Here is a 57,671-nt window from a genome sequence, read left to right as displayed (position 1 = left end):
AACAGGTACCGAGCGAGCGGGTACCGCGCGGGCGGCGTTGTGCTGGAATGGTCCCGGAACCGGACATCCCCAGAAGGAGGACACCGTGCGCGTCGTCGTGGCACCGGACAAGTTCAAGGGGTCGGTGACCGCCCACGAGGCGGCGGCCGAGCTTGCGGCGGGCATCGCCGAGGTGCGCCCGGACGCCGTCGTGGAGGTCCTCCCGGTCGCCGACGGCGGAGAGGGGACGCTCGACGCCGCCCTGGACGCGGGCTTCGAGCGCCACGACCTCACCGTCACCGGACCCGCGGGAGGTCCCGTCCCCGCCGCGTGGGGTCGACGCGGAGACGAGGCCGTGGTGGAGATGTCGTTGGCTTCGGGCCTCGCTGTCCTCCCCATCCAGGACGGCCGCCCCGTGCTCGCACCCCGCACCGCCACGAGCCGCGGCACGGGCGAGCTCGTGGCCGCCGCGCTCGATGCCGGCTGCACCCGCGTGCTGCTCGGCGTGGGCGGCAGCGCGACCACTGACGGCGGCGCGGGGATGCTCGCCGCGCTGGGGCTGCGCCTGCTGGACGTGAACGGCCGCGACCTGCCCACTGGCGGCGCGGCGCTCGCCGAGTTGCATCACGTGGATGCGGCACAGCTGCACCCACGCATCCGGGACGTCGAGTTCGTCCTTGCCGCGGACGTCGACAACCCTCTGCTCGGCCCGCACGGTGCCGCCACGGTCTTCGGCCCGCAGAAGGGCGCCTCCGAACGAGATGTCTTGGACCTCGACGCCGCCCTGGCCGTGTTCCGCGACCGCCTCGCGGACGTGCTCGGCGAACCGGCCCGCCAGGCCGCGGATGCCCCCGGCGCGGGGGCCGCGGGCGGCGTCGGATACGCGGGACTCGCGGTGCTGGGGGCGCGGCGCAGACCGGGGATCGACGTCGTGCTCGACCTTGTGGGGCTGGATGCCGCCGTGGCCGGCGCGGACCTGCTGCTCACCGGCGAGGGCAGCCTGGACGAGCAGAGTCTCGGCGGGAAGACGCCGCTGGGCGTGCTGCACGTGGGGCGGCGCCACGGCGTGCCCGTGGTGGCCGTGTGCGGGCGCACCACCCTGGATGCCGCGACACTTCGCGAGGCGGGGTTCGCCGCCGTCCACGAACTGCGTGCGCTTGCAGCGGACCCAGAAACGTCGATGCGAGAGGCACCTCGCCTGCTCCGGGAGGTCGGTCGCCGCATCGCCTCGCAGTGACGGAGCTTTCCATTTCCACGGGCACTCGAGAGCGAGCAGCCCCTCACGCACCGCACCGCCCGGCCACGAGCGCCGGAACGCGCCAGCGGAAGGGCACCACTTCCATGAATGCCTCCCCGCAGCACGGTTCACCTCAAAAGAAGACCCCGGAGTCCGCCCGGGACAAGACCCCCCGGCCCGGGGCGACCGCAGACCCGGAGGTCGACGAGGAGCGCGCGAACGAGCGGGTGCGGGCGACGGTGGAGCAGGCGCATGCCCCTGAACTCCGTGCCCGCCACCGTGAACGCGCCCGCCCTGGAGTACGAGCGGCTGTTCGCGGCGCAGAACGCGTTCGTGGACATCGGCTTCTGGGGCGGCGCCGTCCCCGGCAACAAGGAGGACCTGCGCCCCCGCACGATGACGGCGTGTACGACTTCAAGTGCTTCCTGCTGCACTCCGGGGTGGACGAGTTCCCCCACCTGGAGGCGGACGAGATGGCGGAGGCGCTCGCGGAGAACGTCGGGCGCACCCGCTGGACCGGTGGGCGCTCGCACATCCTGCACCCGTCCTCCTCGGACGCCATCCCCATGATCCGCTCCGCGAAGAACGACGGCCTGGACATCACCGTGGAGACCCGCCACCACTACCTCACACTGCTCGCGGAGGAGATCCCGGACGGCGCCACTGCGGGCAAGTGCTGCCCACCCGTGCGCGAAGTCTCCACCCGGGAGATGCTGTGGAGGGGCTGGTGAACGGCACCGTCGACGACATCGTCTCGGACCGCTCCCCCTCCACGCTCGAGCTCAAGGACCAGGGCAACGGGGACTTCGAGGTCGCGTGGGGCGGGGTGTCCTCGCTGCAGCTGGGGGTGTCCCTGATCTGGACCGAGGCACGACGCGGACATGGCCGTCTTCGCCCGGGACGAGGGCCACGTGGTGGACGCCGAGCGACTGAACCACGAGAACCCCATCACCCCCCCACCAGGGCACGGTGCTCTCCGGGAAGGTCCGCAAGACCTTCGTGGGCGGGCACGCGGCGGACTACGAGACACCCACCGGCCGCCTGATCTCGCGCGGCCAGGCCTGACGACGACCTGCCCCACCTTTGTGACGGCGGGACACCGCACCGTCTGCCCGCCGTGCTGATCGTGCGTTCAGGACGACGGCGCTATCTGGCCTGCCAGGGGGTCACGAAGTCATTCGCGGGTCGTCCCTCGACCGCCGCGAGCAGCTCCGCGGCCTGTGCGCCGTCGATCTCCTCGCGGATGATGTCGGCGTGCCCCGCGTGCCGGGCGAACTCCTCCACATGGTGGACGTAGAGGTATCGCAACTTCGCCGGGCGTGCTTCAGTCATGCCCACCCAGGGCATGGGGCCCACTGGCAGCTCCGCGTCGAGCTCACCGTCACGGCACATCCTCATGTATTCGCCACGAACCTCGTCGAAGGTCTCCAGCAGCGTCACGATGTCCTCGTCGTCCGACGGCGTGAAGCTCGCGAAGAACGCCTCGAACGGCTGGTCGTGCTCGTAGCGTCCCGCCCCGGAGAGCGACTGCTTCATGCAGTAGACGACGTGCTTGGTGATCCCACTGATGCTCAAGGTGCTGCGCCGGGGAGCGCGACGAGCCTGGTCGTCGTCGAGACCGTAGGAGCTGGCTCGGATGGCATCGAGCTGAACGTCCAGGTAGTTGCAGAGCGTGGCACGCTCGTTGTCGATCTGGGGCAGGTACACGATGATGTCCTCTCGGGGTCAGCGGGCGCTGTCACGACCATGACACCAGGCCCTGCGGACAGCTTCGGTCCGCTGCCTCCGCGAGAATGCAGACATGGCCGAAACCACTCAGCGCGTCCTTCGCCTGCTCGGGCTGCTGGAAGCTTGCACCACCTGGCAGGCGCACGAACTCGCCACCCGTCTGGAAGTGACGGAGCGCACCGTACGGAGGGATGTGACCAGGCTGCGGCAGCTGGGCTACCCGGTGGAAGCCGCACGAGGTCTGGACGGCGGGTACCGCCTGGGTGCCGGGCGCCGCCTCCCACCCCTGCTGCTCGATGACGACTAAGCAGTCGCCCTGGTTGCCTGCCTCCGCATGGGCGCGCTCTCTGGCACAGATGACGTGGGAGAAGCCGCTCTGCGCGCGCTGACGAAGCTTGACCAGCTTCTGCCTCCGCGACTGCACTCACTCGTCGCAGCCGTCGACGGGGCTACTCGAGCTCTCCCGCGCAGCAGACCTGCCGTTGATCTCCACCTGCTGCAGCAACTGGCGACGGCACAGCGTGACCACATGTTGGTGCGTTTCGACTACCGCAAGCCCACCGGGGAGGTCAGCTCCCGGGAGGTGGAGCCGGTACGACTCATGACCCAGGGGGAGCACTGGTATTTGCAGGGTTTCGACCGCGTGCGGGACGACTGGCGGGTGTTCCGCCTGGACCGGGTGACCAACCTCCGCGCCACGACCTGGCAGTTCGCGGTTCGTGAGGCGCCGCCGCTGGACTTCCGCCGTGATCTTGCCAGCCGCTACCCGTGCCGTGTCCGCGTGGAGATGGGCGTCGATGTGGAGAAAGCCACGGCCCGGATACCGGCCCCCTACCGGAGCAGTCTGGAGCCCACCGCTCACGGCTGCCGTTTCCTGGTGGGCGCACCCGATTGGGACGACCTCGCATGGCACGTCCTGTGGGTCAGCCGAGACCTCAAAGCTCCTGTGACAGTCCTGGACGGGGCAGATGCGGATCCGTTCCGGGAGGCCATGGCACGCATCTCAGACCACGCGCGAGAGGCGAGTTAGGGGGTGCCGGCCGGGGCTGATCGCTGCGGGCGGTGTGAGGTCGATGGTTTGGGGCCCTCCGGTTGAGTTTCTCATCAGTCCGGGCGGACAGCGCTCAAGCAGAAGAGGTGACCCATCGGGTCGAGCATGACGCACCACGGTTCGGGTGAGGACTGGAAGTTTGCTTCCCGGGCACCGAGCTTCATGGCAGCACCCAGGAAGTATCCCCGATGAACTTCGGGACAGTGCCACGAGGATGGCCATGGGCGCGCGACGGGAGCCGGCGACGCCGATCGGCTCGCTGAGCTGGAGAAGGAAGTGCGTGAGCTTCGCCGGGCGAACGCGATCCTGCGATCGGCCGCGGTTTTTTTCGCAGCGGAGCTCGACCGCCCACAGAGATGATCGTGACGTTCATCGACCAGCACAAGCACGAGTTCGGCGCCGAACCGGTCTGCCGCACGCTCACCGCAGCGGGCACCCAGATCGCGCCGAGCACCTACCCACGCGTTCACGTCCCGCCCGCCCTCGAAGCGGGCACTGCGCGACGAGGAACTGCTGGTCGATATCCGGCGCGTGCACGCGAAAGATTTTGGGGTCTACGACGCGAAGAAGCTCCACGCCCAACTGCGCCGGGAAGGGGTCGGGGTGGCACGTTGCACGGTCGATTCACGCCACACCTGTTACAGCGACGACGGCGTCTCGACCCATCAACGTCGCCGGTCAGTACATCTCGTGAGGCTCGTCCCACGCACCAGGTGACACGCCCGGGTCTCTGAGGCGCCAGTGGTTGCGTCAGCTCGTCTCACCATGCGACCTCGCCTTTTTGCCACTCACGCATACGCCCTACCGTTCCCTCATGACCACCCCGCCTCTCCGCTACAGCCACGGCCACCAGCCAGCGGTCCTCGCCTCCCACGGAACGCGGACGGCCGCGACCAGCTGCGCCTACTTCCTCGACCGCCTGCGCCCCGGAATGCGAATTCTGGACCTGGGATGCGGCCCCGGTTCAATCACCCTGGACCTGGCGGAGCTCGTGGGCCCCACCGGGCAGGTCGTCGGCGTCGACTTCTCCGAGGACGCCGTCGCCGCGGCACGTGAGAACGCGCGGAGGCGGGCGGACACGACCACCACGTTCCTCGCCTCCGACCTTTTCACCGTGGGCGTCGAGACCGGTTCCTTCGACGTGGTCCACGCCCACCAGGTGCTCCAGCACGTTCCCGACCCCGTGGCGGCGCTGCGCGCGATGGCTATGCACTGCGCCGAGGACGGAATCATCGCGTGCCGCGATGCCGACTACGGCGCCATGGTCTGGCACCCCGAGAGCGCGGGTCTCGACCGTTGGCGGGAGACGTACTGCGCGAGCGCCCGGGCTCTGGGCGGCGAACCGGATGCCGGGCGGCGGCTGCGGGCCTGGGCGCACAGGGCCGGGCTCGACGTCGAGACCGCCCAGTCCTCCACATGGACCTACGCGACCCCCGAGTCGACGCGCTGGTGGGGCGATTCCCAGGCCGAGCGCGTCCGCACCTCGGGTTTCGCCGACCGAGCGCGGGAAGAGGGCCTCTCCCCCGACGAGGTCGAGCAGATCGCCTTCGCCTGGCACGACTGGGGCCACTCCCCCGACGCCTGGTTCTGCATGCCCCACGGGGAGGTCATCGCCCGCCCCGGCTTCGCAGCACGATGCGCAAGGGTCTGACCACCCTCAGCGAGCCGCGGACAGCGGGGTTCTCATGGCTCCAGTCGTGGTGGGCACGCTGCGTGAGCGAAACACACTCTCGCGGCGGGGCCTGTCCAGGCGATTCAGGACCTGTCATTCGAGCTGCTGAACGATGGGCACGAGACAGTCGATCTCGCCCTCACGTCGGTAACTCTCAATCGAGGGCCGGGTGGGGTCGTGCTCCGCCTGCCCAAAGAGGACGTCGAATGCTTCGCCGATCTGTCCGTAGACCTCTGGCACGTCGCCCCGCAGACGGAGCCTCAGGTAGGCACCACCTGGAATGGTTGTCTCGTCCAGGTCTAGAGGGTTGTCGACGTCACGCTCCACACGGACTGAGCACACTCGGTAGACATGCCGTCCGCCGTAGAGGAGTCCCAGCATGCGCCGCCCCTTGAGGGAGTCGAAACCGTGCTCAAATTCGGGCCATCCAGCCCGGATGTTTGAAAGGTTTAAGGGGACATTCCGACTCAGCGCCGGAAGATCTTCAAGGGTAACCACATCGATCCGGCCCAGGGCATGGCGAGGTGGATAGTTGCTCATGTGAGAGGTCTAACCGAGATTTTGGCAAGTTTCCAAGCACTCCCGGCAGACGAATGGCGTCAAGGGCAGTTTTTCCGAGCGGAACTGTCGGGGTGTCCCGCGGCCCGTTTCGATGGTGGCGATGCGAAGGGTGGCCACCGAGGTGTGGAGAGCGCCCCGGAGGCAATGGGATCGGCCAGCCGTTCTTCAACGAACCGCCCGGCATGACACCAGTCCGCGCCTCACACATGCCGGGCACGGCGCCGTCGGGAGACGCACACCCCCCGCCAAGGGTGGGCGCCTCGATCACGCACTGCCGGCACAGACCGGCGCGGGTGGTCCTACGACTCGCAGCCGCAGGACTGCTCCTGCTCCCCCGCGCAGCAGTTGCCCTTGGCGGGAGCGGGGACGCCCAGGACCGGCGAGCGGTCGAAGAAGCCCTCGGGGCGCAGCCTGTGCGCGACCGGGTGGCCCAGGCGATTGGTGTGCTCGGCGCTGGAGACGCCCCAGGTGCGGCCCACGGCCGCGTCGGCGTTCCGCACGGCCTCCTTCTCGGTGGCCAGCACGGTGCGCTTGCGAGTGAACGCGTTGGCGCGCGGGCTCACGTCCGAGCACAAGGACACCCGCACGGCGTCCTCCTCCTCTTCCAGGCGGCAGGGGCCGCCGTCGAGCGCGACGTCCAGGCGCGCCGAGAACACGTGCTGGCGGAACGGCCCACCCAACCTCGGTGCGATCTCGCGCGGCTCACCGCGTCCCGTGACCACGACGGGCGAGAGGTGGGTGATCTCGCCGGCAGTCGCAGCCGAGCTCCAGCGAGTTGGGCCACTGGCCCACCAGGTACTCCCCGGTGTCGGAGTAGTTCTGCCAGGAGCGCACCTGGGATGGATCACCGTAGGGCACCATCATCTCCGCGATGGCCGCGCGGTCCAGGATGCGGCGCTTCTGCTCCTTGTCCTCGAACGCGATGCTGTGCAGCACCAGCCCCTCGCGCATGTCGAAGCCCACGTCCAGGCTCCACTTCTCCCACTCCACGTGGTTGCCGCCGGTCACCGTGAAGGACGGGCCCTCCGGCTGGATGATCTCGATGGGCTTCTGGGTGGTGCACGGGGCCCGATCAGCTCCGGGTCCGAGTATTCGCCGTGCTCCTCCGGGGCGGGCACCAGCTCGAGGTCCAGCATCTGGTCCACCATGTGGCTGGTGACGTCCACGCGGGCTTGTGATCCTCCTTCTGCAGGAACGGGAGGCCGCGCAGCATGCGCCGCCTCTTCTCCTTCGGGTACTCGAACACGCCCGCGGACAGCGGTGCCACCCGGACCTTCTCCACGGGCAGGCCGCGGCGCTCCAGCGCGGCGAGCCAGCGCTTGTCGGTCGAGTGGATCTGCTCGACCATCTCGAACTCCTCCTCCAGCACCGGTGGCGGGCCGGTCACGTAGCCTGCTGGGATGCGCTCGCCCCGCCCGCTTCCCGCCCGCCCCGACGACCACGACGACGGGCCACCGCCCGAGAGTCGCTACCAGCACCTGGACGACAAGGCCGTGCGCGCGTCCGCGGCCGCCCTGCAGCGCAGGATCTACTCCCGCTTCCCCCAGCGCAGCCTGTGGGAGGTCTGCGGTGAGCTGATCGCCCTGGTGGACGAGGTCACCGAGGGTGGTGGCATCAGCCGGCGCCGGATCCGCACCGCCCGCGCCCTGTCCCGGCTGGGTGTCCTGGTGGTGCTACTCGTCTTCGGCACCGCCATCACCCTGGCGGCGCTGAGCATCTGGGCGGACCCGGATGCCCTCGGCCCGGTGGACTGGCTACCCCTGCTGGAGACGGTGGTCAACGACCTCGTCTTCGCGGGCATCGCCATCTTCTTCCTGTTCGCGGTGCCGCAACGCCTGGAGCGCGCCCGCGTGCTGCGCGTGGTGCACCGGCTGCGCTCGCTCGCCCACGTGATCGACATGCACCAGCTCGTGAAGGTCCCGGAGCGCCTGCCCGCCGCCAGGGTCTACACCGAGGACGCGCGGGAGGACGAACCGGCACTGACGCGCACACAGATGACCCAGTACCTGGACTACTGCACGGAGATGCTCTCGCTCGTGGGCAAGACCGCCGCACTGTTCGCAGAGGACACCACGGACGCAGACGTGCTGGACGCCGTGGAGGGCATCGAGGCCCTCACGTCGGACATGGCGCGGAAGGTATGGCAGAAGATCGCGATCATCCAGGAGCAGGGCAGCTGACCACCCACCGCGGGGTGCCCGCCACGCCGTGAAGACCCGTAGAGCCGGGAGCACCACACAGGCCACGAGGCCCGCGACCGAGGAGCGGACCCCCGAAGCCCAGGACGCACGCCAGCAGCACCATCAGCCCGATGGCAGGTGCCCCCTCGCCGATGCCCGCGGCCACGAGCGCGGGACGCCCGAGTCGATGCAGCGGGCCGCGGGTCAGCGCAAGGCCCAGGGGAAGGACGAGCACGAGGGCGATCACCGTGGCCAGCGCCGTGAGGCCCAGGTGCTGCCAGCAGGCGGCGAGGAACTGCTCGGGGCGCCGGTCCAGAAACTCCCCCACGGGTCTGCCCCCTCTCTGCTCGACACATCCAGACCCGTGGGCCAGGGCTCGGCCGAGTGGTCAGGGTCGGTTGGCCGCCCGAGGGGCGACGTGGTGATTGCCCATTACAAGGTGGCTGCTTGTTGACATTGCGTCCATGTTTCTGTCCAGATGTACTTGCGGAAGTAACTATTTCCCAGGTAATGTATTGAGTATTCCGGCGGCCTCCTGGGCCGTCCCCGACAAGGAAGTGGTTCCCGTGTCCCTGCTCATCCAGCGCCCCGATCCCCGCAGCCTGCGCCGCCGCCCGGCGGACGACCTGCTCTCCGACGGCACCACCATGGGTGCCGTGGAGCTGCTCGTGAAGGACCTGGACGGGATGATCGCCTACTACTCCACCGGCGTGACCCTGGACGTGCTGCAGCACTCTGGGAACACCGCCGTACTGGGCCACGACGGCCGCATGGTCCTGCGCCTGCGCCGCGTCACGGACCTGCCGTCCTGGCGCCCGAACCAGGCGGGCCTGTTCCACACCGCCGTGCTCTTCGACGACGACGCCGCCCTGGCCCGCGCGCTCGCCTCGATGGCCCGTTTCGCACCGGGCACCTTCACGGGCTCCGCGGACCACCTGTACAGCCAGGCGTTCTACTTCACGGATCCCGAGGGCAACGGCGTGGAGCTCTACGCGGACCGCCCCCGGGAGACCTGGCAGCGCGAGGCGAACGGCCTGCTCAGCCTGGCCTCCAACTATCTGGACCCGAACGAGTTCCTGCGCACGAATCTGTCCCGGGAGGCGCCACAGCCGACCACGGCACCGGCCTCCACGCTGGGTCACGTCCACCTGCAGGTGGGCGACATTCCCACCGGGCGCGAGTTCTACGTGGACACGCTCGGCTTCGAGGTGATGAGCGACGCCGGGTCCGCCCTGTTCATCTCCGCCGGCGGCTACCACCACCACATCGCTCTGAACACGTGGAACAGCGCGGGCGCCGGTCCGCGCGCCGCGTCCCTGGGCCTGGGCCAGGTCAACATCGACCTCCCCACCGGCGAGGACATCGCCGCGCTGGAGGAGCGCCTCACGGACCGCCGGGTGACCACCCGCCACGACGGCGCCGTGCTGCGCTTCGAGGACCCCTGGGGCACTCTCATCCAGGTCGCGCAGGCCCCCGAGCCGGGCGTCGTCTGACACTACCCGCCCCGTAATGTCGGCTTGCTACAGTCGCCAGGGAAAAGGCCCCGACCGGCCACCACACCACCGCAGGAGGTTCTCATGAGCCATCACGCACCCACCACCGCACGGATCGCCGGGATCGAGCAGGAGATCTTCCGGCTGAACCTGGGCGGGAACACGTTCGGGTGGACGAGCGACGAGCAGCAGTCCTTCGACGTCCTGGACACCTTCGTGGCCGCGGGCGGAAACTTCGTGGACACCGCGGACATGTACTCCGTGTGGGCCGAGGGCCACGAGGGCGGGGAGTCCGAGACGGTTCTGGGGCGCTGGTTCGCGGCGCGCGGCAACCGTGACTCCGTGGTGCTCGCGACCAAGACAGGTGCGCACCCGCAGTTCCGCGGCCTGGCGCACGACACCGTGGTGGCTTCTCTCGAGGCGTCCCTCGACCGGTTGCAGACCGGCTACGTGGACCTCTACTACGCACACTACGACGACGCGGACACGCCCATCGAGCAGCAAGTGGAAACCTTTCACGAGCTCGTGGATTCCGGGCGCGTGCACGCTGTAGGGCTGTCCAACTACTCGCCGCAGCGCATGCGCGAGTTCTTCACGGTGGCCCGCGAGCGCGGCATGGCGGTGCCCGCGGCCATCCAGCCGCAGTACAACCTGGTGCACCGCCGCGAGTTCGAGCGGGACTACGCCGTGATCGCCCGGGAGCACGACGCCGCCGTGTTCCCCTACTTCTCCCTGGCCTCCGGCTTCCTCACGGGCAAGTACCGCACCGCCGAGGACCTCAAGGGAGCGGCCCGCGAGCAGATGGCCTGGGAGTACGTCTCCCCCGAGGGTCTCGCGGTGGTGGAGGAACTGGTCTCCGTGGCGGACAGACACCGCGCCGAGCCGACCACCGTGGCGCTGGCGTGGCTGCTCGCCAAGGGTGTCACCGCCCCCATCGCCTCCGCGTCCTCCACGTCGCAGCTGTCCTCGCTGGTGGCCGCGCCCGCACTGCACCTGGGCGCGGACGACATCGCCGCACTGGACCGGGTGTCGCAGCCCTTCGCGTGAGGGGACGCTGGGTGCACGCAGCAGACGCCGCGCGGCGGCGTCATGATCGTGTCGCTGACAGCGGAACCGGCGGGGACACCCTTGCCGAGGAAAGTGCCGCGGTGCCAGACTGGAACCATCACCCGATAGAAAGGATTCTCGACAATGGCTGAACTGTCCGGCAAGAAGATTCTCGTTCTGGTGACCAACCAGGGCGTGGAGCAGGACGAATTGAAGGTCCCCCTGGAGAAGTTGCGGGCCGACGGGGCGGAGGTTACGGTGGCCGCCCCCGAGACCGGCGAGGTGAAGTCCCTCGTGGGCGACTGGGACCGGGGAGAGACCTTCCCCGTGGACCAGACCATCTCCAGCGTCAACGAGTCCGAGTACGACCTGCTGCTGCTGCCCGGCGGGACCCTCAACGCAGACGCCCTGCGCTTGGACCAGGACGCGCAGAAGACCGCCAAGGCCTTCGCGTCCTCCGGCCGCCCAGTGGCCGCCTTGTGCCACGGCCCGTGGCTGCTCGTGGAGACCGGCCTGGTGGACGGGAAGACCCTGACGTCCTACGCGTCGCTGAAGACCGACATCACCAATGCTGGCGGCAACTGGGTGGACCAGGAGGTCAAGGTGTGCCCCGCCAAGGAGTGGACCCTGATCACTTCCCGCAACCCCGGTGACCTGGAGGCCTTCGTGGGTGCGATCAAGGAGCAATTGAGCATCTGATCCCCTCTTTGTACAGATGCACAGTAGGCCCCGCCGGATCCGGCGGGGCCTACTGTGTCGTTGGGGGCCGTGTGCGGTGGACCGCTGTCCGTGGGGGTGGTGTCGGACCGGCGAGGGTGCCTGCGGATGAGAGTGTCGGCGGGTGCGCACAACACTTATGCTGCGCCGCGCACACCAGAGCCCCGATTTCGCCTCTTATCGCAGCACAGATGCCCCCTTGTCCAGGGCGGGTAGCGCCCGTTACCGGCCCAGCACCTCCCGCAGCGCACCCAGGATCAGTGTGACCGACTCCGGGGCAGCATTCGGACCCATGAGCCCGATGCGCCACACCGTGTTCGCGTACTCCTTCACACCGGCGCCGATCTCGATGTCGTACTTCTCGAGCAGTTCCCTGCGCACCGCGGCCGAGTCCACGCCCTCTGGCACCTTGACCGTGGTCAGTTCCGGCAAGCGGTGTCCCTGCGCCGCGAACAGTTCCAGGCCCATGGCCTCCAAACCGTCCTGCAGCGCGCGGCCGGCGGCCTCGTGACGCTCGCGAACGGCGTCGAGCCCCTCGTCGAGGACACGGCGCAGACCCGCCTCGAGGGACGCGACCATCGCCACGGGCGCGGTGTGGTGGTAGATGCGGCTGGAACCGGAGGCCTCCCCCACGTAACCGCCCAGCATGCCGAGGTCCAGGTACCACGAGCGCGGCTTCTCGACCCGGCGCTGCCACGCGCGCTCGGACACCGTGAACGGCGCGAGCCCCGGAGCCACACCCAGGCATTTCTGGGTCCCGGCGTAGCCGATGTCGATGCCCCACTCGTCTGCCTTGAGCTCAATGCCGCCGATCGAGGTCACGGCGTCCACGAGCAGCAGTGCGTCACCCTTGATCCGGCCCAGGGCGGCGATGTCCGAGCGCACGCCCGTGGAAGTCTCCGCGTGCACCGTCGCGATGATCTTGGGCGAGGGGTGGGCCGCGGCGACCTTCTCCGCGTCCACGGCTTCGCCGAAGGGGAAGTCCACGCGGATCACGTCCGCGCCGCACCGGCAGGCGACGTCGCACATGCGCTCCCCGAACAGACCGTTGACCGCGATCACCACGGGGTCTCCGGGGTTCACGAAGTTCACGAACGCCGCTTCCATCCCGGCCGAACCGGTCGCGGAGAGCGGAAGCGTACGGCGGTTCTCGGTGCCCCACACCGCGCGCAGACCGTCGCATGCACTGTCCATGATCTCCAGGAACTGCGGATCGAGGTGGCCCAGCAGCGGCCGGGCCAGCGCCTCGGTGGCTTCCGGATACGGGTTGGTGGGGCCGGGTCCGAAGAGGTGACGGATGAGGATCTGGCTCATGACTGGGTCTCCTTGCTGGCACCGCCGCGGCGGACCGGGGTTCGCCCGCGGAACGTGCGGGCCCATCGGACGTGTTCCGGGTTACGTCCAGCGTAGGCCCAGGGCCCCGGGCCGCGCGATTCACCACCCGGTGGGTATCACACGACGACGCCGCTCGGGTTCTGTCGTACGTTACCCGGCGGCACACCTCAGTTCCCGCTGGGTACCACCGGGCGGCGTGGCAGGAAGATGGCGGCCAGGACGATCGCGATCACGATCAACGCACCGATGCACAGGGCCGCCCCGCCCCAGCCCGCGCCCGTGAACGCGATGCCGACGGCGTACCCCAGCGCGGAGGAGCCGCCGTAGTAGAAGAGCGTGTAGAGGGAGGACGCCTGGGCCCGCCCCTCGGTGGCCATGGCGGGAACCCATCCGTTGGCCACGGAGTGCGCCGCGAAGAATCCGGCGGTGAACACCAGCAGCCCCGCGACGATCACCGGCAGCCACGGGACGACCGTGAGCAGCAGACCGCCCAGCATGATCAGGGCCGCGGCGATCAACACGGGGCGGCGGCCGAAGCGATCGGCGAGGCTTCCCGCCCGCGCGGAGGACCACGTCCCGGAGAGATAGGCCAGGAACAGCAGGGACACCACGCTCTGGGGCACGTTGAACGGTTCATCCCCCAGGTGGAAACCGATGTAGTTGTACACCGCCACGAAACCACCCATGAGCAGGAACCCCTGCAGGTAGAGGGTTACCAGGCGCACGTCCTTGAGGTTGACCCACAGGTGCGCGATCATCCCCTGCTCCCCCGTGAGCCGCACGGGCTGGGGCGTGAAACCGCGCTGACGCGGGATCAACAGGATGAAGGTCACGGCCGCGGCGGCGGCGATCAGCGCGACGACGCTCGTCCCCACGCGCCAACCGAAGAAGTCCGCGAGCGGGGCGGCCACGATGCGCCCGGAGAGCCCTCCCAGACTCGTCCCGGAGATGTAGGTCCCGGCTGCCACGGCCCCGTACCGCGGATTGACCTCTTCCGCGAGGTACGCCATGGCCACCGCGGGAATCCCGCCCAGAGCCACGCCCTCCAGGAACCGTAGGCCCACGAGGGATTCGAACGTGGGCATGACGTTGATGAGCACGCCCAGGACGGCGGCGCAGCTGATCGCGGCGACCATGGCGCAGCGTCGTCCCCAGCGGTCCGAGACGAGCGACCACGGGATCACCCCCACGGCGAGACCCAGCGTGGCGGTGGAGACGGCGAGCGCGGCCTGGGCGGCGTCGATGTCGAGGTCCTGGGCCATGATGGGCAGCACGCCCTGCACGGAGTAGAGCTGGGCGAACGTGGCCACGCCGGCGCACAACAGGGCCACGAGGATCCGCTTGTATCCCGGACTGCCCTTGTCGTACCCCTCCCACACCCTGCGTGACGATCCCATACCCGGGTGCACCTCCTGCTACGACTGTCCTGCCCGGGCAGCTGCGTCTTCCCGGGCCCGGCCGTACCATGCGTGCACGACCTCGGCCAGGGTACGCCCGGTGCGCGCCCGGGCCCGGGCCGCTCCCGCGCCAGGTTTCCGTGCGGCGTCGTGCGGGAGTCACGCGGAAGCGGCGGCACCGCGCCCGGACACGACGACGCCCGCGTCCTCCCTCGGGAGGACGCGGGCGAACGGTCATTCTGGCGCGGGGCACACCGCTCCGCGGGGTGTCAGGAGCCGGCGACGGTGGAGGCGAGCCGCTCGAGGGACTCCTCCAGAACCTTCTCGCCGAAGAGCGGGAAGCTGATCTTCTTCGTCACCTTGGGGTTGGCGTGCTCCCACGAGTAGGTGAGGGTCACGGTGGTGGAGTCCGAGCCCTCGGGCTGCAGCTCGTACACCCATTCCCAGCCGTTGTCCTCCACGGAGGTGCCCTCGGGGCAGGGCTTCCACGCGATGAGCTTGTTGGGGTCCAGACCGGTGACGTGGTTCTCCGTCTTGTAGTCCCCGCCCATCATCTCGGCGTGCATGTTCATCACGAAGACGTCGCCGACGTTCTGGATGCGCTGGTCCGTGCCAGAGATGACGGTCCCGGAGGCGTCCAGGCTGGGGTGTTTGGCGGGCAGTGTCAAGATCTCGAAGATCTCCTCCGCCGGGGCGTCGATGAGACGGCTGACGGTGATGGACTTCTCACTCATGGCATACCTCCTGATTGACGATGCTGATGGTTTCTACGTTAGCCACGGGAGAGGGAGGCCCTTCAAGCGTTTTTGCGATGGGCGAAGCGGGCGCACGCCACTCCGATTCCTCCCGCGGCAGTGAGAGCGTCCGCAGGTGATGCGCGAACCCGAGCTCCGCACGTCCTTCGAGCCGCCCCGACGTCACCGCACGGATCCGGTCCGTGGCCTCGACCCGTGCGCCCACTCGGTGCAGTGCAGCCAGCAGGGCTTCATCCTCGCTGCACGCCAGGGGCGGGAAACCGCCCGTGTGCTCGTAGAACGAGGCGCGCACACCCATGTTCGCCGCGTGGATGTGCGGGTGGCTCTCTACGAGCGTGTGTTCGCGCTGCCACAGCTCGTACACGTGCGGCGGGCACTCCGCCGGGTCCGGTTCCACGGTCCCGAGAATCGCATCCACACCGTCGCCCGCGCGCTGCACCTGGTAGCGCAGCCAGTTCTCGGGCACCATCGTGTCCGCGTCCGTGGAGGCGATCCACTCCGGGTCCGACGCCGCGAGCGCCTGCCGGGCTGCCGCGGCGCGCGCTCCCCCGGCGCTGTGCCATTGCCCCGAAACGATCTCCAGTCGGGCTCGGCCACCGTCCCGGTTCGACACCGCCCACGCCTGGCGCGCGCGCTCCACCGTCCGGTCCGTGCAGCCGTCCGCGGCGAGCACGACCGTGACCTCGACGTCGCCCGTCCCCACACCGCGCGGCGCCCCCCGCAAGGCCCGCATGGCATCGATTCGGGACGTGCCGGGAGCGGGCCCGGCGACGTCGTCGGCGGACGCCCACTCGGACCGTGCGAACGACGGATCATGACCCAGCCCCGCGATCGCACCGGCGACCGACTCGAGGCACCGGCCCACGCGGTCCTCTTCGTTGCACGCCGGGATGATCACGGCGATCCGGCGGATCATGTGTCCCCCGCGGGAACGGGCGCGAAGACCTCGATCACGAAATCGGTTTCGCGGTGGCTCAGCACCCCGCGCAGCCCGGGAGTGCGCCGAGCCTCGCGGTGGACGTCCGCGCCGTCGAGCGGCCAATCCGCGATCGGGTGCCGCCAGTGGCACAGCACGAGGTGCCCGCCGTCCGCGAGCGCCGCCACGCAGCGCCGCAACAGCTCGCGCCATTGCTCGGGCGAGCAGAAGTACCCCATTTCGCTCACCACGATCAGCTCTCGCGGGGACCAGTCCTCGTCCCAGTCGCGCGGCAGCACGGCGCTGACGAGTTCCACGTTCGGCACGCCCTTCCGTTCGAGCCGGGTGCGGGCGGCGCTCAGGGCGACGTCGCTTGCGTCCACCGCGGTCACGGAACGCGCGCGCCGGGCCAGTTCCACCGTGAGGGCGCCCGTGGAGCACCCCAGATCCAGGACGCTGCCGTAATGCTCCCGCGGCAGGCACGCGAGTAGCACGTCCCGCTTGCGCCGCTCGTACCACGAGGTGTCCACGGCCCAGGGGTCCGCGCTCGCGGTGTGCACACGGTCGAACACGGTCCGCTGATCGGGCGTGCCGAGCACGAAAAACTCGACCGAGCGATCGAAGTGTTCGAGCACGTGGGGGCCTAGGAGCACCTCGTCCCCCCGCCGGTCGGACAGCGGCTGCACCTGGGTCACGTGGTGGGCCAGGGCGGAGCGCTTGGCGGTGCGAGCGGCGTCGTCCAGTGGGACCCGCACGAGCCCGCGCGGCAGGCGCGTGGGGGAACCCCAGTGCCAGAACCACACGGGGTACTGCAGGCAGCGCACCCCCCACGCCCCGGCGGCCGCGACGACCGTGCGGGCCAGAACCTCGTGGTCGGTGTGCCCGTCCTCCTCCCACGTGACGATCACCAACGGCTGCTCCCCCTGCTCGAGCCATTCGAGATGACGGGCCACCGGCTCGGACAGTTCATCCTCGGACAGGCCGCCGTCGGTCAGGGCGAGGTACTCCGGCGGGGTGTCCGTGCTGGTCAGGGTGTGCACCGCGGCGGCGAGCTCTTCGTGGCGCAATGCGGCCAATCGTTCGGGCGTGTGGGTCGGTGAATCCGGGTGGGAGTTCTCCCCCAGGGTCGCCACGACCACCCGCACATCCGCTCCCGCGTCCGCGAGCCGGTGCACGGTGCCGCCGGCCCCCAGGGTCTCGTCGTCCGGGTGGGCCGCGAACACGACGATCCGGTCCACGCCGGTCAAGTCCACCTCGGGAGCGCGGTGCAGAGCGCCGCAGCGGGCCCAGTCGGCCTCGGGCGTGCCCGGATCACGGTGGTCGAAGCTCACCACGGGGTCTCCTCCGACCCATCCTGGACCAGCTCCAGCAGGGTGCGTCCGAGGGCGGCGGTGTCCCGCTCGGCGTGGTCCTGGCGGATGTAGACCTGCAGGGACTCGACCCGCCGCACGTGTGCGGGGTCCCCCGTGAGCGGACCGGGCCCGGTGGCGCGGGAGACCACGCGGATCACGGTGTCGGCGGCGTCGGCCACCGTGCGGCGCACGCGCAACGCCCATGCGGCGCCGTGCTCACCCGTGGCCTCGCCGCGGTCCACCGCCGCGGCCGCACGGTCCAGGACGGCCTGAGCCGCGCCGAGCGTGAGGTCGAGCTGCCCGAGGGCGGTGCGAGCGGCGTCGTCGACGGGGCGTGCGGGGCGCACGAGTTTGCACCACAGCAGATCCGCGACGGACTGTGCGCCGCCGAGCCACACGGCCGCCACGCCCATCCCGCCCCACGCGAAGCCCGGGCGGGTCAGGTACCACTCGTCCGCGCCGAGCGGTTGCGCCGGAACGCCCCCGAAACGGACGGGTACCGTGACGACCTCGGCGAGACCGCGGGACGTCCACCCCGCGGCGGCTTCGGGCCGGAATCCCGGGTGGTCCGTGGCCACGACGAACGCCCGACGGTGTCCCGTGGGTTCCCCGACCTCGTCGGTGACGTGCGCGGTCACGACGGCGCGTGAGACGGAACCCGCGAGCGAGCACCAGGGCTTGGTCCCGGTCAGGGTCCAGTGCGGACCGTCGGCGGCGTCATCATCGGCCGAGTGCGCAGCGGACGACGGCGTGGCCAGCAACGGCTCGCCCGACCCCTCCGCGGCCCACACGCCCCACGTGTCGCGGTCGGTGATCAGGTCGGTGCGGCCCGCCTGGCGCAGGATGGCCAAGGCATCCAGGTGGGGTTCGATGATCCTCGCGTAGGCGAGGTCCATCCGACCCAGTGCGCTCAGCTCGCGCCACAGTTCACGCGTGGCGCCCTCACCCGGGGCGGGCAGGCCGCGTCCGAGTACGCGCGCCCGGCCCAGGGCGTGATCGACGAAGCGTTGCACGGCCCGGGGATCGGCCGGAGCCGCGGCGGGGACGGGAAGTTCTGGGTGCTCGGACACCCCATCAGCCTACGTGTCGGGGCGGACACCCACCCCACCTTTTCAGCGGTAGGCCACCTACCATGAGGGGAGTCGATCGAAGGGGACAAGGCATGTTCACGGTGGATCCCGCCGCTTCCACACCGGTGTACGAACAGCTCGTGGAATGCGTCCTGCGGGACGTCTCCTCCGGGGAACTCATGGTGGGTGACCGCATCCCACCGGTGCGCGCGCTCGCGTCCGAGCTGGGGCTGTCCGCGGGCACCGTGGCCAAGGCCTACCGGGAGATGGAGACCCACGGCGTGATCGAGACACGCGGGCGCAAGGGCACGTTCATCGCGCAGGGCCGGGACGACCGCGATGCCGCCGCGGCACGCGCCGCCGCCCGGTACCTCGACGAGGTGGCCGGGCAGCTGCACTACTCCCCCGAGGAGTGCATGGCGCTCGTGCAGCACGCGCTGCGCGCCCGTTCGGAGGGGTGACAGCGGCGTCGTCGTCCATGCCTCGGACAACGACGCCGCCAACCTCACTTCTCGGCCTTGCGCCCCCCGTGCCGGACCACCAGTGCCAGCAGGAACGCGGCAAGGCAGAACACAGCGAGCAGGGTGAGCCCCACGAAGTAGGAGTTGCTCTCGGGGTCGTAGGTGGCACCCATGACCAAGGGCGGGAAGTAGCCGCCCAGACCGCCGGCCGCGGCGATGATCCCGCCCACGGTGCCCACGTTCTTGGCGGGGGTCGCCCGACCCACCCAGCCGAACACACCGCCGGTGCCGAGGCCCAGGAACAGGGCCATGAGCAGGAACAGCGGACCGTAGACGTGTTCACCGCTGGGCTGGAGGGCCACGAGCATCGCGAGCACGATCGTGCCGCCGAACGAGAGCAGGGTGATGATCTTGGGACCGAAGCGGTCCGCGAGGGTACCGCCCACGGGGCGTGCGATCACGGCGGCGAGCGCAAAGCCCGCGGTGCGCGTGCCGGCCGCGGTGGGATCGTACGAGTACACGTTGGCCAGGTACGTGGGCAGGTAGTTGGAGAAGGCCACGAACGCACCGAAGACCACCGCGTAGAGGAAGCACAGCTGCCAGGTGACCTTGAGCTTGAACGCGGCCTTGAGCTTGGGCATGGCCGGTTCCGCCACGACCCCGGCGCGGGCGGGCGAGTCGCGCAGCAGCAACCAGCACAGCAGGGCGCTCACGGCCACGATGACGGCCACGATCACGTGGGTCATGAAGTACCCGGTCGCGGCGACCAGGCGCGGGGTGAAGAACGCGGAGACCGCGGTACCCACCATGCCCGCACCGAACACGCCCGTGGCGAAGCCCTTGCGGTGGGACTCGTACCACGCGGAACAGAACGGGATACCGATCGCGAACACGGTGCCCGCGATCCCCAGGAAGAACGCCACGACCACCAGCAGCGGGAAGGTGTTGAGCTGACCCACCACACCCGTGAGCAGCACGAGCGGTGCGGTGATCCCCAGGATCACGGTGAACATGAGCCGCCCGCCAAACTTGTCGGTGAGCGCACCCACGGGAACCCGGGCGATCGAGCCCACGAAGATTGGCATGGCCACGAGGATCGCGGTCTGCCCGGGACTCAGGTGCATGTCGTTCGCGTAGCGCTTGGACAGGGGCCCCACGATGGTCCACGCCCAGAAACCCACGGTGGACGCCAACGTGGCCAGGATGAGGTTCCTGAACTGGCCCTGTTTCAGGTTCGGTGCGGCCTCAGCGGCGGGGACGGCGGACATGACTCTCCTCAGGGGTGGGGCGGGGAAGGGGCCGGGTTATTTGACGCGCGTGGAACCGGAGCGTTCGCGCGGGGGCCGCGTGCGGCGTCGTGAACTGGCGCGGTCCTGGGTGCCGATGGGCTCCCAACCGCGGCGGTAGTTCACGGAACCGGCACGCGGGGCGTTACCCCGCGAGCGGTAGACGATGTACGGGCGGAAGAGGTAGTGCAGCGGCGCCGTGAAGGCGTGGACCAGGCGGGTGAACGGCCACACCGCGAACAGGGCCATGCCCCACAGCACGTGCACGTGGAAGCTCGTGGAGGCGGCAGCCATGGCCCCCACGTCCGGTTGCAGGATCCACAGGGACCGGAACCACGGCGACACCGTTTCGCGGTAGTCCACGGTGGCCGGGTCGAACACGGACAGCACCGTGGTGGCCAGACCGGCCAGGATCGCGCCGAGCAGCATCACGTACATGAACTTGTCGTTGGCCGTGGTGGCCATGAACACGGGCCCGGTCCGGCGGCGGCGCACGATGAGCATCACGATGCCCACGAGCGTGCCCACACCGGCGACCGAACCGATGGACAACGCCAGGAAGTGGTAGGCGTGCTGGGACAGACCCGCCGCCTCCGTCCACGACTTGGGGATCACGAGCCCCATGATGTGCCCCACGAGCACGGCCAGGATGCCGAAGTGGAACAGCGGCGAGGCAATGCGCAGCAACCGGGACTCGTAGAGCTGGGACGAGCGCGTGGTCCACCCGAACTGGTCGTACTTGTACCGCCAGATCAGCCCCCCCACGAGGGTCAGCATGACCACGTACGGCAGGACCCCCCACAAGAGGGTGTCGATCACGTTCACTGGTTTCCTCCGGTCATGGGCAGCAGGCGGGGGTCGTAGGCGTCCAGGCCCACGGCCTCGGTGGGCGGTCCGTAACCGGCCATCCGGGCCACGGCTGACTCGTCCTCGGGCGACGGCCCGGGAAGCGTGGAGCACACGAGTTCCACGGCGCACGCCTGGGGCAGGTCGTCTCGGATCAACGCCAGGCGCAACAGCTCCAGGGACGGGCGGTAGCGCTGCAACAGCTCGAAACCGTCCTCGCCGGAGACCCGCGCGGCGAATTCGAGCACCACGGGCAAGTGGTCCGGCAGTTCCTCATCCCCGAACTCGCACCCGTGCGCGCGGTAGACCTGTTTGAACGCGGACAGGGCCTCACCGCGACGGCGCGTGTCACCGTCCGTCCAATAGGTCAGGTGCAGGCTGTGGCGCCGAGACAGGTCGAACTCCTGGACGTAGTCGCCCTGGATCTCCCGCAAGTCCGATTCCCGCAGCCACCGGATCAGGGGTGCCACCTGCACGGGGTCCACGCCCACCTCGGTCAGCGCCCGTTCCACGAGGGGCAGCTGCTCGATCACCTCGGGGCGCGGGTAGCTCAGCAGCAGGGCCGCCGATTGGCGGATCACCGCGGAACGCTGCGGGTTGCGGTCCCGGTACCCGGGCACCTCCACGGTCCCCTTCCCGGCCCTGCCCAGAAGGCTCGACAGCAGCCCCATCACCGGCCCCCGCTCGCCCCGGCGGTGCCCTGGTCCGGTCGCGAACCCGGGTTGTCGGAGGTCGCCGCGAGCGACGCCGCATCTCGCTCCGGTTGCGCCGGGAACAGTCCCGCGGGGGTCCCGTTGCCATCCCAGTTGAGCAGGTTCACGCGACCGGCCAACTGGTCGTTGCCCGTGGGGTCCTCGCCCGTCTGCCGTGCCCGCAAGGCTGCGAAGTTCTCGACGGCGACCGGCATGGGTCGGCCGGAGGCCTCACCGAACACGCCGGTCTGGCCCATGCCCGGGCCGCCGTCCACGTCCAGGGAGCACCCGATCTCCTCGAGGTTGTGGGCGTCCTCCACGTGGGCGGCGGGGATCACGTAGCGCTCGTCGTACTTGGCGATCGCCATGAGCCGGTACATCTGGCGGATCTCGGAACCCGTCATCCCCACGGCCTGGGCGATCGACTCGTCCGGTTCGTCCCCGAGCGTGACGTTGCGCATGTAGGCGCGCATCGCGGCGAGCTTACGCAGCACGTGGGTGACCAGCTCGGTGTCCCCCGCGGTGAACAGTTCCGCGAGGTACTCCACCGGGATCCGCAGGGACTCGATGGCGCCGAACAGGTTGTCCGGGTCCTCGCCGTCGTGGCCCTGTTCCTTGAGCAGGTCCACGATGGGCGACAGCGGCGGGACGTACCAGACCATGGGCATGGTGCGGTACTCGGGGTGCAGCGGCAGGGCCACGCGAAGGGTCTTGGCGAGTGCGTACACAGGCGACTTGCGGGCCGCCTCGAGCCAGTCCTCGGGAATCCCATCCCGGCGAGCGGCGTCGATCACCTCGGGGTCGCTGGGGTCCAGCATGAGGTCCAATTGGGCCTCATAGAGGTCCTGCTCGTTGGGCGTCGCGGCCGCCTGGGTGACCTTGTCGGCGTCGTACAGGAAGATGCCGATGTAGCGCATGCGCCCCACGCACGTCTCCGCGCACACCGTGGGGATGCCCACCTCGATGCGGGGGTAGCAGAACGTGCACTTCTCGGCCTTGCCGGACTTGTGGTTGTAGTAGATCTTCTTGTACGGGCACCCGGTCACGCACTGGCGCCACCCGCGGCACCGGTCCTGGTCCACGAGCACGATCCCGTCCTCGGACCGTTTGTAGATGGCGCCGGACGGGCACGAGGCCATGCAGGACGGGTTGAGGCAGTGCTCGCACAACCGCGGCAGGTAGAACATGAACGTCTGTTCGAACTCGAACTTGATCCGGTCGTTCGCCTCGTCCCGCAGCTTCTGCACCACGGGGTCCAGGTGACCCATCTCGGTGGCGCCACCGAGATCGTCGTCCCAGTTGGCGGACCACTCGATCTTGGTGTCCTCACCCGTGATGAGGGACTTGGGCCGGGCCACGGGGAAGTCGTCACTCGCGGGGGCGTTGACCAGGTTCTCGTAGTCGTAGGTCCACGGCTCGTAGTAGTCCGCGAGTTCCGGCTGCACCGGGGACGCGAACAACTGCGCGAGCTTCTTGAGCCGGCCACCGGACTTGAGCTTGAGGTTGCCGCGCCGGTTCAGTTCCCAGCCGCCCTTCCACCGCTCCTGGTCCTCGTAGCGGCGCGGGTAGCCCTGACCGGGGCGGGTCTCCACATTGTTGAACCACACGTACTCGGTGCCCGCCCGGTTGGTCCACGCCTGCTTGCACGTGACCGAACAGGTGTGACAACCGATGCACTTGTCCAGGGTCATCACCATGGCAACTTGGGACATCACACGCATCAGTACTCGACCTCCTGGGAACGCTTGCGGACCACGGACACGATGTCCCGTTGGTTTCCGGTGGGCCCCATGTAGTTGAAGGCCCAGGACAGGTGGGCGTAGCCACCGATCATGTGGGTGGGTTTGACCAGGATGCGCGTGACGGAGTTGTGGATCCCGCCGCGCTTGCCCGTGGTCTCGGACTTGGGGACGTCGATCGTGCGCTCCTGTGCGTGGTGGACGTACACCACGCCCTCCGGCATGCGGTGGGAGACCACCGCGCGGCCCACGAACACGCCGTTGGTGTTGACGCACTCGACCCAGTCGTTGTCCTTGACCTCGATCGCGCGGGCGTCCTGCGGGGCCATCCACACAGTGGTGCCACCGCGGGAGAGGGACAACATGAACAGGTTGTCCTGGTACTCCGAGTGGATCGACCACTTGTTGTGCGGGGTCAGGTAGCGCACCGCGATCGACAGTTCGCCCTTCTCCCCGAGCTGTGGTTCACCGAAGAGCCGGTGCATGTCCAGCGGGGGCCGGTAGATGGGCAGCATCTCCCCCATGTCCTTGAGCCAGTCGTGGTCCAGGAAGAAGTGCATGCGCCCGGTCAGGGTGTGGAACGGCTTGAGGCGTTCGATGTTCACCGTGAACGGCGCGTACCTGCGGCCACCGGTCTCGGAACCGGACCACTCGGGGGACGTGATCACGGGCACGGGGGCCTGCTGGGTCTCCGTGAAGGTGATCACCTTCTCCTCCGAGCCCCGGGAGAGGTCCGCGAGCGGTTTGCCCACGCGCTTCTCGAGGGTCTCGAAGCCCTGGGTTGCGAGCGCGCCGTTGGTGGTCCCGGACAGGCTCAGGATGGCCTCCGCCATCCGGGCATCCGAGTCCAACGCGGGGCGGCCTTCGGCCGGGCCGGAGTCGAACACGCCGTGCTGACGGCCCAGCCGGTCCACGACCCCGGTGACGTCGAACGTGACGTTCTTGGTGGTCAGCCCGAGCTTGTCCGCGAGCGGGCCGAGCGCCACGAACTTGTCCCCGATGGCCGTGTAGTCACGCTCCACAATCTTCAGTTGGGGCAAGTTCTTGCCCGGCACGGCGGGAACATCCGTGCCCTTCCACTCGGGCACGCGTCCGCCGGGTTGGGCGATCTCCCCCGGGGTGTCGTGCTGCAGCGCGGTGGCCACCACGTCCTTGCGGGTGTCCAGGTGCCCGGCCGAGAGCCTGCCGACCTCGTCCGCGAGCAACTGGAACAGCTTCCAGTCCGTCTTGGCCTCCCACGGCGGGTTGATCGCCGGGGTGAACGCGTGCACGTAGGGGTGCATGTCCGTGGAGGAGAGGTCGAACTTCTCGTACCACGTGGCCGCGGGGAAGACGACGTCGCTCAGCAGCGTGGAGGACGTCATGCGGAAGTCCGCGGAAACCAACAGGTCGAGCTTCCCCTCGGGTGCTTCGTCACGCCAGCGCACGTCGTGCGGCTTGGACTCCGCGTGGTCCTGCCCCTGCACGCTATTGCTGGTCCCGAGCAGGTGCTTGAGGAAGTACTCCTCGCCCTTCGCAGAGGAACCGAACAGGTTGGAGCGCCACAGCACGAGGGTGCGCGGCCAGTTCTCGGGGGCGTCCGGGTCCTCGACCGCGAAGTTCAGCTCGCCGTTCTTGAGCTTGGCCGCGATCCATTCGGGTTCCGACGCCGCTTCACCGCGTTCCACACCCGCGATCGCCGCGTCCGCGACGTCCAGCGAGTTCTCGTGGAACTGCGGGTAGAACGGCATCCACCCGAGCCGCGTGGACTGGGCCACGACGTCCGCGGTGTGCATGCCTCTCAGGTGACCCTCCGCGAGCGGCGACTGCAAGGAGTCGGAGGAGTACCCGTCCGAGCGCCACTGGTCCGTGTGCATGTACCAGAACGCGGTGCCGATCATGAACCGCGGGGGACGCATCCAGTCGTTCGCGGACGCCATGGCCGCCCACCCGGTGATGGGGCGGGCCTTCTCCTGACCCACGTAGTGGGCCCACCCGCCGCCGTTGCGTCCCTGGCACCCGCACAGCATGAGCATGGCCAGGATGGCCCGGTACGTGGTGTCACCGTGGTACCACTGGCAGATGCCCGCGCCCAGGATGATCATGGAGCGTCCGCGGGACTTCTCCGCGTTCGCGGCGAACTCGCGTGCCGTGCGGATCACGGCCTCCGCGGGGACGGACGTGACTTCCTCCTGCCACGCGGGGGTGTAGGGGGTCCGGGCGTCGTCGTAGCCGGCGGACCACTCACCCGGTAGGCCCTCGCGACCCACGCCGTACTGCGCGAGCATGATGTCGAAGACCGTGGTCACCGTGCGCCCGGCCACCGTGGTGGTGGGTACGCCGCGGCGGATCGTGGAACCGGCCCCCGTGGGGTCGGTGAACGCGGGCAGATCGAGGTGGGTGGCACCGCCGTCGTACCCGGCCGAATCCGCGATCGACAGCGCGGGCAGGGTGTCCCCCAGGTCCAGGTTCCACTTGCCCTCGTCCTGGTCGTTGTAGCGGAAGCCCATGGAGCCCTGCGGGATCACGGCCTTGTGCGTGTGCCGATCCAGCAGGACGGTCTTGAACGCGGGATCGGCCTGCCCCGCGGCGTCGGGATCACCCGCTGCCGCGAGATCCTCCGCGGTGACGAACTTGTCCGGGACCACCGTGCCGTCCGAGCGCTCGTCGAGCGAGATGAGGAACGGGAGGTCCGTGTACTGCAGCACGTACTCCTCGAAGAACCGCACGCGACGGTCCACGAAGTTCTCCTTGAGGATCACGTGACCCATGCCCATGGCGAGCGCGGCGTCCGTGCCCGCCTGCGCGGGCAACCACTCGTCCGCGAACTTGGTGTTGTCCGCGTAGTCCGGGCTCACCGAGACCACCTTGGTCCCGCGGTAGCGCACCTCCGCGAGCCAGTGCGCGTCCGGGGTGCGGGTCACGGGGATGTTGGAACCCCACATCATGAGGTAGGTGGCATCCCACCAGTCCCCGGACTCGGGGACGTCCGTCTGGTCGCCGAAAACCTGCGGCGAGGCCACGGGCAGATCGGCGTACCAGTCGTAGAAGCTGTTCATGACCCCACCGATGAGGTTGATGAACCGCGCACCCGCCGCGTGGGACACCATGGACATCGCGGGGATCGGCGAGAACCCCGTGCACCGGTCCGGGCCGTAGGTCTTGATGGTGTGCACGTGCGCGGCCGCGGTCATCTCCACGGCCTCCTGCCAGCTCGCGCGCACCAACCCGCCCTTGCCGCGGGCCTGCTGGAACTCACGACGCTTGACGGGGTCGTTGACGATCGACTCCCACGCGAGCACCGGATCGTGGTGGAGCTGCTTGGCCTCGCGGTACATCTGCAACAGCACGCCCCGGATGTACGGGTAGCGCACGCGGGTGGGCGAGTAGGTGTACCACGAGAACGCCGCACCGCGCGGGCACCCGCGGGGCTCGTACTCGGGGCGGTCCGGACCCACGGAGGGGTAGTCCGTCTCCTGCGCCTCCCACGTGATGATGCCGTCCTTGACGTACACCTTCCACGAGCACGACCCCGTGCAGTTCACACCGTGGGTGGAGCGCACCACCTTGTCGTGGCTCCAGCGGTTGCGGTAGAAGGCGTCACCCGCGCGACCACCCTCACGGAAGACGGCGCGGCCGTCCGGCGTCTCCTCCCAGCGGGAGAAGAAACGTCCCATTTTCAACAGCGCATCTGATGCCGGTCCGTCGATCCCGGCGGGGGTCTCGGTAGTTGCCATACCGGCATGCTAGGCCGATTTGGTATCGAAAATGCGTATTTTGTTCGGCGTGGCTCGGACATTGCTGTGAACCCGTGTGACGTGCGGGAATACGGCATATTTAGCTGGGCTAATAAGACGGGTGGGGCCGCTGGTTCCCGAGGTTTTCAGGAGTGGTCTCGCGGTTCACCGTCCCGGTCCCGACGGCGGTCGCGCGGGCGGTCCCCCAAGGCTGCCGGGCGGTTCCCGACGGCGTCCGCGCACCGGTTCCCGGGCGCTCGCGAGGCAACCATGCGACGTCGTTCCCGGATGTCCGTGCGAACGGCTCCAGGCGCTCGCGGGGCGACCGAGCGACGTCGTCCCCTCCCGGCCGACGGTGCCCGACCCGGTCGCGGAGGGCCGGGGCCCGCGCCCGTAGACTGGTGCCCCATGAAGTCGTTCGTCGCTCCCGTGTTGCTCGTGATCACCGCGCTCGTCCAGGCCATGGGCATCTACCCCTACGTCCAGGACGGCATCACGCTCACGGGGCAGCTGCTGTTCCCCATCCTCTTCGCGCTCGCGGCCATGTACCTGGCCCGCAAGGGTCGCCCCGGCGCGTTCGGCACGGCGCACATGGTCATCCTGGTGCTGTCCGTGGTCCTGGTGGTGCTGTCCCTCGTGGGCATGAGCCAGCAGCTCCCGTACTTCTACCCCACCATGATCCTGTACTACATCGCGTTCGTGCTCGTGGCCGTGGAATGCGCGCTGCGCATCGCCGGGTTGCCCAAGAAGTCACGTGCCGTGGGTGCGGAGTCCGACGACGTCGCTCCCACCCACTGAGCCGTGCCCTCCTCCTCCCCGAACGCGTCCTTGCAGCTGCCCTTCGACACCGTGGTCGTGGCAGGGGGCCGCTCCTCCCGACTCGGAGGCGCCCCCAAAGCCCAGTTGTCCTTCGAGGGCTCCACGCTGGTGGCCCACACGGTCGCGGCGGTGCGCCTGTTCGGTGCCGTGGTGGTCGTGGGGCCCGAGGATCCGCGGCTGCCGCCGGACGTATTACGCGCCCGGGAGGATCCGCCCTTCTCGGGACCGGCGGCGGCGGTGGCCGCGGGCGTCGTCGTCCTGGACGGCGTGAGCGGACGTCACGAGTGGACGGCGGTGCTCGCATGCGACATGCCGCATGTCGACCGCGCACTGCCCGCGCTCGTGCGGGCTGCGCAGGACGTCCCCCCGGAGGTCGACGGCGTGATGGCGTTGTCCGACGAGGGCCGGGCCGAGAACCTCGCCGTGCTGATCCGTTCCGCGGCGCTGAGCGCGGTGCTGCGCGAGGTGCCCACGGTGGACGTGTCCGTGCGCTCGGTGTGGCGTCATCTGACGTTGGGCACCGTCCCCGTCCCCCACGCCAGCACGAGCGACGTGGATACATGGGAAGATGTGCGTAGATTCGACCTGCACTGAATCGCCACGTCGAGGAGACATCATGCCCGGACTTCCGCACCAGCACGATCCCGCCGCTCACGAGGACGACGACCAGCGCGAGAACCGTTCGGCGGCGTCGGAACCGACCGTGCGCTGGGCCTCGTGGGACGAGGCCCGACGGATCGCCTACGGCACCCCGCACTCCCTCCCCAACATCCTGTTGCCGCTGGCGAAATGCCTCGACGAGATCCTCGCCGAGTCCGTGACCGCCGAGATGCCCGTGCCCCACTACCCCTCCGCCGCGGCGGACGGCTGGGCCGTGGCCGGGGAGGGCCCGTGGCGGATCCGCATGCCGCGCCCCGCCGAGACCGACGAGCGCCTGCTGCTGACCCTGCCCCCGGACCAGCGCATCCTCCCGGTGGTGGAGCTCAAGCCGGGTGAGGCCACCCACGTCAATGCCGGGGACGCCGTCCCGTTCGGGACCCGCGCGGTTCTCGAGGCCCACCGGGGCCACGTGGTCCCCGCCGACCCCGCGGCTCGCGACATGCCGACCGGTGAGCACGGCCGCGGACCCGAGGAGGGCGACACCCTCGAGGACGCCACACCCGCAGCGACCCTCGTGAAGAACCAGGACGTCCGGGCCGTGGGCGAGGAGATCGAGCAGGGGGACCTCCTGCTGCGCGCCGGTCGCAAGCTCAACCCCGCCCACCTCGGTCTCGCCGCGAGCGCGGGCCACGACATGCTCCCCGTACGACGCCGCCCGCGCGTGACCGTGCTGCTGGGTTTCGCCAACGTGGTCGAGGACGGCATTCCCGGCCCCGGTGAGGTGCGCGACGTCCTCGGACTGCAGCTGCCCGCCGCGCTGCGCGAACTGGGCGCGAACGTGGATCAGGTCCGGCGCGTGGCCGACGGCGCGGACGGGATGATCTCCGCATTCACGGAAGCCCCCATGGGTGCGAGCTCGCTGCTCGACGCCCGTGCGGAGATCGTGGTCTCCACCGGCGGCACGGGTCACGGGGAGGATGATCACGTCCGTAAGGCCCTCGAGGATCTCGGGGCCCACCTCATCATCGACGGCGTGGCGCAAGAACCCGCCCACGGGGTGATCGTGGCCCAGCTGCCTGACGACGGTCCCGTGGTGCTCGCGCTGCCCGGTTCACCGCTGTCCGCGATGACCGGTCTGCTGAGTGTGGGGCACGCCCTGATCGCCGGGGCCAAAGGTGAGGCCATGCCGTTCACGCGCCGCGTCACCGCGGGTCAGGACCTTGAGGCCACAGGCCGCACCCGCGTGATTCCCGCCTACCTTCAGGACGGCCATGTGTTGCCGGAACCCACCGTGGGTCCCACGATGCTCTCGGGTCTCGCCCACGCGGATGTGCTCCTGGTGGTTCCGGAGGACGGCATGAGCGCGGGCCAAGACGTGGAGGTCATCCCCCTCCCCTGGCGGGGCTGAGGCGGGGGCGCCACGGGATGGACCTACGGGGTGCGTCCGGCCGCCAGGAACTTTTGGGTGCCCTGAGCCCCCCGCGCAATTTTCAGGCGCCGTGAGGCCATGGAGCCCAGCCGATGGTGGCTCCAGAGTGACTCGGAATTCGCGGCTGGCCCCGGAACGACTGATATGTCCAGGACGGCTTTGGAACGCCTGGGAGTTACTTAGCGGCCCGGGCATGGCTGAGAGTTACCGCGTGGCCCGGGGTGACTCATAAATTCGCCCGCGGGCGGGCACCGGGGTGGACCTCAGTTCGCGGTGACGAAATAGACGATCGCCCCGATGATGAACGTCAGCGAGGCCAGCAGGGCGCACGACAGTTCCACCAGGATGCCCACGCCCATGGCCTTCGCGGCCACCCAGGATGTGCTCAGTGCGGTGTTGAAGTCTTTGTTGCGCACGGTCTCGGACAGCAGGAGCCCCACCACGAAACCGATGAACAGGCCCACCACGGGGATCACGAACATCCCGATCACCGCGCCCACCACACCGAAGAGCAGCGTGCGGTTCGGGATGGCCCGGCGTTTGAGCTTGCTGCCGGTGAGCACGAGACTCGCGGACATCCCCGCGAGGAGGAGCGTGCCGCCCAGGGCGAGCACGACCCACCCCTCGGGGGCACGCACCACGAACGCCCAGATGATCAACCCGATCAACGCGGTGATGGAGCCCGGGAGCACCGGGACCACGATCCCCACGCAGCCGATGACGATGAGGGCGGCTGTCGCGATGGTGGCGATAATGTCTGCGGTCACGCCCTCATCGTACGGGCAGGGCCGCTGACGAACGGCCCGCCGCTGCGGAACGCGGCGCGCGCGGGGGCCGTCATCGACTGCGCAACCCATGCACAACACCCGGTGGCACCGGTGGTTCCGCAGACCCATGGCCCGTGAACCGCGATCCGAACAGCGGTCCCCGTGGCGCTCCGGGCGGCGGTCCGGGCGGCGGTCCGGGCGGAACCAGCAGCCGCCTATTATGGTATTTCGTACACCAATTATGGAACGGATTCAGCGTGCCCCCCATCAGTGCCCCGCAGCGGCCCAGCACCTCCACCGCCCGCAGGGGCCGCTCATGGCACCGCACCGCGGGCAAGCCCGTGCGCTGGTGGCTCGTGGCCCTCGTGATCGTGATCGCAGCGCACCGGTGGATCCCGGACACCCGATGGCTCATGGTGCACATGGTCACGCTCGGGCTGATCACCACGTCCATCATGGTGTGGTCCCAGCACTTCACCGAGGCACTGCTGCACCACAAGCTCCCGGACTCCGGCCGTCCGCGGCAGATCGTGCGGATCTACGGGGTCACGGTGGGCACCGCCCTGTTGATCGTGGGGATGCTCGCGGGGTGGTGGTGGCTCACTGTGGCCGCGGCCACCGTGATCGGCGTGATGCTCACCTGGCACGGCCTGGCCCTGCTGGCACAATCGCGCACCGCACTGCCCGCGAGATTCGGACTCACCGTGCGCTGGTACGCCACGGCCGCGTTCTTCTTGCCCGTGGGGGCGGTGTTCGGCACGATCCTGGCCCGCGACCTCTCCGCGACGTGGCACTCCCGGCTCCTGCTGGCCCACCAGGCCGTCAATGTCCTGGGTTTCGTGGGCCTCACCGTGTGCGCGACCCTGCTGACGCTGTGGCCCACGATCCTGCGCACCCGGATGCGCGACGACGCGGTGCGGTTGTCACGTATCGCTCTGCCCCTCATGGCCGCGGGCAGTCTCCTCGCTGCCGTGTTCGCGGTGCTCGGAACGGCCCCGCTCACGGCCGCCGCGTTGCTGCTCTACGCCGCCGGCGCGGCCACGGTGGGGTGGCTCATGCTGCGCACCGGGATGCAGCGCCGCCCCGAGGGTTACATGGGATGGTCCGTGGCCTCGGGCATCGCCTGGCTCGTGATGACCACGGTGCTGGCCGCGTGGCTCGTGCTGACCCGCGGGGTGGAGACCTCCGTGGCGCAGTCCCTCACGATCCCGTTCGTGGCGGGATTCCTGGTGCAGACTCTCTTCGGCGCCATGAGCTACATCCTGCCCTCGACCATGGGCGGCGGCCCCGCAACCGTGCGCGCATCTCTGGCCGCCATGAACCGTGCCGGGGTCTACCGCGTCACGGTCGCCAACCTGTGCATCGCGTTGTTCGCCCTGCCCGCCGGGGTCCTGCCCTCGTGGGTCCGCGCGCTCGTGTCGATCGTGGGGGCCGTGGTCCTCGCGGCCTTCATCCCGCTCATGATCTCCTCGGCCAAGGTGGCCATCGCCGCACGACGCCGCGCCGTCGCCGAACGCGCGGCCGGCACAGCACCCACGGACCGCACCGGGGCAACCGCTGCCGAGTCCTCCCGCCGCGGGACGGGAACGGCCACCCAGTTCCTGGCCGGGGTACTCACGGTGCTGCTCACGATCGCGGCGGGGATCGCCGTCGCACCCCAGTCCGCGGGTTTCTCTCTCACGGGCAGCAACAGGTCGAGCGCGGAGGGCACCGGGGAAACCACCGAGGTCAGGATGCATGCCCAGCAGGACATGCGTTTCGACCCGTCCGAGATCCGGGTACCCCAGGGAAACCGCCTGGTGATCCACCTGACCAACGACGACCCCACCACGGTGCACGATCTCGTCGTCGCCAACGGCGCCACCTCCGGCCGCCTGGACCCGGGAGCCTCCGCGACCGTGGACGTGGGAGTGATCACCGACAGGCTGGAAGGCTGGTGCTCGGTGATCGGTCACCGCTCCATGGGGATGACCGTCGACGTGATCCCCGTGGACGCACAGGGCCAAGAGGTCACCGCCACCGGAACGGATGGCGCCCACGGTTCACACGGGCACGCGGAGAACACCGGAACGGACCCGGCGCAGGCGGCGGATCTCAACGCCGCCCCCGGTGAGGGTTTCACGACCCGTTCCCCCGAGCTGGCCCCCGCATCGAACGAAACCGTGCACCGGATGACGCTGGACGTCCAGGAAGTGGCCCGCGAGGTGGCCCCCGGCGTGACCCAGGACGTGTGGACCTACAACGGTCAATACATGGGGCCCACGCTGCGCGGGAAGGTGGGTGACACCTTCGAGATCACTCTGACCAACGGCGGCACCATGGGTCACTCCGTGGACTTCCACGCGGGGGACATCTCCCCCGACCAGGCCATGCGCACGATCGCCCCCGGCGAATCGCTCGTGTATCGGTTCACGGCCCACCGTTCCGGGATCTGGCTCTACCACTGCTCCACCATGCCCATGAGCAGTCATGTCGCAGCGGGCATGTTCGGCGCGGTGATCATCGATCCCCCGAACCTGCCGAGCGTGGACCGTGAGTACCTGCTCGTGCAGAGCGAGACGTACCTCGCGGCCCCGTCCCCGGATCAACCCGGCCTCCCGGAGGGGGTCAACGCGGTTGTGGATCCGGAGAAGATCGCCGCGAAGCAACCCTCGTTCACGATGTTCAACGGCCATGCCACCCAGTACATGCACGACCCGCTCACGGCCCGCCCGGGAGAGCGCGTACGGATCTGGGTGCTCGCGGCTGGCCCGTCCGAGGGGTTGAGCTTCCACGTGGTGGGCGGCCAGTTCGACACCGTCTACGCGGAGGGCGCGTACCAGCTCTCTCCCGATGGACCCGGTAATCCCGGTGGGACGGGTGGCGCTCAGGCCCTGGATCTCGCACCAGCGCAGGGCGGCTTCGTGGAACTCCACTTCCGCGAGCCCGGGACCTACACGTTCGTCAATCACTCGTTCGCCGAGGCCGAGCGGGGCGCCCGGGGGCTGATCCGGGTCCAGGAGTGAGCGGGGCCCGGGCGACGTCGCATCGTCACCCGGACCCCCGGTCACGTCCCGACTCAGTCGGTCAGTGCGCTGCGCAGCGTCCGTAGCGCCACGGACAGCGCGGCGAGTTCGGCGCCGGCGTCTCCGCTGTCGGCCATGGACTCGATCTCGTCCAGGACCTCCCGCAACCGCTCGAGCCGGTCCGCGTTCTCCTGCTCCCACGCCTGGATCTTCTCCTGGGCGTTGTCCCCCGGGGAGTCCAGGGCCTGACCCGCGAGCGCCACGAGCGTGGAGTACAGGTCCTCGCGCATGGCGATCCGGGCCATGTTCTCCCACCGCGTGGTCTGCGGCAGGGCCGTGATCCGGTTGAGCAGGTTCTCCAGGCCGTAGCGGTCGAACAGGGCGAAGTACACGCGGGCGATCATCTGCACGGTCACGCCCTCGCCGGAACCCTGCGCGGTATCGTCCGACGATGCCGCGGCGTCGCCGGGCTCGTACCCCGCGATGCCCTGCGCCTGGGCGAGCCGGGCGACGTCGAGCAGTGCGAACGCGTCGAGCAGTTCCGCCCATTCCACGGCGAGTGCGCGGGGCACGCCCTGGCGCTCGGCGAGCTCGGCCTCGGTCCGGGCGCGCTCGGCGGATTCCTCGCCCAGCAAGCGGTCGTTGCCGAAGCGCAGTGCCACGATGGGCCGGTACATCTCCACGAGCTCCTGGATTCCGGAGTCGGTGTCCTGGCGGTGCAGGAACCAGCGGACCACGCGGTCCAGCAGCCGCCGCATGCGCAGCGACATCCGGTTCCACAGCTCCAGGGGCACCTCCGCGTCCAGCTGGGCGTGGCGGGTGGCATAGCTCTCGAGCTCGAAGATCTCCATGGCCACAGTGAACGCGCGGGCCACGTCCACGAGGTCCGAAACGGAGTCGTCCACCACGCGGTACGCGAAGGCGATCCCGCCGTAGTTGATGATCTGGTTGGCCACCACGGTGGCGATGATCTCCCGGCGCAACGGGTGGGTGTCCAGCTTGTCATCGAAGCGCTCCCGGATCTGGGCCGGGAAGTACTGGGACAGCGTGCGGTGGAACCAGGGGTCGTCCGCGAGGTCGCTGTCCACGAGTGCCGCGGAGAGCTGGATCTTCGCGTACGCCGTGAGCACGGACAGCTCCGGGCCGGTCAGGGGCTGGCCCTGGGCGGCGCGCTCGCGCAGCTCGGAGTCGGAGGGCAGGAACTCCAGCTCCCGGTTGAGGTCCGCGTGCTCCTCCAACCAGTGCATGAGCCGGATGAACGTCTCGGTGAATTCCACACCGCGAGCGCGCTCGGTGGTCAGCAGGACGTTCTGGGCCACGTTGGTGCGGAGCACGAGTTCGGCGACCTCGTCCGTCATGGACTCGATGAACTCCGCGCGCTCGTCCGTGGAGAGCAGGCCGACCTGGACCATGCCGTCCACCAGGATCTTGATATTGACTTCGCGGTCGGAGGACTCCACGCCGCCGGAGTTGTCGATCGCGTCCGTGTTGACCAGGATCCCGTTCAGCGCGGCCTCGGTGCGCCCGAGCTGGGTGGCGCCCAGGTTGCCGCCCTCGCCGATCACCTTGACGCGCAGGTCCTCGCCGTTGACGCGGATGGCGTCGTTGGCCTTGTCCCCGACCTCCTGGTTGGTCTCGGTGGACGCCTTCACGTAGGTACCGATGCCACCGTTGTACAAAAGGTCCGCGGGCGCGAGCAGCACCCTGCGCACGAGTTCCTGCGGGCTGAGCGACTCGACGTCGTCCTCGATCCCGAGCGCCTCGCGCACCTGCGGGGTGATGGGCACAGACTTGTCCCGGCGCGAGTACACGCCGCCGCCCTCGGAGATCACGTCCCGGTCGAAGTCCTGCCACGAGGTGCGCCCGGCGGTGAACAGCCGTTCGCGCTCCTGGTAGGAGGCCGCGGCGTTCGGGGTGGGGTCCAGGAAGATGTCCCGGTGGTCGAACGCGGCGATCAGGTGGATGTGCTCGGACAGCAACATGCCGTTGCCGAACACGTCCCCGGACATGTCGCCCACGCCCACCACGGTGAACGCCTCGGACTGGGTGTCCACGCCGAGCTCGAAGAAATGGCGCTTCACGGACTCCCACGCACCCCGGGCGGTGATGCCCATGGCCTTGTGGTCGTAACCCACGGACCCACCGGACGCGAACGCGTCACCGAGCCAGAAGCCGCGCTCCAGGGAGATCGCGTTCGCGGTGTCGGAGAACGCGGCCGTGCCCTTGTCCGCGGCGACCACCAGGTAGGAGTCGTCGTCGTCGCGGCGCACCACGTTCTCGGGGTGCACCACGGTGTCCCCGGCCACACCGGAGGTCTCGGCCGACTCGCTCGCACCGCCCTCGGAGCCCGGGGTGGAATCACCGCGGGACGACGACGCCGTGTCCCGCGCGGTCCCGTCCTGCGCGGTGCCGGTCTCGGCCTCGCGCTCGATGTTGTCGGTGACGTCCAGCAGGGAGGCAATGAACAGCTTGTAGGCCTCCCGACCCTCGGTCAGCCAGCCCTCGCGATCGGTCGCGGGATCCGGCAGCTGCTTGGGGAAGAACCCACCTTTCGCACCCGTGGGCACGATCACCGCGTTCTTGACCATCTGCGCCTTGACCAGCCCCAGCACCTCGGTGCGGAAGTCCTCGCGCCGGTCGGACCAGCGCAGACCGCCGCGGGCCACCTGGCCGAAGCGCAGGTGCGTGCCCTCCACGCGCGGGGACCACACCCAGATCTCGAAGGCCGGGCGCGGTTGCGGGGCCGCGGGGATGGCCTCCGGGTCCAGTTTGAACGCCATGGTGGGCCGGCTCTGGAACACGTTGGTGCGTAGCGTGGCCGTGACCACGTCCGCGAGCGCGCGGAACAGCCGGTCCGCATTCAGGCTGGGGACCTCGTCGAGCACCCCGGCCAAGCGCTCCAGGGCGCCGTTGCGCGCCTCGTCGCGGGCGGCGTCGTCGTCGGTGAAGCGGGAGGGGTCGAAGCTCGCCGAGAACAGCTCCGCAAGCTCGTGGGTGGCCCGCGGGTAGTCCACCAGAGTGTCCGCGATGAACTCGAACGAGTTGGGGTAGTTCAGCTGCAGCAGGTAGCGCACGTAGGCGCGCAGCACGGCCACGGTGCGCCAGCCCATGCGCTCGGTGAGCACCAGGCGGTCCAGGCTGTCCGACTCGGAGCGGTTGGAGAGCACCGCGCACAGGGTGTGCTCGATGAGGTCCTCCGTCTTGGCGTCCTCGGGGCCCTGGGGGTCCACACCCTCGGGCAGCTCCACACCGAAGTCGTAGAGCTGGAACTCGCGCCCGTCCGCGGGGGTGACCGTGTAGGGGCGCTGGTCCAGCACGGTCAGGCCCATGTTGTGCAGCAGCGGCAGCAGCTCGGTGAGGGACAGCGCCTGGGTGAGGTAGATGTTCAGCCGGACCTGGCCGTCCGCGGTCTGCGCCACGCGCACCTCCGCGGGCAGGTCAGGGTCGCGGCCCCACAGCTCCTCGCAGCGCTTGAGGTCCTGGATGGCCTCCTCGATCTCGTAGTCCTCGCGGTACGAGCCCGGGAACGCGTTCTCCCACACGGGGCCCAGCGCACCGGCCTTGTCATCCTCGAACTCCAGGCCGATCGCCCGGCCCAGGGACTCGGGCCAGGAGCGCACCGCCGCGCGCAGGCGGGCTTCGAGGTCCTCGTGGTCGAAGTCCCGCACCTCACCCGTGTAAGGCAGCCGGATGCGGAAGAACAGGCGGGCCAGCGAGGAGGAGGTCAGGCGCACCTCGAAGTCGATGGCCTCGGCGTCGAAGACCTCGAACAGCTGGGTCTCGATGCGCTGGCGCACCGAGGTGTTGTAGCGGTCCCTGGGCAGGAACACCACGGCGGACATGAAGCGCCCGAAGGTGTCCTGGCGCAGGAACACGCGGGTCTGGCGGCGCTCGTTGAGCCCGAGCACTCCGCCCGCGGTCTCGTGCAGCTCCTCCGCGGACATGTGGAACAGCTCGTCCCGCGGGTAGTCCTCGATGATGCCCATGAGGTCACGGGCGGAGTGGGAGTCCGGGAGGAAGCCGAAGCGCTCGACCACCCGTTGCACCTTCTCGCGCACCAGCGGGGTCTGCTGCGCCGGGACGGAGTAGGCGTGGCGGGAGAACAGCCCGAGGATCAGGTACTCGCCATCCACGTCCCCGTTCTCGGCGAAGGTGCGCACGCCGATGTAGTCCAGGTACTCGCGGCGGTGGATCGAGGAGCGCCGGTTGGCCTTGGTCACGAACACCACCTGGTGGTCGCGCGCGTGGGCGCTGCCCAGGCCCGTGAGCTTCTGGGCGTGGCCCTCGGTGCCCTGCTCCCGCAGCAGCCCCAGGCCCGTGTCCGGGCGCGAGTGCAGCACGGCGTCCTCGCCGTCCGCCTCGAGGTCGTAGCGCTTGATGCCCATGAACACGAAGTTGCCGTCGCGCAGCCACTCCAGGAACTCCTGGCACGCGCCCACGTCCGGCAGCCGGGAGCCGTCCTCGAAGGTGAGGTCCTTCAGGGGCGCGAGGGAGTCGGCGATGCGCTGGGTCTGCTCCAGCATGGCCTCCTGGTCCTCCGCGATCCGGCGCACGTCCGCCACGAGGGCCTCGATGTGGCGTGCGAGCTCCCCGCGGGCCTGCTCGTCCAGGGAACGGTGCAGCTCCATGCGGATCCAGGACTCCACGGCGGTGTGGGAACCCCCGCCGGCGGTGCCGCCCACGAGCTCGTCCGTGATGGGGATCGAGGTGGTGTCCCCGGAGGAGACCGCGGAGATGTTCGGGACCTCCCCCAGGGAGCTCAGCACGTCCTCGGAGTCACGCGCGGCGAGCAGCAGGGGGTGCAGCACGAGTTTGGCGCCACCCCAGTTGGCGGCGATCTCCGTGGTCAGCGTGGACACCAGGAACGGCATGTCCGTGGTGACCATGTACAGCACGGTGTCCCCGTGGTCCTCCCGGACCTCGATGCACAGTTCGTCCGTCCGGCGGCTGCGCCCGACCTCCCGGTGGCTCTCCGCCCGTTCCGTGAGCACCTGCTGGTCCGTGCCCGCCATGTCCGCGTCCGGGACCGAGCGGTAGTACTCGTTGAGCCACGCCTGCTCTGCACTCCATCGCGGCCGCTGCCACACCGTGGGGATGGCCTGGGTGGTGGCTTGAGGAGAGGTCACTGCTGCATCACGCCTTAGCTGTCGTTGAGTTGGGATGTCACTCCACGGCGTGGCTCGTGGTGCCCGGTGGGGCATGGCACACAGACCTCCGCCGGACCGCTCGCCCCGGAACCCATGACGTCTGCCTAACCCACGGCCACACTGCCGCATGTTCCACCACCATAGGACCCCGCGAGCACCGGGACCAGGCGCCGCGCGTGTTCGCGCGAGCGTTGCACGGCCCTACACTCATGCAGTTACGGTTTTCCCCTCGCACCCCGCCCACCGGCGACTGCGGGTGCCCGTGACCCCGCAGCCAGGGCGACCCCGCAGCCGGGGCGCAGCCCCCCCCCACGACAGAAAGCAGAGCAGTCATGACCAACGTGAACCCATTGGATGTGGTGGCGAACGCCGTCACCGCCGGGGAGGCCAAGGCCACAGCGCCCTCCGGCGCCCTCGTGCTGCGCGGCGTGCTGGGCGGTGCCGTGCTCGCGGCCACCACCTCGTTCGCGGTGTCGGCCACCGTGAGCTCCGGCTCGCCCGTGGTGGGCGCCCTGCTCTTCCCCGCCGGCATCACCATCGTGATCCTCATGGGCATGGAGCTGCTCACCGGCGGCTTCGCCCTGACCCCCATGGCCGCGCTGCGCGGACTCGTCCCGTGGTCGGCCGTGGCCCGGTACTGCCTGATGGTGACCATCGGCCACATCATCGGGGCTGCGCTGTTCGCCCTGCTCTACGCGGGCACCCTCACGGGCTTCGGCTCCCACGACGCCGGCGCGCTGGGCAAGAAGTTCGCCGACACTGCTGCGGCCAAGACCACTGCCTACCAGGCCATGGGCTTCGCGGGCATGGTCACGGTGTTCGTCAAGGCCGTGCTGTGCAACTGGCTCGTGTCCCTGGGCGTGTTCATGGGCATGGTCTCCAAGGACACCATCGGCAAGATCGCCGCCATCTGGCTGCCCATCATGGCGTTCTTCGGCCTGGGCTTCGAGCACGCCGTGGTCAACTTCTTCATGATCCCCATGGGCATGCTCATGGGCGCGGACGTGGGGCTGGGCGACTGGTGGATCTGGAACCAGATCCCTGTGCTGCTGGGCAACCTGGTGGGTGGTTTCGTCTTCACCGGACTCGCGCTGATGTACGCGCACCGTCCGGCCCGCACGGAGGCCACCGAGACCGCGGCCGCTCGCCCGGGCGCAGAGCAGTAGTCCGGTAGGTCGGTCAGGGGGCGGCAGCCAGCTGCTGCGTGGTCACCTCGACCACTTCCCCGTTCTGCAGGCTCGGCAGCTCGACCCCCAGGATCCGGCCCGCGGTCAGGCGGATGAACGTCCCGTGGGCCACGATCATCACGTCCTGCTGCGGGTACCGCGCGGCGATCTCGCGCAGTACCGCGATCCCCCGCTGCACCACGTGCTCGGCCGCCTCACCGTGCTCCTCCATGAACGCGTGCCGCTCGTCCTCTGTCATCCCGGTGCAGTCGTAGCCCTCCGCGTCCCCGAAGGAGCGCTCCGCGAGGTCCGCGTAGGTCCCCGCCGGCGCGAGTCCGAGCTGCGCCCCGATGATCCGGGCCGTCTCCCGTGCGCGCTGCAGGGGAGAGGAGACCAGCGCATCCCAGTGTCGCCCCGACGCCGCGAGTTCCCGGCCCACCGCGCGGGCCTGTTCCCTGCCCGTGTCGTTGAGGGGGATGTCCGTGCGGCCCTGCAACAACCGTTGCAGGTTCCAGTCCGTCTGGCCGTGGCGGATCAGGGTCAGGGTCGTTTCGTTCACCCCACCAAACTACCCCGCGGACACCCTGATGCCGCAGCGGCGTCGTCACCCTGTGACGCGGACGCGGACGACGCCGCATCCACCGCGGGTGCCGCTGGCCGGGGGTTCCGTCGCGAGGGCGGACGACGACGGACCGGCACCCCGCTCGGAGATGCCGGTCCGTTGGAAGCTCTTGCCGCGGGCGACGCCGCGTGGCTCAGTGCGCGGGGCGCTCGTCCGTCTCGATGTCCACGCGCTCCTTGCGCAGGGTCTCCTCGATCACCTCGGTGCGCTCGACACGCTCGGCGACCAGGCGGACACGCTGGTACGGGACCCGCATGGTCTGCACCACGGGCTCGGTGCGGTACAGGATCAGTTCGTCCTCACCCACGGGCAGCTCGCGACCGTCCAGGAACGCCTGACGCTCCTCCTCGGTGATGGGGGTGCGCACCACGTTGGCCTCCTCCGAGGCGAGGGTGACCTCCTGGCGGACGGGCTCACTCACCACGTACTTACGCAGCCGGGCACGGCCGGTGACCTCCTCCTCGCGGTTGATCACCAGACGCTCCTCGTGACGGATCACGGAAGCATGCTCGTCGTCCGGGGCTGCTGCGTGGCGGGGATCGCGCGAGTCCTGCCCCGGTGCGGTGTTCTGTACTGCCATCCTGACCTCCTGGGAGAGTGTGGTTTTGAGATTAGCAGCCGGGTTCCGAATCGGCCCACCATGTAGCATCCTTAGATTCTTACTGGGTCCCGGGAGGTTGATCTGATGAGTTACTCGGATGACGGCAACGGTTATTTCACGCGTGCTCTGGACGCCGAGGACCGCGGTGAGCACGACCTCGCGGAGACCGCGTACCGACAGGCCATCGAGCTGTTCCACGAATCCGGCGACACCGCCAAGGAACTCGCCGCGTGCCACTACAACCTGGGCCACATCTACGTGGTCATGGAACGCACCAGCAAAGCCGTGGCGGAATACCGCACCGCGCTCGAGTACTTCTCCCAGCTCCCGGGCAGTGGCAAGCATAAGGCCCGCGCGCACCTGATCCTGGGGTCCCTGCTGGTCGAGACCGGGGAGTTGCGCGCGGCCGAGACCCAGTTGTTGGACGCCCTGGGCCAGTACCTGGACGCCCCCCACGAACCCCGCGACCAGGCCGACTGCTACAGCAACCTCGCACGGGTCTACCGCGAGACCCAGCGCAACGCGCAGGCTGTGACCGCGTACAACCGCGCCGTGGACTTCTACGAGGAGGTCCCCGATTCCCTGCGCGACCGCTCCGACTGTTTCACGGAGCTCGGAACGGTCTACGAGAGCACGGGCAAACTCGACGAGGCCGCCGCCGCGTTCGCCGAGGCCGCCCGCCTGCGCCGCGGCGCCGAGCAGCAGGGCGGGCGCCCGTGAGCACTCCCCTGATCTACGGGTGCATGACCCTGGGTGGCTCCTGGGGTCAGGAGTCCGTCCCGGCGTCCCAGTACGACGTCGCTCGCGAGGCCGTGTACGCCGCGCACCGGGCCGGGTTCGAACTCTTCGACCACGCGGACATCTACATCGGCGGCGCCTCTGAAACCCTGTTCGGTCGCATCCTGGCCGAGGACGCCCTGCTGCGGCGCGCGGTGCGGATCCAGACCAAGTGCGGGATCAAGCTGCCGGGTAACACCGGGCCCCAGGGCTCACCCGTCCACTACCGACTCGACCGTGACTCCGTGCGGTCCTCCCTGGAGGGGTCCCTGCAGCGGCTCGGCGTGGACCACGTGGAGCGGTTGTTCCTGCACCGCCCGGATCCGCTCACACCCCTGGGCGAGACCGCGCGGGCCCTGGACGAACTGCACCGTGAGGGCCTGATCGGTTCCGTGGGGCTGTCCAACATGACGCCGCATCACGTGGCCGCGTTCCAACAACTGTTGAGCGTGCCCGTGACCGCGGTGCAGATCCAGATGAGCCTGGCGCACCGCGATTTCGTGGAGTCCCAGGTGCTCGCCAATCACCCGGAGGGGACCGGGGTGTCGTTCCCCGGTGGGCTGCTCGCCCAGTGCATCGCGGACGAGATCGAGTTGCAGGCATGGGGTGCCATGGCCGGCGGGATCTATTCGGGTGCACCCGCGCCCGGAGCTACGTCCGCGCCGGCCGCCTCGTCCGGGGAGGACGGGATGGGCGGTGCGGAGACCGGGGGTGCGGCGTCGTCCTCCGGCGGTGCGAACGAGGACCCCGTACGGCGGACGAGCGCCCTCGTGGAGCAGCTCGCCCAGCGCATGGGCGTGTCCCGCGAGGCCGTGGTGGTGGGTTGGTTGCTGCGCCACCCGTACGGTATCCGCCCGATGGTGGGGACCTTGAACCCGCAGCGGATCGCCGCGTGCGCGCAGGCGCCGCGGGCCGCCGAGCTCATGACCCACGAGGACTGGTACGCACTGTGGACGGCGGCGCGGGGCCGTCCGCTGCCCTGATCCAGCCCCTGTCACCGCAGCCGTTCCGGCACGCACCGCGTCCGTGTGGGCCCGGGTGGCATATATGCGTCGTCATCAAACGGTGACCTTCCGGTGCTTGCTCGCGCACCCGCTTGGTGGATATTTTCTTCTGTAAAGCCGATGCGGCGGACTGCCGCGGGGTCGAAGAGGGAGAACAAGGCTATGGAGCATCGCTGGCTGACCCCGTTGCACGGGCATGTCGTGTGCCGCCCGGAACAGTTCGGGTACCGCACGGACCTGGGCGTGCTGGACGCACCGGCCGGGCGCTCGCTGCGAGTGGACGAGCACACGGTCGTGGAACTGCGTGTGGGTTCCTTGCACCACCAGTGCGTGATCACCCACGCCGGGGAGCAGTGGGTCGAGACCGTGGGTCTGTTCGAGGACACCGCAGCGCAGCTGCCCACGCTGTGCAGCATCGCCCACCCCACGCCGTTCGCCTCGCACGTGGAAGTGGGCTGCACGGTCACCGAGCACTCCCCTCGCGGTCTGCAGCGGGAGCTCGCGCGCCTGCACGACACCCTGGATGCGGCGCCCCTGGCGGTGTGCGTCCAGGACACCGAGGACCCCGCGGCGGTCACCGCTGCCACGTGCCACGCGGACCCGGACTCCCACGCCGTGCTGTGGTGGACGTGGCGGGTCTTGCCGGAAAGCGGCCACATCCTGCGCACCCGCGCGCAGCTGCGGTTGCGAACCCCGGTGAAGCTCGCCGCCTGAGCGACGTCGGCGCGGTGCGCGGGTGTGCGCAGGTCAGAACGGCGACGGCGCCGTATACGGTTCCAGCAGTTCGCGCTGTTCGGGGGTCAGGCGCACCACCGTGCGCGTGCTCGGGAGGTAGAACGCGAGCTGGGTCTGGGCGCGGACGCAAGGAGCGCCGTCGGCGAAGTCGAGGATCTCGAATCCCAGGACCAGGGTGGCGGCCCGGGCGGAGACCACCCACACGCGCACATCCACGGGGACGTTGCGGTACGCCAGGGGGCGCAGGTACTTGACCCGGTGCTCGGCGATCAGCGCCTGGGTGCCCTCCGGGAGCACTGAGAACAAGGGGATCTTGGCCGGCAGGACCTGCTCGCCCGTGCCTACGGGGACGCCGAACGCGGCGATGCGCGCTTCCTCGAGCACACGGACGACCTCCACGTTGTTCACGTGGCCGTACGAGTCCATGTCCCCCCACCGGAGCGGAACCTGGCAGGTCATCGAACGTTCGAGGTGGTCGTTCGAGCGCATGAGCTGACTCCTTGGTGGGTGTTTACCGGTACGAGATGCAGAAGCCTCGGAAGGGGTTCCGCTGGATGAGATGATATCCGCGGCATTCCTGTAAAGCCCCACATCGGAAGGACATCCGTGGCACACGCGGCCCCCGGGCAGACCCTCGCCAAGAAGCGGCGGTGGCCCCTGCTGGTGTTGACCGTCCTGACGATCCTCGTGGTGCTGTGGCTCGCGGTGTGCCACGCCGTGCTGGACAACCCCCGCGTGGATCCGCCGAAACGATCTGACGCGGTGTTCGTGCTCGGACCGCCGGACACGTCCCGTGTGGCCTACGCGGAGGACCTCGTGTTCAACCAGCACGTGGCGGACACGCTGGTGATCTCCGCCCCGGACCCCCAGCCGTACGAACCACCGCAGATGCAGGAGTACTACTCGACCCGCCCGTTCTGCGCGCCCCGGGAGGGCGTGGAGGTGATCTGCTTCAAACCGGATCCGTCCACGACCCAGGGCGAGGCCATGGAGCTGCAGAAGCTTTTCGAGGAACGCGGGTGGGACACCGTGACCGCCGTAACCTTCACCCAGCACGCGCCCCGATCGCGGCTCATCCTCTCCCGCTGTTATCCCGGTGAGCTACGCATGTCCGCCGTGGACTTCCACATCACGGGCAAGAGCCTGCTCATGCAGTACCTGCACCAGACGGGCGGCTTCATCAAGGCCTGGCTCACACCGGGGTGCGATCAGCAGCTCCCCTGGAACCCCAAGTCTCTGGACTGACGCTTCACGCTCACGAATCGAGGGGTGGTGCGCGGACCCACCCACGCTGGTTCGGCAGGGCAGGACATGGCCCCACGCGGGTGACTGAGGCGCGGTGCACCGACCGTCGTGAACGGATGGCGCGGGGCATGGACGCGCGGTGGTCGACTGCCGCGCACAGTGCGGATCCGAGCAGGTCGCCGAGGCGGCCTCCGCAGCCGCTTATGCAGGTCGGAACCGGTTCCTACCCTGGGGTCTGCTTCTTCCCCGAGGTCTTGAGAGGACCACCACCATGCCCAGGTTCCCCCGATGATGGGCCCCAGCCATGCCGCGTGCGGTGCAGCCGCGTGGGTGGCGCTGACCGGTACCTACACCGTGCACCTCGCCAACGTCTCCGTGCCGGTGGGTTTGGGGGTGATGCCCGTGGGCGACCCCGGCGTCATCACCGGCGCGCTGATCTGCGCCGGCGCGGCCCTGCTTCCGGATCTCGACCACCCCGGGGGCACGGTCGCCCGCTCCCTCCCGCCACTGTCCACGTGGGTGGCCCGGGCGGTCGGCAAACTCTCCGGGGGCCACCGCAGGGCCACACACTCGCTCCTGGGGCTGCTCCTGATCATCGTCCTCGCGCTGTTGTCCCAGCGCGCGTCCGTCCCCGTGGGGGACGCCCTGCGCTGGAACTCCTTCTCCTGGCCCGGGGCGGAAGGTCAGGCTGGAGAGATCCCGGACGCCGCGGCGTCGTTACCAGGACAGGTGTGGCCCCTGGCGGCGGTGCTGTCCGTGCTGCTCATCGCGTGCGCGGTGAAGGTCCTGGCGTTCGTCCCGGACCGGCTCTCCCATGCGAACTGGATCGTGGGCATCCTGCTGGGGGCGTTCGTCGCGGCGAATCCCCCGCAGGACCCGCGCTGGTTCGTGGTGGCCGTGGGTCTCGGATGCGCCGTGCACATGCTGGGGGACCTGCTCACGACCCAGGGGATCCACCTGTTGTGGCCCCTGCGCACGTCCCTGCCGCTGCCCACCGCGTTCTACAAAGGCCGCTCGTTCGTGCGCTTCCCCGTGCTCGGCAACGCGGGCTCCGCCCGGGAGATCGCCCTGCTGGTCCCGGTGACGCTCTACGCGCTCGCCGGACTGTTCTGCGCCGGCGTCACGTGGGCGGGACTCACGGTGAGCATCTGAGGCGCCACAGCGCCGTCGCCCCTACCGAGAGTTCGACGACGCCGCGATTCGCCAAACGTCGCACGCGTCAGGTATTCTTTTCGACGTTGCTCACCGGCGAATGCCGCGTGGAGCAACGAGCGCGAGTGGCGGAATAGGCAGACGCGCACGGTTCAGGTCCGTGTGCCCGAGAGGGCGTGGGGGTTCAACTCCCCCCTCGCGCACCGCGGCTATTCAGTACTAGTAGCCGATTTCTTCAAGAGAACTCCCGGTCCCGGGTCACCAGGACCGGGAGTTCTTTTGTTGGGGGGGCCGTTGTCGCGCCTCCGGGTGCACCACCGACCCCGTGAAGCGTGGCGAACCGGCGCTCGGCAGGCCCGCGACAGCGAAAAGCCCCCGTCCGGACCTGTTTCCGGGCAGGGGCTGGCAGGGCGAGGGGCTACGTGGTGATCGACTCCAGCGTGGCTGGCCAAGTGTTGGGTGCGCCCGTGGCGGGACCCGCCCGAGTTGCGGGCGGCTGATGGTTAGGGTCCGTCCAGGCGGGGTCGTCGGGGTCGGGCAGGTAGGGGTCAGCCGAGCCTGTCCACCGCTCGAAGAAGTCTGTCGGCATGCTGATGATCAGGCGCGCGTTCACCGCGTCCACGAAGAACGCCAGAGCCAGGGCGATCTTGTTGCGCCCGAGGACCTTGATCGAGCCCTTGGCGAAGCGCCCGTGGTGGTCCTTGAAGTTGCTGTTGGCGGTCTCGGAGAGGTTCCGGGCACCGTAGGCACGCTCCCACTCTGGCGAGCCCCAGACGTACGGCTGGTAGAAGCGGATCACGTCCAGGATGGGGACGACCTTGGTCTTGCCGCAGGCGCAGTCGTCACCCCGGACGTGGTTGGTGGTCGGGCGGGTGATCCGACGCCCACCCCGTGAGTGCTGCTTCACGGCCTTCAGCCGCATCGACGCCGGATGGTTCACGCAGCGGACCTGTCCTCGCACGGCAGGACCGACGAGGCGGACGGTGCCCCTCTCGGGATTCCAGTCCTCGAACCCGAAGGCGAAGGCGTGGCGCCTGGCGACCGCCTCGGCCCGCTTCTCCTTGACCTCGTGGGACTCCAGCGGCGAGCGGGTGGAGACCGCATCGTGCTTGGTCACCTTGTCACTGACCAGGAGCAGTCCGTCGCGCCACCGGGTGCCCTTGATCGGACCGGGCGCGACACCCCGGTTGTTCGGGTGGAGGTCGAAGACCTGCCGCAGGCCGCGTTCGAAGAGAGGAGCCGCCCAGTGCTCAACCTTCGCGTTCGAGTACCCCCGGTCGACCATCACCTCGTCCGGCGTCCGCTCCAGGACGCGCCGCATGCCGTCCAGGGACTCGATGCCAGCAATGCCTCGATGGGTGCTGCCGGGCGCGAGGTGAAGGACTCGAATCACGGGTGGGGCGTGGAGGTCAGACCCTGCCTCGCGCGAGTCGACCAGGAAGTGGGCCTCGTAGCCGAGGCGGATGTTGCCCGGGCTGAGGTTCTTGCCCGTCTGCACCTGGTCCCGGGCATCTCCGTCGACGGAGTGGATCAGGGTGCCGTCCGCTGACACCCGTGGGAACCCGGCAGTGTTGCTCACCTTCGGGGCCCCTTCGAGGTCACCCGGCACGAGGTAGTCGTCGGTCTTCTCGTAGTCGGCCTTGGCGTGCTTGGCCCAACTGCGACGCCGGGCATGAGTCTCGATCAGGGTGCCGTCGAGAGCCTGCCGCGAGGTCGGGGGGACCTCTGGCGTTTCGATCAGGCGGATGATGAAGTCGTCCAGCGACATCTGGAGCCGAGGATTCTTGACCTTGCCATTGCCCAGACAGATTCGTTCATCGCCAGCGTTGGCCAGCGTCTTGAAGGCGTACTCCACGTGGTGGTAGTCGCAGCGCGTGAACCCGACCTCCCGGCGCTGGGACGGGGTGAGGCCATCGGCCACGTGCATCACGTCGACCAGGTGGAAGGTGGCCTCGCTGTGGAAGGCCGCGAGCGTGCAAAGGCGGATGAAGGCTGCCCAAGAGACGACCCGCTAGCGCCCCGTCTTTGCTGCCATGCGCTCCTGGACGAACGCAGGGGTTCCCTTGCGCTCCAGTCGCTTCATGACCTGACGGAACTCACGCGCGCCCGTGGAGCGCGCTGTCTTGGCGCGCCACCGGGGGTCGTCGTAGTGCTGACGGGTGATCACCGTGAGCGTGCCCCCGAGGCGATGATCAGCCACTCGTCGTCGGCCCACCTGCGCTTCGTGAACGGCGCGATGGCCTCCAGGGTGGAGGCGCTGGTGGTTCCGGCTGCCGCCTGCACCTCGGCCAGGGACGACCCGTTGTCCAAGAGGTCCTTGATCCAGGTGGTCCGCAATCGGCTGGCGGTGAGCGTCGGAAGGTAGGCCGGGGTCTTGATCGCCTTGCGGAAGTTGGCGAAGGTGTCGTTGGACTTCTTCTTCTGCGTCCCGATGATCGGTCCCTCGGGACGAGCGGCACAGAGTGCTCGCAACTCCTCGGTGTACTGCGTCAGGACGGGGGCGATCCGCTCCGCGACCTTGATCGAGAAAACGGGCGCACCGGCGAGGAAGTAGATGTCGCGCGCAGCGATGTCCATGAGTTCGGGCACTTTCAGGCCGCCCCCGTGCGCGAGCACCAACAGGCTGCGGAGGATGTGCGCGCCCTTCTCGCTCTGCTGCTCCACCGCGTCCCAGTAGCCCGCCATCTCGGGCTCGGTGTAGGGCGGAGCGAGTCGGACGTGATTGGTGTACTGGGTCCGATCCGGCTCCCAGGGCGCACGCCTCGTGATCCCTTTGCCGACGTTGGTGAGGGCCGCGCGGTAGTTGCCTTGGCTGTGCCGAGAGGAGGTGCCCTCGCCCTCCGCGATGTACTGCTCCACCCGCTGCGGGGTGAACATCACCTCGGGGTCGAGAGGGAGGTCCTGCTCCAGAGCCCAAGCGAGGAATCGGGCGGTGATCCGCAGCGCGAAGTGAACGCTGGTCGGAGCCCTGTAGGTGCTCTTCGAGACTGCCCTGACTGCGAGCGGCCTGACCGTGTGCCAGACCTCTGAGGGCACACGCTCGCTCTCGGGGGTGTAGTTGTCCAGCACGTCCTGGGCGGTCCTCATGACCACGCCCCCGATGACCAAATCCTTGGGCACAGCCTACCTCCGTTGTGTTTGTGGGTCCTATAAGACCCATCAGCACAACTATAGTAAGGAACCCCGACAATCCTGGAATCGAGAGCGGCTGGCTCTAGGCTGAGGACATGCCCAGGTCCGGAGGAGATGCCGCCCCGCGTGAGTACGTCGCGCGCGGTCAGTGGCCCACGGGCAGGCTCCGCAAGGACGCACCGGTAAGCGCGATCTACGGGCAAGAGTTCGTGAACCGGCTGCTGAAGGCGTTGGAGGCCAGGGGCAATCCGTCGCTGCGCAGCATCGAGCGTGAGGCCAGGGTGAGCAGGCGGACCGTGGAGCGGGTGCTCGCAGGTGAGGTGCTGCCGGACTTCGGAGCCCTTGCCCGCTTGGAGCAGTGGCTGGAGGCCGACCTGTGGCCGGGGCAGGACCTGAGGGAACACGGACGCACGGATCACCCATCCTGATCCCGCTCTCGCGGTCAGGTTGTCGATCTCGCGCGCCCGGATCGGGCGCGTGGTCATCGGGACCGACGCTCCCGCATCGTGTCGGTGGGCTGGTAGATGCCCCTTTGTACCGTGCGCAGTTCGCCGCGCGCCACGAGCCGGGTGATGGCGTCCTGGACCTGTTTGGCGTTCACGTGAGGGTGGTCTCGCTGGACAGCCTGGACGGCTTTGTAGGTTGGGAACTCGGTGCTGTCCCCCAGGAGGTCGCGGAGCAGTTGGGTGAGGTTCGGGACTCCCGCTGCCCGGAGGCGCTCGTTCATGCCACCCGGCGTCGTCTTGGGCACCGGGTCAGGGCCGATCAGTGAGCGCACCCGCCCCCAGTTCGCCGTCCCTGCCCGGCGCTGCTGCCGTGCCGCCAGTTGCTGGGTCCAGTCGAGCCGGGCCACGTCAGTCCGCACGCGCTCTTCGAGTTCGGGAACCTCCTTCATTGCTGCCTCCATGGTGTCGGTCGATGTACCGACTCTGTTGGAGGCAAGGGAAGATTTCGGCATTCGACCAGGAACCTGGTCCTTGCGTAGCACCTGCTCCACATGCGCAAGGAGGTGGCCCCGGAAGTGCTCTCCGGTGAAGGGGCTCGCCTCGATCCCGGCGATCTCATCGGCTTGGGCCCAGCGAGCGCCTTGCGAGGTCAGTCGGAGTGTCTCGCGAGCCATCCCTGCCGAACGGGCCACTAGGTCATAGCCCCGCCGACGCTGCCCGGGCAGGTTCTCACCCGCCGCCTGCGCGAGTACCTCGTGGTTGCCCAGGGCCGACTCGACCGCGTAGGTCAGGGCCATCTGGATCACATCCGCTAGATCAAGAGGGACGAACCGAGCGGAGAGCACGCCGTTGATCCACTCGTCCCAGTTCCGGGCCCGGTGGCGCTCGCGTGGGGCTGGCCGATCTCTCTCTATGGAAGCAACGTAGCGGAGGAGGAGGTGATGGGTGAGCCTGGCCGGCGATCTGAAACACGCCGATCCGCGCACTCATGCCGAATCATTTTTTCGGACTCTCTCGGCTCGCAAAGTGGCAATCCAGGTTGGAGGAGTCGCTTAGTGAAGCACCATCGAAAGACAAACGCGAGCCCATTCCTGGCTGGAAAGAGCGTCAAACTCCGCCTACGGTCCAGGTGTTCGACCATCATCTTCTGGAGGTTCCATGGCGATCAATGAGTATCGAGACGGGCGAGAGCGGCGCACCGCAGCCATGCTGCCCGAGGTCTTCGATCAGGTTCGCAAGATCGCGCATTACGAGAACCGCTCGCTCGCCTACCAGTTGGGCATGTTCGTCGCTGATGGCGTTGCCCAGTGGGTCGAGAAGAACGGGCCAGTTCCCGAGGACGGCCCCAAGTCCTGAGAAGCGAAACGCCCCCATCTCTTGGCGGAGGCCGAGGGCGCTTCAAGGTTCCATGAAAGGAGCGATTTCATGCTAACACCTGGCTGGGACCAGGCAACTCTCTACCGGGATGGTGTGTCGTGAGCACGGCGAAGTCGGGCTACGCGCGCCTTCCCTTCGCGTGGTTGGAGGACGAAGTGTTCACCGACGTGATGAGCGCTGGAGCCTTCAGGCTCCGTGTTCTCATGACGGCGCACTGTGCCTATGACCTCACTGACGGCTGGGTCTCCGAGCGACTCATGCGCTCACTGATGGACGAACCCGCGACTCTTGACGAGTTGCTTCGCCTTGGCTATCTGGAGCCCGCAGTCCGCGAGGAACGCGGCGTTCAGATCGAGGGCTACCGCCTCTCGGGGTTCGAGGACGAGCAAATGAGCCGGGACCAGCGCCTGACGGAACGGGAAGCGGCCCGCAACCGGATGCGCAACGTCAGAGCGAGCAGGAAGGGCAGTGGCGTTCGGGCGAACGTTCGCCCGAACGTGCCGGAGAACATCGTCCGAACTGATCGCGAACGTTCGCGGCGTAGTAGTAGTGCCAGTAGTAGTGGTAGTGGAAGAGACTCAGTGGTTGCGGTCACCGATGACCTCGCGCCGGACGTTGCACAAGGCGCTGCGCGCCGCCGAGACGGGAGCGACCTGCCTGTGCCAGGCGCTGACCCTGTGAACCGTCAGCAGCCCATCCAGGCCGACAACAAGCACTGTGACAGTGCCAACAGGTTCCCCCTCCCCGCCACGCCCTTTCAGGGGCCCGTCCCGCCACCACGAGGCAAACCTCCCGAGGCGGGTGGCTCTGACAACTACGAGCAGCCTCTTCGCCCGTCGCAGGCGGAAGCGCTCTTACTGGCCCGGATCAGCCCCGAGCGCTTCGTCAGGCAGATGAGGGTCAAGGCTGACCAGAAGGGCTGGGAACGCATCGACTGGACCGTGCTGGTGTCCAAGCAGCGCTTCGTAAAGACGTTGGCCGTGCGCCAGGGGGAGGCAGAGGCGCTGCTGCCCCAGGTAGAGGCATGGCTGGAATCGGGTGCCGTGTGAGGCCCCGGTATGGGCCTGGTCGGCCCAGCCTGACCGGTTCGGTCGGTCTCTCCACCTACGATCAGGAGGACGCCCTAAAGGGCACGCGAACGAGGCAGAGCGAGTAGATGGTGAACGACGACCAGCAGAGACTGGAACTGTCCTGGTACAACAAAGACCGGGCGCTGATCCCTACGGAGTCGGGCAGGTACGGCTACACGTGGGTGGACCCCCGAGACCCCCGGTACTGCGAGACGCGGACCCTCGTCATGGATGAGTACGTGGAGGGCGTGCAAGCACCCAAAGTTGAGGGCGTCATATACAGCGAGCGCGCTGATCTGGAACCGACCACAGATAACCTGCTCATCCTTGGCGAGTCAGGAGATGTCCTTGAAGCCTTGACTCGTGTCCCTGAACTGAAGGACAAGTACGTCGGCAAGGTGAAGTGCATCTACATCGACCCGCCCTTCAACACGGGAGAAGTTTTCGGAGAAAGTTACGAAGACAACTTGGAGCACTCGATCTGGTTGACCATGATGCGCGACCGGCTCGATCACCTGCACAAACTCTTGGCTTCCGAGGGGTCGATCTGGGTTCACTTGGACAACAAGGAGAACCACCGGATGAGACTCTTGCTGGACGCGAAGTTCGGTCCGGGAAACTTCGTGGCCGAAGTCGTGTGGCAGAAGGCCGACTCTGGGCGGAATGACTCGGATCGGATCAACGCCTCGCATGACACGATTTTGGTCTATCGGAAGACCTCCAAGTGGGAGCCGAACAGGTTCCCCCGCGAAGAAGCCGACAACGAGCGCTTCCAGTCTCCGGACGGCGACCCCGACCCGTGGTGGGATGACAACCCCACTGGCCCGGCCAAGTCGAAGAACCGGCAGCACCCCGGCATCTACGGGATTCAGCACCCTGTAACGGGCGAGATGAGGTACCCGAGCCCAGGCAACTGCTGGAGGTTTGAGCAGGAGAAGATGCTCGCCGCGATGAGCGAGTACGCGGACTACCGCTTGGCCGACGCTGTTGATGTCAGCGACAGGGCTGAGCGCAGTGGACTCCCGGAGAGCAAGATTCGGACGGACGTGCGTGACCTCGTGCTGGCGGAGCCGCTGGAGTCGGCGCAGGAGAAGGCAGCGGCTCGTTACGCGGCAGGGAACTGGCCGATCATCGTGCTTAGAGGCAAGGGCGGCAAGGGCGGCGGACTGGGGCGGAAGTCGTACATCCCCACGACAGGCCGCGCCGTAAACTCTTGGTGGCCGAACTCGGAGGTCGACCACAACCGCGCGGCCAAGGCTGAAATCAAGGCCCTGTTCCCGAGTGGGGCGCGTTTCGAGACGCCGAAGCCGGAGCGGCTGCTGGAACGGATCATTCACGTGTCCACCGAGCCCGGTGATCTCGTCCTTGACTGCTTTGCTGGCTCGGGCACCACAGCAGCGGTCGCGCACAAGATGGGGCGGCGCTGGGTGGCCTGCGAGTTGCAGGAGTCCAACTTCATCCGCTACACCAAGCCTCGACTGAGCGCGGTTGCCAGTGGGCAGGACCGTGGTGGCGTGAGCGTGCGGGAGCGCGAGACGACCGAGCGACGGCTGAAGCCCGAGGTGGTCCTTCCTGAGGGCATCACGTCTCCTGGTGATGCCTGGTCCATCGAGTCGGCCCTCAACCGCGCCTCGCGGAACATGACGGCACCCATCGACCTCACGGACGTGATCTCCAAGGCAGTGCGCGCGGACCAGCGCTCAGATGAGCCAACCCTTGATGACGGCGAGGCTGCGGAACTGAGTCGCTTGCTGGCCAAGTTGCCTGCCGAGACGGTACGCGAGATGGACTTCCTGCCTCTTGTGAAGCGGGCAGTAGTTGACCAGATCAAGACTGAGCGGCTGCCGGATGAGGTCAACTGGCGCGGCGGTGGAGGCTTTCAGGTCGCCCACCTCGCTCCGGCTTGCTTCGACTATGACCCGGACCTTGACATCGTGACGATGACCAAGGCAGCGCAGGACCCAGCCCTTCTCAGGGCCTCCATCGCTGCGCATCTGCGCTTCCGACTCACGCCGGAGGACAGGCACTTCCACGGCGCGCGTGGGGCGATGCGCCTCTACGTGACCCGCGACCCCCTCACGCCCGAGTACGTGACCTCCTTGGTCTCGCACCTCGGGGATGGCGAGAGTCTGACTGTGGCCTCTACGGTCGTCCTCGACGGGACGGCGGAGGCGCTGCGCAAGGCTCGACGCGGTTCTCGTGTCATGCACATCCCGAGCGACCTGTTCTCAGTCCAGACGAAGGGCAAGTGATGATCCCCGGCTTCACCTACGACGAGCACCTGGTCGCGGAGATCGCGCAACGGTTCGACCTGCGCGAACCCAACGCGAGGGCCTTCCACACTGTGGTCGAGGCCCTCGCCAACGGGTATGACCCCGAGGTGCCGCTGGTCCTCGATCTGGCAACGGGGGCAGGCAAGACCTACATCATGGCGGCGCTGGTGGAGTACCTCCGGGAGAAGGGCATCCACGACGTCCTCGTCGTCACGCCTTCTACCGTCGTGCAGGACAAGACGGTTGCCAACTTCTCCGAGGGAGACCCGAAGTACATCGAGGGCTCCCTGTCCAGCCCCTTCGTCGTCACTCCGAGCGACTACGACACCTGGCGGCCTAACAACACGATGGCCTCCGTGTTCTCGGACGACGGGGCTCCGGCGCAGTTATTCATCCTCAACGTCCACCAGTTGACGGCCCCCACCGAGGCCGAGGGTGAGACCACAGGAGCGGGTAAGGACGCGCAGCGTCGCGCCTTCCGGAAGTTCCGGGAGAACTCGGGAAACCTGCACGAGTACCTGCGTCAGCGCGAAGACTTGGTGATCATCGCGGATGAGCACCACCTCTACGGCGAGACCGCTCAGGCGTTCCGGGCAGGCATCCGGGACCTGTCTCCCGCCGCTGTGGTCGGCCTGACCGCTTCAGCCTCCGAGGAAGACCACGTGATCTTCCGCTACCCGCTGAAGCAGGCGATTCAGGAGAAGTACGTCAAGCGTCCGGTTCTTGCGTTCCGGCGCGGTGGGTACGGGGATGAGAAAGAGGAGCAGCAACTGCGCGACGCGATGGCGTTGCTGGAGGTCAAGCAGAAGCACTACGAGGCATACCACCGCTCCGCGCCGGACATCCCTGAGGTGAACGCCGCTCTGTTCGTGCAGTGCGCCGACGTTGCGCACGCTACGCAGGTAACGACCCTCTTGCGAGGTCCGGAGTTCTTCGGCAGCGAGAGCGCTGTCCTCCAAGTCGACAACCAGCACGACGACGTGCAGACGCTCCAGCGGCTGCGTGAGATGGACCTGCCACACTCGCCTGTCCGCTGCGTGGTCAGCGTCAACAAGTTGAAGGAAGGCTGGGACGTCAAAAACGTCGCCGTCATGGTCACGTTGCGCGCGATGGCTTCTGAGGTGCTCACGCAGCAGACGATGGGCAGAGGACTCCGCCTGCCATTCGGCAAGTGGACCGGCTCGGCGCACGTCGACCAGTTGGACGTCCTTGGGCACGACTCCTTCCGCAAGTTCCTCAGCGACGAACAGGTCCTGAAGTCGTTCGGATTGGAGGACCTCACGCGCGAAGACGTGGCGAGCCCAGAGCCGACCCCCGCGCCTGATCCGGTCGCTACTGACTCGGGAGATCAGGACCAAACAGACACCACCCCGGCAGGGCAGGAGCAGGACGGGACGGAGCAGACTCAGACGCCAGCCCCGGAGGACCAGTCAGAGGTCCGAGAACTTGCCGGGGGCGCAGTTGGCGTGGTCGTCATTGACGACGACGCTCCGGTCGGGGCCGACGAGACGCCCGAGCCCATCGTCATCCGCATGAACGAGCAGTTCGAGGGCGAGACCTTCACCTTCCCAAGCACAGCCATGGTCCGGGAGACCTCGGAGTTCCGACTCTCGCGGGTCGAGGACGACGCCATCAAGAACGCCGCGCGCAAGATCAAGGACCAGGGCGGCGTGCTAGCGCGGGAAGTCATCACGTTCAAGGGCGAGCAGATCGTGACGCGCGAGGAGGAGGATGTTCGCGTCTCCTCCATCAGCATCGACAGTGATCAGGCAAAGAAGGACCTCATCCAGTCCGTCATGCGACTGCGTGTCTTCGACTCCAGCGACCCGGAGAACCTGTCGGTTCTAAAGAATCACATTGCGCCACTTCTGATCACAGAGTCCGGAACCACCGAATGGACGAAGAAGTTGCTCGCCTCGGCGGTGGCGCAAGCCCGGGAGGTCATTTCGCGTGCGGCGAGGGAACACGTCCGGGGGCAGGGGACGCGGACCGTCCTGCACCCGCACGAACTGCCTATCGCGACCGAGTACACGCTTCTCCCCGGCAGGGCCGTCCTCGACCTTCTGCCTGCCGATTCCAAGGGAGACGGCTTCCTGCGTCATCAGCACTATGGCCCATGGGCCAAGGGCTTGTTCGAGGCAGCGGCGTTTGACTCGTTCTCCGCTGAGTACCGGATCGCCGCGATGCTCAACCGTTCCGGAGCGATCAAGTGGTGGAAGCGGCTGTACCACAGCGACGACGCCATCATCGCCTACACGCTGGAGCAGAACTACCGACCGGACTTCGTCGCGCTGGACTTGGACGGCTACCACTGGATCATCGAGGGGAAGGCCGAGTCAGGCAAGGACGACCAGGTCGTCCAGGCCAAGCGCAAGGCAGCCGAGGAGACCGTCCGCCTCATCAGTGCCCACCCAACCTTCGAAGGGCAACGATGGGGCTACGTCATCGCCTATGAGAGCGATGTGAAGACCGCCGACTCGTGGGAGGACCTGTTGGCTGGCTCCGACCCGGTGAAGACCCAGGGCTGAAAGGAGCGCCTGTCAGAGCACGGTGTTCACGGGCCTCCCCACAGGGAACTACATGGTTGTCATTAGCAGCAACTAGACTTCTCCCCAAGAGCACCCCCTCACAGGGGATCGCCGTCCACTCAGAACGCCCGCGTCCGCGTGGCGGTCGTTCCTTCCGTGCTCCGGACGGCCCTGTCGTGGCTGTGGACCTCCCGTTGGGGACCCTGGTGGAGATCGAGCCCTTCGATCAGCCGATCTGCCTCGTGCACGCCTACGTGCCGGAGAACGACGCGCGGGGCGGATGGGTGGACGGAGACGATCTCCCCTTCGACCGTCCCTGGATCAACGCCTTCCAGCCCGAGTGCCTGTCCGGCCCAGCCATCCAGACCCCCGAGTCCCTGATCACCGACCCCGTGGTGGCGGTCGCGATGAAGTCGTTCACCGGGAGCACCTACTGGGCTGACCCCGTTTGGTAGGTCCGGTGGTTGTGTGAGTCGTCCTGTTGCCCGGGGGTCCGGGCAGTGAGACTGGTCAGATCATGACGAACAGCAGGAAGCGTCACACCTC

Annotated in this window: 50 protein-coding genes, 1 tRNA gene, 2 pseudogenes and 1 other annotated feature; of the genes and pseudogenes, 28 read left to right on the top strand and 25 right to left on the bottom strand. The window is 68.5% G+C overall.

Going from position 1 to position 57,671, the window contains the following annotated elements; genetic code table 11:
* Positions 1-85: 85 nt before the first annotated feature.
* Together RF637_RS11420 and RF637_RS11415 are read left to right on the top strand one after the other, a co-directional pair.
* Positions 86-1,216 (top strand): glycerate kinase, encoded by a 1,131-nt coding sequence (locus tag RF637_RS11420; RefSeq protein ID WP_167318863.1) that lies wholly within the window; start codon positions 86-88, stop codon positions 1,214-1,216.
* A 252-nt stretch (positions 1,217-1,468) separates the two neighbouring features.
* Positions 1,469-2,281: pseudogene (locus RF637_RS11415) on the top strand (allantoinase AllB); the annotation flags it as partial.
* Positions 2,282-2,362: 81 nt separating this feature from the next.
* Here the strand turns inward: RF637_RS11415 and RF637_RS11410 are convergent.
* Positions 2,363-2,923 (bottom strand): DUF664 domain-containing protein, encoded by a 561-nt coding sequence (locus RF637_RS11410; protein ID WP_368844887.1) that lies wholly within the window; start codon positions 2,921-2,923, stop codon positions 2,363-2,365.
* Between the two features lie 94 nt (positions 2,924-3,017).
* Between RF637_RS11410 and RF637_RS11405 the strand changes: the two genes are divergently transcribed.
* Together RF637_RS11405 and RF637_RS11400 are read left to right on the top strand one after the other, a co-directional pair.
* Positions 3,018-3,251 carry a helix-turn-helix transcriptional regulator gene (locus tag RF637_RS11405; protein ID WP_368844886.1) on the top strand — a complete coding sequence of 78 codons (234 nt, stop codon included), beginning with the start codon at positions 3,018-3,020 and terminating at the stop codon, positions 3,249-3,251.
* A 27-nt stretch (positions 3,252-3,278) separates the two neighbouring features.
* Positions 3,279-3,974 carry a helix-turn-helix transcriptional regulator gene (locus tag RF637_RS11400; RefSeq protein WP_368844885.1) on the top strand — a complete coding sequence of 232 codons (696 nt, stop codon included), beginning with the start codon at positions 3,279-3,281 and terminating at the stop codon, positions 3,972-3,974.
* 74 nt (positions 3,975-4,048) lie between these two features.
* On the opposite strand, the gene RF637_RS11395 is transcribed toward RF637_RS11400, so the two are convergent.
* The gene (locus RF637_RS11395) at positions 4,049-4,159 is read right to left on the bottom strand and encodes a VOC family protein (protein WP_368844884.1); all 111 of its coding nucleotides are present in this window, start codon (positions 4,157-4,159) and stop codon (positions 4,049-4,051) included.
* Positions 4,160-4,315: 156 nt separating this feature from the next.
* Positions 4,316-4,444: a sequence feature (AL1L pseudoknot), on the top strand.
* A gap of 46 nt (positions 4,445-4,490) precedes the next feature.
* Here RF637_RS11395 and RF637_RS11390 point away from each other — a divergent pair.
* Together RF637_RS11390 and RF637_RS11385 are read left to right on the top strand one after the other, a co-directional pair.
* On the top strand, positions 4,491-4,712 hold the full coding sequence (locus RF637_RS11390; RefSeq protein ID WP_368844902.1) for an IS3 family transposase: 222 nt from the start codon (positions 4,491-4,493) through the stop codon (positions 4,710-4,712).
* A 97-nt stretch (positions 4,713-4,809) separates the two neighbouring features.
* Positions 4,810-5,646: a methyltransferase domain-containing protein gene (locus RF637_RS11385; protein ID WP_368844883.1), complete on the top strand. Its 837-nt coding sequence runs from the start codon at positions 4,810-4,812 to the stop codon at positions 5,644-5,646.
* Between the two features lie 114 nt (positions 5,647-5,760).
* On the opposite strand, the gene RF637_RS11380 is transcribed toward RF637_RS11385, so the two are convergent.
* Both RF637_RS11380 and RF637_RS11375 read right to left on the bottom strand, forming a co-directional pair.
* Positions 5,761-6,207 carry an AraC family transcriptional regulator gene (locus RF637_RS11380; RefSeq protein ID WP_368844882.1) on the bottom strand — a complete coding sequence of 149 codons (447 nt, stop codon included), beginning with the start codon at positions 6,205-6,207 and terminating at the stop codon, positions 5,761-5,763.
* Between the two features lie 320 nt (positions 6,208-6,527).
* A pseudogene (locus tag RF637_RS11375) lies at positions 6,528-7,612 on the bottom strand (hypothetical protein); the annotation flags it as partial.
* A 16-nt stretch (positions 7,613-7,628) separates the two neighbouring features.
* Between RF637_RS11375 and RF637_RS11370 the strand changes: the two are divergent.
* A complete protein-coding gene (locus RF637_RS11370) occupies positions 7,629-8,408 on the top strand; it encodes a hypothetical protein (RefSeq protein WP_368844881.1) in 780 nt (259 codons plus the stop codon).
* Here RF637_RS11370 and RF637_RS11365 read toward each other — a convergent pair.
* Positions 8,386-8,736, bottom strand: a complete 351-nt coding sequence (locus RF637_RS11365) for a hypothetical protein (RefSeq protein ID WP_368844880.1) — start codon at positions 8,734-8,736, stop codon at positions 8,386-8,388. The genes RF637_RS11370 and RF637_RS11365 overlap by 23 nt on opposite strands.
* 229 nt (positions 8,737-8,965) lie before the next feature.
* Between RF637_RS11365 and RF637_RS11360 the strand changes: the two genes are divergently transcribed.
* The 3 genes from RF637_RS11360 to RF637_RS11350 all read left to right on the top strand — a co-directional run bounded on the left by RF637_RS11360 (position 8,966) and on the right by RF637_RS11350 (position 11,647).
* Positions 8,966-9,901, top strand: a complete 936-nt coding sequence (locus RF637_RS11360) for a VOC family protein (protein WP_368844901.1) — start codon at positions 8,966-8,968, stop codon at positions 9,899-9,901.
* Between the two features lie 84 nt (positions 9,902-9,985).
* Complete coding sequence (locus tag RF637_RS11355) at positions 9,986-10,948, top strand: aldo/keto reductase (protein WP_368844879.1); 963 nt, start codon at positions 9,986-9,988, stop codon at positions 10,946-10,948.
* 144 nt (positions 10,949-11,092) lie between these two features.
* Positions 11,093-11,647 carry a type 1 glutamine amidotransferase domain-containing protein gene (locus tag RF637_RS11350; protein ID WP_368844878.1) on the top strand — a complete coding sequence of 185 codons (555 nt, stop codon included), beginning with the start codon at positions 11,093-11,095 and terminating at the stop codon, positions 11,645-11,647.
* A gap of 240 nt (positions 11,648-11,887) precedes the next feature.
* Here the strand turns inward: RF637_RS11350 and RF637_RS11345 are convergent, their stop codons facing one another.
* The 6 genes from RF637_RS11345 to RF637_RS11320 form a co-directional block, all read right to left on the bottom strand.
* Entirely contained in the window at positions 11,888-12,979 is a 1,092-nt protein-coding gene (locus tag RF637_RS11345; protein ID WP_368844877.1) for an alanine--glyoxylate aminotransferase family protein, read from the bottom strand.
* Positions 12,980-13,167: 188 nt separating this feature from the next.
* Positions 13,168-14,397, bottom strand: coding sequence for an MFS transporter (locus RF637_RS11340; protein ID WP_167318873.1), 1,230 nt, complete (start codon positions 14,395-14,397; stop codon positions 13,168-13,170).
* Between the two features lie 269 nt (positions 14,398-14,666).
* A complete protein-coding gene (locus RF637_RS11335; RefSeq protein ID WP_064847396.1) occupies positions 14,667-15,131 on the bottom strand; it encodes an SRPBCC domain-containing protein in 465 nt (154 codons plus the stop codon).
* Entirely contained in the window at positions 15,124-16,068 is a 945-nt protein-coding gene (locus RF637_RS11330) for a glycosyltransferase family 2 protein (RefSeq protein ID WP_085106508.1), read from the bottom strand. The genes RF637_RS11335 and RF637_RS11330 overlap by 8 nt, the downstream gene beginning before the upstream one ends.
* A complete protein-coding gene (locus RF637_RS11325; RefSeq protein WP_368844876.1) occupies positions 16,065-17,399 on the bottom strand; it encodes a PIG-L family deacetylase in 1,335 nt (444 codons plus the stop codon). Before RF637_RS11325 ends, RF637_RS11330 begins: the two co-directional genes overlap by 4 nt.
* Positions 17,396-18,490 carry an acyl-CoA dehydrogenase gene (locus tag RF637_RS11320; RefSeq protein WP_368844875.1) on the bottom strand — a complete coding sequence of 365 codons (1,095 nt, stop codon included), beginning with the start codon at positions 18,488-18,490 and terminating at the stop codon, positions 17,396-17,398. Before RF637_RS11320 ends, RF637_RS11325 begins: the two co-directional genes overlap by 4 nt.
* Before the next feature lie 92 nt (positions 18,491-18,582).
* Between RF637_RS11320 and RF637_RS11315 the strand changes: the two genes are divergently transcribed.
* Positions 18,583-18,951, top strand: coding sequence for a GntR family transcriptional regulator (locus RF637_RS11315; protein ID WP_068468289.1), 369 nt, complete (start codon positions 18,583-18,585; stop codon positions 18,949-18,951).
* Between the two features lie 44 nt (positions 18,952-18,995).
* Here the strand turns inward: RF637_RS11315 and RF637_RS11310 are convergent, their stop codons facing one another.
* Genes RF637_RS11310 through RF637_RS11290 form a run of 5 tightly spaced genes read right to left on the bottom strand, consistent with a single transcriptional unit; the run spans position 18,996 to position 27,230 of the window.
* Entirely contained in the window at positions 18,996-20,219 is a 1,224-nt protein-coding gene (locus RF637_RS11310) for a nitrate/nitrite transporter (RefSeq protein WP_064845564.1), read from the bottom strand.
* 36 nt (positions 20,220-20,255) lie between these two features.
* Positions 20,256-21,062, bottom strand: coding sequence for a respiratory nitrate reductase subunit gamma (gene narI / locus RF637_RS11305; RefSeq protein ID WP_368844874.1), 807 nt, complete (start codon positions 21,060-21,062; stop codon positions 20,256-20,258).
* On the bottom strand, positions 21,059-21,709 hold the full coding sequence (narJ, locus tag RF637_RS11300) for a nitrate reductase molybdenum cofactor assembly chaperone (protein ID WP_331253954.1): 651 nt from the start codon (positions 21,707-21,709) through the stop codon (positions 21,059-21,061). Before narJ ends, narI begins: the two co-directional genes overlap by 4 nt.
* 44 nt (positions 21,710-21,753) lie before the next feature.
* Positions 21,754-23,496 carry a nitrate reductase subunit beta gene (gene narH / locus RF637_RS11295; protein ID WP_131333533.1) on the bottom strand — a complete coding sequence of 581 codons (1,743 nt, stop codon included), beginning with the start codon at positions 23,494-23,496 and terminating at the stop codon, positions 21,754-21,756.
* Positions 23,496-27,230, bottom strand: a complete 3,735-nt coding sequence (locus RF637_RS11290; RefSeq protein ID WP_368844873.1) for a nitrate reductase subunit alpha — start codon at positions 27,228-27,230, stop codon at positions 23,496-23,498. Before RF637_RS11290 ends, narH begins: the two co-directional genes overlap by 1 nt.
* A 408-nt stretch (positions 27,231-27,638) precedes the next feature.
* Here RF637_RS11290 and RF637_RS11285 point away from each other — a divergent pair, with 408 nt between their 5' ends.
* Genes RF637_RS11285 through RF637_RS11275 form a run of 3 tightly spaced genes read left to right on the top strand, consistent with a single transcriptional unit; the run spans position 27,639 to position 30,057 of the window.
* Entirely contained in the window at positions 27,639-28,028 is a 390-nt protein-coding gene (locus RF637_RS11285) for a hypothetical protein (RefSeq protein ID WP_167318876.1), read from the top strand.
* 3 nt (positions 28,029-28,031) lie between these two features.
* Positions 28,032-28,643 (top strand): molybdenum cofactor guanylyltransferase, encoded by a 612-nt coding sequence (locus RF637_RS11280; RefSeq protein WP_368844872.1) that lies wholly within the window; start codon positions 28,032-28,034, stop codon positions 28,641-28,643.
* A gap of 22 nt (positions 28,644-28,665) precedes the next feature.
* Positions 28,666-30,057, top strand: coding sequence for a molybdopterin molybdotransferase MoeA (locus tag RF637_RS11275; protein WP_064845569.1), 1,392 nt, complete (start codon positions 28,666-28,668; stop codon positions 30,055-30,057).
* A gap of 284 nt (positions 30,058-30,341) precedes the next feature.
* Here the strand turns inward: RF637_RS11275 and RF637_RS11270 are convergent, their stop codons facing one another.
* The gene (locus RF637_RS11270; protein ID WP_239321669.1) at positions 30,342-30,845 is read right to left on the bottom strand and encodes a DUF456 domain-containing protein; all 504 of its coding nucleotides are present in this window, start codon (positions 30,843-30,845) and stop codon (positions 30,342-30,344) included.
* A gap of 257 nt (positions 30,846-31,102) precedes the next feature.
* On the opposite strand from RF637_RS11270, the gene RF637_RS11265 reads away from it, so the two are divergent.
* The gene (locus RF637_RS11265) at positions 31,103-33,850 is read left to right on the top strand and encodes a multicopper oxidase domain-containing protein (protein ID WP_144931580.1); all 2,748 of its coding nucleotides are present in this window, start codon (positions 31,103-31,105) and stop codon (positions 33,848-33,850) included.
* Between the two features lie 53 nt (positions 33,851-33,903).
* Here the strand turns inward: RF637_RS11265 and RF637_RS11260 are convergent, their stop codons facing one another.
* Positions 33,904-38,976 carry an NAD-glutamate dehydrogenase gene (locus RF637_RS11260; RefSeq protein ID WP_368844871.1) on the bottom strand — a complete coding sequence of 1,691 codons (5,073 nt, stop codon included), beginning with the start codon at positions 38,974-38,976 and terminating at the stop codon, positions 33,904-33,906.
* 353 nt (positions 38,977-39,329) lie between these two features.
* On the opposite strand from RF637_RS11260, the gene RF637_RS11255 reads away from it, so the two are divergent.
* Positions 39,330-40,163, top strand: a complete 834-nt coding sequence (locus RF637_RS11255) for a formate/nitrite transporter family protein (protein ID WP_085106519.1) — start codon at positions 39,330-39,332, stop codon at positions 40,161-40,163.
* Between the two features lie 13 nt (positions 40,164-40,176).
* On the opposite strand, the gene RF637_RS11250 is transcribed toward RF637_RS11255, so the two are convergent.
* Both RF637_RS11250 and RF637_RS11245 read right to left on the bottom strand, forming a co-directional pair.
* Positions 40,177-40,722 carry a histidine phosphatase family protein gene (locus RF637_RS11250; RefSeq protein ID WP_167318881.1) on the bottom strand — a complete coding sequence of 182 codons (546 nt, stop codon included), beginning with the start codon at positions 40,720-40,722 and terminating at the stop codon, positions 40,177-40,179.
* Positions 40,723-40,918: 196 nt separating this feature from the next.
* Positions 40,919-41,365 (bottom strand): YsnF/AvaK domain-containing protein, encoded by a 447-nt coding sequence (locus RF637_RS11245; protein ID WP_064845575.1) that lies wholly within the window; start codon positions 41,363-41,365, stop codon positions 40,919-40,921.
* 105 nt (positions 41,366-41,470) lie between these two features.
* Here RF637_RS11245 and RF637_RS11240 point away from each other — a divergent pair, with 105 nt between their 5' ends.
* The 3 genes from RF637_RS11240 (at position 41,471) to RF637_RS11230 (ending at position 43,881) form a co-directional block, all read left to right on the top strand.
* Complete coding sequence (locus RF637_RS11240; protein WP_368844870.1) at positions 41,471-42,106, top strand: tetratricopeptide repeat protein; 636 nt, start codon at positions 41,471-41,473, stop codon at positions 42,104-42,106.
* Entirely contained in the window at positions 42,103-43,146 is a 1,044-nt protein-coding gene (locus RF637_RS11235) for an aldo/keto reductase family oxidoreductase (RefSeq protein ID WP_368844869.1), read from the top strand. Before RF637_RS11240 ends, RF637_RS11235 begins: the two co-directional genes overlap by 4 nt.
* 183 nt (positions 43,147-43,329) lie before the next feature.
* The gene (locus tag RF637_RS11230) at positions 43,330-43,881 is read left to right on the top strand and encodes a DUF2617 family protein (protein WP_064845577.1); all 552 of its coding nucleotides are present in this window, start codon (positions 43,330-43,332) and stop codon (positions 43,879-43,881) included.
* Positions 43,882-43,914: 33 nt separating this feature from the next.
* On the opposite strand, the gene RF637_RS11225 is transcribed toward RF637_RS11230, so the two are convergent.
* The gene (locus RF637_RS11225) at positions 43,915-44,391 is read right to left on the bottom strand and encodes a thioesterase family protein (protein WP_064845578.1); all 477 of its coding nucleotides are present in this window, start codon (positions 44,389-44,391) and stop codon (positions 43,915-43,917) included.
* A 117-nt stretch (positions 44,392-44,508) separates the two neighbouring features.
* On the opposite strand from RF637_RS11225, the gene RF637_RS11220 reads away from it, so the two are divergent.
* The 3 genes from RF637_RS11220 (at position 44,509) to RF637_RS11210 (ending at position 46,502) form a co-directional block, all read left to right on the top strand.
* The gene (locus RF637_RS11220; protein ID WP_240505610.1) at positions 44,509-45,147 is read left to right on the top strand and encodes a YdcF family protein; all 639 of its coding nucleotides are present in this window, start codon (positions 44,509-44,511) and stop codon (positions 45,145-45,147) included.
* 288 nt (positions 45,148-45,435) lie between these two features.
* On the top strand, positions 45,436-46,299 hold the full coding sequence (locus tag RF637_RS11215) for a metal-dependent hydrolase (RefSeq protein ID WP_368844868.1): 864 nt from the start codon (positions 45,436-45,438) through the stop codon (positions 46,297-46,299).
* 119 nt (positions 46,300-46,418) lie between these two features.
* Positions 46,419-46,502: transfer RNA gene (locus tag RF637_RS11210), tRNA-Leu, on the top strand.
* A 215-nt stretch (positions 46,503-46,717) separates the two neighbouring features.
* Here the strand turns inward: RF637_RS11210 and RF637_RS11205 are convergent.
* The 3 genes from RF637_RS11205 to RF637_RS11195 form a co-directional block, all read right to left on the bottom strand.
* A complete protein-coding gene (locus tag RF637_RS11205; protein ID WP_368844867.1) occupies positions 46,718-48,226 on the bottom strand; it encodes a hypothetical protein in 1,509 nt (502 codons plus the stop codon).
* Between the two features lie 84 nt (positions 48,227-48,310).
* Positions 48,311-48,499 carry a hypothetical protein gene (locus RF637_RS11200; RefSeq protein WP_368844866.1) on the bottom strand — a complete coding sequence of 63 codons (189 nt, stop codon included), beginning with the start codon at positions 48,497-48,499 and terminating at the stop codon, positions 48,311-48,313.
* Positions 48,463-49,419, bottom strand: coding sequence for a hypothetical protein (locus tag RF637_RS11195; protein ID WP_368844865.1), 957 nt, complete (start codon positions 49,417-49,419; stop codon positions 48,463-48,465). Before RF637_RS11195 ends, RF637_RS11200 begins: the two co-directional genes overlap by 37 nt.
* Before the next feature lie 107 nt (positions 49,420-49,526).
* On the opposite strand from RF637_RS11195, the gene RF637_RS11190 reads away from it, so the two are divergent.
* Positions 49,527-49,859, top strand: coding sequence for a hypothetical protein (locus RF637_RS11190; RefSeq protein WP_368844864.1), 333 nt, complete (start codon positions 49,527-49,529; stop codon positions 49,857-49,859).
* Between the two features lie 53 nt (positions 49,860-49,912).
* Here RF637_RS11190 and RF637_RS11185 read toward each other — a convergent pair whose 3' ends face one another.
* Positions 49,913-50,674, bottom strand: coding sequence for a hypothetical protein (locus RF637_RS11185; RefSeq protein ID WP_368844863.1), 762 nt, complete (start codon positions 50,672-50,674; stop codon positions 49,913-49,915).
* A 361-nt stretch (positions 50,675-51,035) separates the two neighbouring features.
* Between RF637_RS11185 and RF637_RS11180 the strand changes: the two genes are divergently transcribed.
* The 5 genes from RF637_RS11180 to RF637_RS11160 all read left to right on the top strand — a co-directional run bounded on the left by RF637_RS11180 (position 51,036) and on the right by RF637_RS11160 (position 57,580).
* On the top strand, positions 51,036-51,233 hold the full coding sequence (locus tag RF637_RS11180; protein ID WP_368844862.1) for a hypothetical protein: 198 nt from the start codon (positions 51,036-51,038) through the stop codon (positions 51,231-51,233).
* Positions 51,234-51,352: 119 nt separating this feature from the next.
* Entirely contained in the window at positions 51,353-52,303 is a 951-nt protein-coding gene (locus RF637_RS11175; protein ID WP_368844861.1) for a hypothetical protein, read from the top strand.
* A gap of 107 nt (positions 52,304-52,410) precedes the next feature.
* A complete protein-coding gene (locus RF637_RS11170) occupies positions 52,411-54,576 on the top strand; it encodes a site-specific DNA-methyltransferase (protein WP_368844860.1) in 2,166 nt (721 codons plus the stop codon).
* The gene (locus RF637_RS11165) at positions 54,576-57,125 is read left to right on the top strand and encodes a DEAD/DEAH box helicase family protein (protein ID WP_368844900.1); all 2,550 of its coding nucleotides are present in this window, start codon (positions 54,576-54,578) and stop codon (positions 57,123-57,125) included. Before RF637_RS11170 ends, RF637_RS11165 begins: the two co-directional genes overlap by 1 nt.
* A gap of 176 nt (positions 57,126-57,301) precedes the next feature.
* The gene (locus RF637_RS11160) at positions 57,302-57,580 is read left to right on the top strand and encodes a hypothetical protein (RefSeq protein ID WP_368844859.1); all 279 of its coding nucleotides are present in this window, start codon (positions 57,302-57,304) and stop codon (positions 57,578-57,580) included.
* Positions 57,581-57,671: the final 91 nt, after the last annotated feature.

The organism is Kocuria sp. CPCC 204721 (genome assembly GCF_040980945.1).
GTDB lineage: Bacteria > Actinomycetota > Actinomycetes > Actinomycetales > Micrococcaceae > Kocuria > Kocuria marina.
The sequence above is the reverse complement of the archived record's forward strand: the minus strand, read 5'-3'. Positions and strand labels throughout refer to the sequence as shown.

Bases quoted from the DNA above. Each gene is read 5' to 3' on its own strand.
- RF637_RS11405 (WP_368844886.1), top strand. From the start codon at position 3,018: ATGGCCGAAACCACTCAGCGCGTCCTTCGCCTGCTCGGGCTGCTGGAA.
- RF637_RS11400 (WP_368844885.1), top strand. From the start codon at position 3,279: ATGGGCGCGCTCTCTGGCACAGATGACGTGGGAGAAGCCGCTCTGCGC.
- RF637_RS11395 (WP_368844884.1), bottom strand. From the start codon at position 4,159: ATGAAGCTCGGTGCCCGGGAAGCAAACTTCCAGTCCTCACCCGAACCG.
- RF637_RS11385 (WP_368844883.1), top strand. From the start codon at position 4,810: ATGACCACCCCGCCTCTCCGCTACAGCCACGGCCACCAGCCAGCGGTC.
- RF637_RS11380 (WP_368844882.1), bottom strand. From the start codon at position 6,207: ATGAGCAACTATCCACCTCGCCATGCCCTGGGCCGGATCGATGTGGTT.
- RF637_RS11370 (WP_368844881.1), top strand. From the start codon at position 7,629: ATGCGCTCGCCCCGCCCGCTTCCCGCCCGCCCCGACGACCACGACGAC.
- RF637_RS11355 (WP_368844879.1), top strand. From the start codon at position 9,986: ATGAGCCATCACGCACCCACCACCGCACGGATCGCCGGGATCGAGCAG.
- RF637_RS11350 (WP_368844878.1), top strand. From the start codon at position 11,093: ATGGCTGAACTGTCCGGCAAGAAGATTCTCGTTCTGGTGACCAACCAG.
- RF637_RS11345 (WP_368844877.1), bottom strand. From the start codon at position 12,979: ATGAGCCAGATCCTCATCCGTCACCTCTTCGGACCCGGCCCCACCAAC.
- RF637_RS11340 (WP_167318873.1), bottom strand. From the start codon at position 14,397: ATGGGATCGTCACGCAGGGTGTGGGAGGGGTACGACAAGGGCAGTCCG.
- RF637_RS11335 (WP_064847396.1), bottom strand. From the start codon at position 15,131: ATGAGTGAGAAGTCCATCACCGTCAGCCGTCTCATCGACGCCCCGGCG.
- RF637_RS11330 (WP_085106508.1), bottom strand. From the start codon at position 16,068: ATGATCCGCCGGATCGCCGTGATCATCCCGGCGTGCAACGAAGAGGAC.
- RF637_RS11315 (WP_068468289.1), top strand. From the start codon at position 18,583: ATGTTCACGGTGGATCCCGCCGCTTCCACACCGGTGTACGAACAGCTC.
- RF637_RS11310 (WP_064845564.1), bottom strand. From the start codon at position 20,219: ATGTCCGCCGTCCCCGCCGCTGAGGCCGCACCGAACCTGAAACAGGGC.
- narH (WP_131333533.1), bottom strand. From the start codon at position 23,496: ATGCGTGTGATGTCCCAAGTTGCCATGGTGATGACCCTGGACAAGTGC.
- RF637_RS11290 (WP_368844873.1), bottom strand. From the start codon at position 27,230: ATGGCAACTACCGAGACCCCCGCCGGGATCGACGGACCGGCATCAGAT.
- RF637_RS11285 (WP_167318876.1), top strand. From the start codon at position 27,639: ATGAAGTCGTTCGTCGCTCCCGTGTTGCTCGTGATCACCGCGCTCGTC.
- RF637_RS11275 (WP_064845569.1), top strand. From the start codon at position 28,666: ATGCCCGGACTTCCGCACCAGCACGATCCCGCCGCTCACGAGGACGAC.
- RF637_RS11255 (WP_085106519.1), top strand. From the start codon at position 39,330: ATGACCAACGTGAACCCATTGGATGTGGTGGCGAACGCCGTCACCGCC.
- RF637_RS11245 (WP_064845575.1), bottom strand. From the start codon at position 41,365: ATGGCAGTACAGAACACCGCACCGGGGCAGGACTCGCGCGATCCCCGC.
- RF637_RS11240 (WP_368844870.1), top strand. From the start codon at position 41,471: ATGAGTTACTCGGATGACGGCAACGGTTATTTCACGCGTGCTCTGGAC.
- RF637_RS11230 (WP_064845577.1), top strand. From the start codon at position 43,330: ATGGAGCATCGCTGGCTGACCCCGTTGCACGGGCATGTCGTGTGCCGC.
- RF637_RS11225 (WP_064845578.1), bottom strand. From the start codon at position 44,391: ATGCGCTCGAACGACCACCTCGAACGTTCGATGACCTGCCAGGTTCCG.
- RF637_RS11215 (WP_368844868.1), top strand. From the start codon at position 45,436: ATGATGGGCCCCAGCCATGCCGCGTGCGGTGCAGCCGCGTGGGTGGCG.
- RF637_RS11205 (WP_368844867.1), bottom strand. From the start codon at position 48,226: ATGCACGTGGCCGATGGCCTCACCCCGTCCCAGCGCCGGGAGGTCGGG.
- RF637_RS11190 (WP_368844864.1), top strand. From the start codon at position 49,527: ATGCCCAGGTCCGGAGGAGATGCCGCCCCGCGTGAGTACGTCGCGCGC.
- RF637_RS11185 (WP_368844863.1), bottom strand. From the start codon at position 50,674: ATGGCCCTGACCTACGCGGTCGAGTCGGCCCTGGGCAACCACGAGGTA.
- RF637_RS11180 (WP_368844862.1), top strand. From the start codon at position 51,036: ATGGCGATCAATGAGTATCGAGACGGGCGAGAGCGGCGCACCGCAGCC.
- RF637_RS11170 (WP_368844860.1), top strand. From the start codon at position 52,411: ATGGTGAACGACGACCAGCAGAGACTGGAACTGTCCTGGTACAACAAA.
- RF637_RS11165 (WP_368844900.1), top strand. From the start codon at position 54,576: ATGATCCCCGGCTTCACCTACGACGAGCACCTGGTCGCGGAGATCGCG.